We start from the raw sequence: 55587 nt of genomic DNA on the forward strand, positions 1-55587 counted from the left end.
AGTTCGGCCTCACCCTTGCCGCCGCCTTGCCAGACCGGTCCGACCGTGTGGATGATATAGCGTGCCGGCAGTCTGTAGCCCTTGGTGAGTTTGGCCTCGCCCGTCTTGCAACCGTTCCGCATCCGGCATTCGGCCAGAAGCTCGGGACCGGCCGCGCGGTGAATGGCGCCGTCGACACTGCCGCCGCCGAGCAGCGAGGAGTTGGCGGCGTTGACGATGGCTTCGACATCAAGCTTTGTGATGTCGCCGGTGTGAACGCAGATCCTGCTGCCGACCTGGCTCATCTCACATCCTGAACACGCCGAAGCGTGTCTCCTCGATCTCGGCATTGAGCGCGGCCGATAGGCTCAGCGCCAGCACCTCGCGCGTCTTCGCCGGGTCGATGATGCCGTCGTCCCAGAGCCGTGCCGAGGAATAGAGAGGATGACCCTCATGCTCGTATTTCATCAGGATCGGCTTCCTGAATTTCGCTTCCTCTTCGGCGCTCCATTCGCCGCCCTTGCGCTCGATGCCTTCGCGCTTGACCATGGCGAGCACCGTTGCCGCCTGTTCGCCGCCCATCACCGAAATGCGGGCATTCGGCCACATCCACAGGAAGCGCGGTGAATAGGCGCGGCCGCACATGCCGTAATTGCCGGCGCCGAACGAGCCGCCGATGATCATGGTCACCTTCGGCACCTTGGCGGTGGCGACCGCCATCACCAGCTTGGCACCGTCCTTGGCGATGCCGCCGGCCTCGTATTTGCGTCCGACCATGAAGCCGGTGATGTTCTGCAGGAACACCAGAGGGATCATGCGCTGGCAGCACAGTTCGATGAAGTGCGCGCCCTTCAGCGCGCTTTCGGAAAACAAGACGCCATTGTTGGCGATGATGCCGACCGGCATGCCGTGGAGATGGGCAAAGCCGGTGACCAAAGTGGTGCCGTAGTTCTGCTTGAAGTCGTCGAACTCCGAACCGTCGACGACGCGCGCGATCACCTCGCGCACATCATAGGGCTGACGCAGATCCGTCGGCACGATTCCGTAGAGCTCATGCGGATCATGAAGCGGTGGAATCGATTTCTGTAAGTTCAGGCTTACGGCCTTGTTCCGATTCAGGTTCTTGACGATGCGCCGGCAAATGGCCAGCGCGTGTTCGTCATCCATCGCGTAGTGGTCGGCAACGCCGGAGAGTCGCGTGTGTACGTCGGCGCCGCCGAGCTCCTCGGCGCTGACGTCCTCGCCGGTGGCGGCCTTCACCAGCGGCGGGCCGCCGAGGAAGATGGTCGCCTGGTTGCGCACCATGATCGTCTCGTCCGACATCGCCGGCACATAGGCGCCGCCCGCAGTGCACGACCCCATGACACAGGCGATCTGCGGAACGCCCGCCGCCGACATGTTGGCCTGGTTGTAGAAGATGCGGCCGAAATGCTCGCGGTCGGGAAACACCTCATCCTGGTTGGGCAAATTGGCGCCGCCGCTGTCGACCAGATAGACGCAGGGCAGATTGTTCTGCAGCGCGATCTCCTGCGCGCGCAGATGCTTCTTCACTGTCAGCGGGTAATAGGTGCCGCCCTTCACCGTGGCGTCGTTGACGACGACCATGACCTCGGTGCCCTCGACTCGGCCGACGCCGGCGATGAGGCCGGCCGCGGAGATGTCCTCGCCATACATCGACCACGCCGCGAATTGGCCGATCTCGAGGAACGGCGAGCCGGTGTCGAGCAACTGCGCGAGGCGCTCGCGCGGCAAAAGCTTGCCGCGGCCCTGGTGGCGCTCGCGCGCCTCATCCGAGCCGCCGCGCTCGACGCTCGCCGCTTTCTCCGCGATGTCGGCGACCAGCGCCCGCATGCGCTCGGCATTGGCGTGAAAGGTCTCGGAGGAAGGGGAGATCTGGGTTTGCAGCGTGGCCATTGTGTCGTCGTTTCCTCACGCCCCTTGATGCCGCGGCGGAAGCGGTGTATCAGCCCGCCCCCGAACGTCGCGTGTCTTGCTTAGCATGCGGCGTTCATTTTTGAGCGACACCCTCTGGAGGCGAAGATGAAAGGCATGGACATGCATTTCACAAGACGTCTCCCTTCGGCATTGGACTAACGCCGCCGAAGGGCGGCATTCCACGTCCCGAATTTGAGCAAGAGGAACACGGCGCCTGCGCGTGCCGTGGGTGTCATCATGTATGTGCGGTTTGTAACGCCGCTGATCCATCCGGAAAGCCGGGTGGAGACCGGCTTTTTCCGGGCGTCCTGGTATCTGTACCGGAACGGCTGCCCCGATTGGATTCACGGCGAGCTGCAGGACCAGTTCGACTGGTTCAACGAGCACCTGCCCATTCCCGGTCGGGTTGGCCGGCATTTCAGGCGCCGCAATTCGATCTGGGGCATCTGCTGGTTCGATCCGGGTGCCAGGGAAGCAATCAGCCGTGCCCGCTACTGTGCATGGCTGATCGAGGAAGGCGGCTTGCCGGTACGGTCGATTGCGTCCTTGCAACAGCGCGAGGTTCTCTGGCGCGATTCGCATCAGGTCGTTGCCAAGCCCACCACTGACCTGCCGAGGGCATTCGGCTGAGGTGGCGGAGGGGAGCATCATGCCCCCTCCGCCATGATCTCGCGGCCGATCAGCCAGCGGCGGATTTCGCTGGTGCCGGCGCCGATCTCGTAGAGCTTGGCGTCGCGCAAAAGCCGGCCGGTCGGATAGTCGTTGATATAGCCATTGCCGCCGAGTAGCTGCAGTGCGTCAAGTGCCATCTGCGTCGCCTTCTCGGCGGCGAACAGCACGCAACCGGCGGCGTCCTTGCGCGTCGTCTGGCCGCGGTCGCACGCGGCGGCCACGGCATAGACGTAGGCGCGCGCGGCACTCATCACCGTGTACATGTCGGCAAGCTTGCCTTGCACCAGCTGGAACTCGCCGATCGGCTGGCCGAACTGCTTGCGCTCATGCACATATGGGATCGCCACGTCGAGGCAGGCAGCCATCAGCCCGATCGGGCCGCCGGCCAGCACCGTGCGCTCATAGTCAAGGCCCGACATCAGCACCTCGACGCCGCGACCTTCCTCATGCAGCACATTGTCAAACGGCACCTCGACATTCTCGAACACCAGCTCGCCGGTATTCGAGCCGCGCATACCGAGCTTGTCGAGTTTTTGCGCCACCGAAAAGCCGGCCATTGCCTTTTCGACGATGAAAGCGGTGATGCCGCGCGAATGGCGCTCCGGATCGGTCTTGGCGTAGACCACCAGCGTCTCGGCGTCCGGCCCGTTGGTGATCCACATTTTCGAGCCGTTGAGCACATAGCGGTCGTTGCGCTTTTCGGCGCGCAGCCTGAGCGATACCACGTCGGAGCCGGCGCCGGATTCCGACATCGCCAGCGCGCCGACCTTTTCGCCACTGCAGAGCGGCGGCAGGTATTTCTCCTTCTGCGCCGGCGTCGCCCAGCGGTTGATCTGGTTGACGCACAGGTTGGAATGGGCGCCATAGGAGAGGCCGACCGAGGCCGAGGCGCGCGAAATCTCTTCCACCGCGATCACATGGGCGAGATAGCCCATGCCGGTACCGCCGAAATCCGGATCGGCGGTGATGCCGAGCAGGCCGAGCGCGCCAAGTTCTGCCCACAGATGCGCCGGGAATTCGTTCGAGCGGTCGATCTCGGCGGCGATCGGCGCGATCTTGTCCTGGGCGAAGCGCCGCACCAGGTCGCGCAGCGCCTCGATGTCTTCGTCAAGCCCGAAGCTGAGCGTGTTCGTGTACATGCCGTTCCTCCCCGGTACCGGTGTCGATCCTTGCGCCAACGAGGCGCATTGTCATCGAAAGATATGACGCCGTGACCTCGGCGATCGACAGCCGCTCGCCCGGCCGGAACCAGACGATGACGCCGGTCATCATCTGGATCAGCGCCATCGCGGTCAGGCCGGTGTCGTCGATGTCGAAAGCGCCCGTCTCCACGCCGTCGCGCAGGATGGCGCGCAGTTCCTTCTCATAGGCCGTGCGCATGCGCAGGATCTGCGTCAGGCGCTCATGCGACAGGCTGCGCAGCTCCATGTTGGAGACATGCGTGGCGTGGCGGCGTTCGATGTGGAAGGCGATGTGGTTCCGGACATAGGCGGCGAGCCGCGCCGTCGGATCGGCCGTCGCGGGGCGTGCCGCCTCCCACGCTGCGCTCAGCCCCTCCATGTGCTCGCGCATCAGCGTGAACAGCAGGTCTTCCTTGGTCGGAAAATAGCGGTAGAGCGCGGCCGCCTGCACGCCGACCTCGGCGGCCAACTGGCGCATCGACATCGCTTCGTAGCCGAGACGCGCGATCAGGCTGACCGCCGCCTCGCGGACGGCAGCCTCGGTCTTTTCGCCATCGGAACCGGTCGTGCGGGCCATGCTCACCTCATCGAGGCAAATAATAAAACAAACGTTCAATTAATTCAAGAGGGCGCAATCTGCGTGCCCTGTTCACACAATGATCGTGAAGCTCGTTGGCGCATTCCAGGAGCTGAGTTCCTCGACGTCGACGCGCGAGACCGATGCGCCCGCCGGGCCTTTCCAAAGGCGTTCGATCATTGACGAGACCGCGGCGTCGGCTCCGGCCATCCGTGCCGTGACCGAACCATCGCTTTCGTTGCGCACCCAGCCGGCAATGCCGAGCCGGATGGCTTCGCTTCGCGCCCAGATCCTGTAGCTGACGCCTTGCACTCTGCCGTAAACGCGCGCCTGCACGGCCCTTTGCCGATCGCTCATCGCTCGCCCCAAAGCGCCTCCATGCATTGTGCACATGAATCTGGCGCTTCACCCGGCGAATGCAAGCGGCTTCCATCGGGATTGCGCGGGGCCGAGCCCTCGCGTCCTGGGCTATAGATGTATGACTCGATCCAATAAATAGTTGACTTAATCAAATAATTGGAGATGAATCCAACGGCGGATATCACCTGAGGAAGGGCCTGCATGCCGGTCGAACGCAATGCCCTGGTCGGCGACATGCGCCGCTTCAACCGGTTCTATACCGGTCTGATCGGGCTGCTCGACGAGACCCTGACGCACAGCGCCTATACGCTGACCGAGGCGCGGGTGCTGTTCGAACTGGATCGCCGGTCGGGCGCTGCTACTGCCGATACGGGCGGAACGGCGGGTTTTCTTGCGCGGATGTTCCATCTCGACATCGCGCCGGCGGCCGCCGAAATGGCCAGGGAACTGCGGCTCGAACCGACTTATCTCACGCGTATCCTGCGAAAATTCGCGGCTGCCGGCCTGACCGAAATGCGCGCCGTCCCGAACGACCGGTATCGCCGCCGCCTGTCCCTGACGGCCCGTGGCAATCAGGCATTGGCAAGGTTGCAGATGACGGCGAACCAAGACCTCGCCCGGCTGACGGCCGGCCTTGCCGATGATGAGGCCCAGCAGCTTTCAGACGCGTTGAAGCAGGTCACGCGCCTGCTCGGCGGCGACATGGGTGAGACCGCAACGAGCGGAAGTCGCCAATAGACCGGCATGACAGACAAGCTTCCTCGCCAAAGCTGGAGTCAGAGCAATTCCAGGAAAAGTGTGAAACGGTTTTCCGTCCGGAATTGCGTCAAGACAAAGAGATAGAGCAATTCGGCGTTTCCGTGAAACGATGAACCGCTCCTTAGTCGCCGCGAAACGCGCGGCTGGCCTGATCGGTCAACGGCTTAAGCAGATAGGAAAGCACCGTGCGGTCGGTGGTCCTGAGAAAAACCTCGGTCGGCATGCCCGGCTTCAGCTCCAGCGGGCCTGCCTCTTGGAGGCTCCTGGCCGACAGCACGATGCGCACGGCATAGTAGGAGATGCCGGCCTTCTGGTCTTCGATGAGATCGGGAGAGATGCGGTCCACCTCGCCTTCGACCTCCGGCGTCGTCTGCTGGCTGAATGCCGAAAGGCGAAGCGTCGCCGGCTGTCCGATGCGCAGTTGGTCGATGTCCTGAGGGGCGACACGCGCCTCGACCACCAGCGCGTCGGCCGTCGGCACGATCTGCATGATCGCTTCGCCAGGCGAGATGACGCCGCCGACCGTATGGATCGCCAGCTGATGCACACGGCCGGATTGCGGTGCGCGGATGTCGATCTGCTTCAGCGATTGCTGGGCCGCGATCTGGCGCTCGCGCAACTCGCTCGCCTTGGCGTCTATCTCGCGCAGCTCGCTTGCCACCTCGCTGCGCATGTCCTGGTCGATCTGGATGATCGCCAGTTCCGTCTCGCTGATGCGTCCGCGCGTCTGCGCGGCCGCGGCGGTCAGCTGGCCATCCTCGCCGTCGAGCCGTGCCTGGGCGCGCTCGCGTTCGGCCAGCCGCGAAATCGGCACCAGCTTCTTCTTCCACAGGTCCCGCATGCCCGCCAGTTCGACCTTGGTGAGCGCGATTTCCTGCTGCTTGCTCCTCTGCTGGGCTTCGATACCGGCGATCTCCTGCCGGAATTGGACGATGCGCTCGCGCAATTGCGAGACCTGGCCGTCGCGTGCCTGGCGCCGCAAGGCAAACAGCTTGGTCTCGCCGTCGATCAGTTCGGCGATCTTGGGGTCGGCCGCGCGCGCCGCGAGCTGGTCGGGATAGGCGACGGCCGTGGCGCCGTCGCGTTCGGCTATCAGCCTCGCGCGGCGGGTCGACAACTCGTTGAGACCGTTGTCGACGATGGCCAGATTGGCACGCGCCACGGTGTCGTCGAGCCGCACCAGCACGTCGCCGGCCGCGACCATGCTGCCATTCTTCACATTCAGCGCGCCGACCACGCCGCCTTGCGGATGCTGGACGGATTTGACGTTGGAATCGACGACCAGATGGCCGGCCGCGACCACGGCGCCGGAGAGATTGCTTGTCACTGCCCAAAGGCCGAGCCCGCCGACCAGCACAAGGGCAGTGATGCCGCCCAGCCTCACATTGCGGTCAATGGCGCGCCGCAACCGCTGTTGTTGCGGCGATGCGGCCTCGGCCGGCTTTGCTCCCTTGTCGAGAAAGGCAAGCGCCATCGACCTTGCACGCAACGCCACGTCCCTGGCGGAACGCAGGCCCGCCGTCGCAAAATCGGGTGCTGCAAGCGCCATCTTCATCCCGCCGTTCCCACCGCATGCAGCGGCACGGCTGCGGGCTGCAGCACCTGCCGCGCTATCTCGCTCTTCGGGCCAAAGGCCTGCTGCCTGCCGCCGCCGAGCACCAGCAGATGGTCCAGTGCGGCAAGCGCGCTCGGCCGGTGCGCCACCACGATGGCGATGCCGCCGCGCGCCTTGACGCCTTCGATGGCTTGCGTCAGCGCCTGGTCGCCGGCGGCATCGAGGTTGGAATTGGGTTCGTCGAGCACGACCAGGAACGGATCGCCGAACAGCGCGCGCGCCAATGCCACACGCTGGCGCTGGCCGGCCGAAAGTGCGGCGCCGCTTTCGCCGATTTCCGTCTGATAGCCCTCGGGCAGGCGCAGGATCATTTCATGCACACCGGCGGCCCGCGCCGCCGCGATGATCGTCTCCGGCACGGCATCGTCGTCGAAGCGCGCAATGTTCTGGCCGACCGTGCCGGCGAACAGTTCGACGTCCTGGGGCAGGTAGCCGATATGGCGGCCGAGCAAGCGCGCCGGCCATTGCTCGAGGGCCGCACCGTCGAGCCGGACCTTGCCGCGCATCACCGGCCACACGCCGACCAGCGCGCGCGCCAGCGAGGATTTCCCGGAGCCGCTGGGCCCGATCACGCCAACCCCCGATCCGGCGCGCAGCGAGAATTCGACGTCCTGCACCACCAGGCGCCGGTCGCCGGGGGCCACGACGCTGATGGTCTCGACCGAGAGCTCGGCAGTCGGGGCAGGCAGCTCCATCCCGCTCTCCAATGCCGGGAGCGCTGCAAACAGATCGTCCAGGCGCCGCCAGCTTTGGCGGGCGTTGAGGAAGCCCTTCCAATGCGCAATGACAAGCTCGATGGGCGCCAGCGCGCGTGACGTAAGGATCGAGCTGGCAATGATGATCCCAGGGGTCGCCTGCTGGTGGATCACCAGATAGGCGCCGAGCGCCAGCACCATCGATTGCAGCATCATGCGCAGGATGCGTGACACCGCGCCCAGCCCGCCTGTCAGGTCGCTGGCCCGCTCCTGTGCCTCGCGAAAACCGGCATTGGCCCGGCTCCAGCGGCCGGCCAACCTCTCGCCCATTCCCATCGCGGCCAGCACCTCGGCGTTGCGGGTGCTCGACTGCGCGATCGCGCTGCGGCTGGTGCTGAACCCCGACATTGCCTTGGTCGGGCCGCGGACCAGACGATCGGTCAGCACCGTCAGCGACACCAGCAGAAGGGCACCGATAAGCGCTGCGACACCAATCCATGGGTGGAAGAGGAAACAGATCGCCACATAGAGCGGCATCCACGGCAGGTCGAACAGGGCGGCGGGGCCGGGGCCGGAGAGGAAGCCGCTGACCTGGTCGAGATCGCGCAGCGCCTGCAGCCCTTCGCCGCGGTCGCGCGTGCGCAGCGGCAGGCGTACCACGCAGCCGAAGACGCGGCCGGAGATGGTTTCCTCGATGCCGGCTCCTATACGCGTCAGCACCCGAGCCCGCACCGCCTCGAGAATACCCTGAAAGACGTAGAGCACGGCCACCAGGATGATCAGCGCCACCAGCGTCGGCACGCTGCGGCTGGGCAGCACGCGGTCATAGACCTGCAGCATGAACAGCGAGCCGGAAAGCATCAGGATGTTGATCAGGCCGCTGAAGCCGGCAACGGCAACATAGGCGCGGCGAAAAGAGGCAAGAGCCTCCCGCAGCTCGGAGCGAGCCTTGCGGTTCGGGTCTGGCGAAAACGGATGAAGCAGTATCTTTACCTCAACTATGCCCGGCTATCGGCTCTGGCGGCTTCGAAATCCGAACGCTGACGCCGTCAGAATGGCTAGGGCGTCAAATCTCCTTCAATTTCACGGCGGCCCGCGCCTGAAGCACGGACCGCAGGAAGTCTTGCAGCTCGCGGTCAACCCACGAGGTCTGCGCTCTGATGGTCCGATTGAGCTGCTATCTGAGCCAGGATCTTGGCCACCGCGGCATGCGCCGCATCGCCCGCATCGGCAACGATGTGGCCGTCAGCCGGGACATGCGCCTGCAACGCCGCCACCGCGCGATCTATCGCCAGATGGAAGGGGCCGCCGCCATCGAGCAGATCGGAGACATCCTCTGCATTGGTGGGCGAGGCTATTGTCTGGCGGAACTGCAAATGGTCGCTGCCAAGCACGGCCGTATGTGATGTGTCCTGATCGGTCGCGCCGCCAGCAGTCTCATTGGGGCTGAGGGTGCCTTGCTTCGCCGCCGAATGGGTCTTGAAGAAGTCGGCGAGCCAGCTTTTGGTGGTGTTGCCGGCAGTGTAGCTCCCCGCATCCGCCACGGTGGTGGGAGCAGCCGACGCCGCCGGCTGCGTGTGGCTGGTGTCGGAACTGGCATCGTCGGCCGAGGCGGTCGCGGCAAGCGTGCCCGACTTCATCGTCGGATCGATCAGGTCGCGTTTGACGTTCTTGGTGCCGATCGTCGCCGTCTGCGTCGAGGTGGCGATGTTCGCGCCCGAGAAAGTCACCGTGTAGGTGCCAGGCTTCAGCACCAGATCGTAGCCGCCGGCAGCCGATGTCGTGGTCTTGAAGGTCTGGCCGGCGGAATTCTTGGCCGTCACCGTGATGGCGCCGAGCCCTTCGCCCGGATCGTAGAAACGATCGCCATCCTTGTCGTCGAAGGTGACGCCGATCAGGAACAGGTCGGTACCGCTCTTGGCGAAGTCCTCGGTGACGAAGGCGCTGCTGCGGCCCTTGTAGTCGCCGACCTCGAAGCCAAGGCCGACTTCACGGAAGTTGGGATTGAGGATGTTCGCCCGGTGTCCCGAGGAATTCATCAGGTTGGTGTGGAGGAGCTTGACCTCGTCGACATAGCCGGTCGGGGCGCGGGTCGTTGCCCAGGCGATGTTCTCGCCGGTCGCCCACGATCCGGTCAGGACATAGCCTGCAGCCTTCATGCGCGTCGTCGGCGACGAACCGCCGGAACCGGTATGCGAAAAGATGTCGGTTGCCAGCATCCACCGGTCGTGACCTTCGGCGGCTTCGCTGAGGTCGTTGTCGAAGGCCAGAGGCTGGGCACCTGTCTTGGCACGCTCGGCATTGATGAGTTCGAGCAAATACTGCTCGTTGGCACTGTGCTGCGGCATTTGGTATCCCCGTGGTTCTGATTGGTATTGAGCCCCCTGTGCTTCCCGTCATCCGTCCTTCGACAGCATATGTGTTTATGATTCGGCGCTAAAGTAAACAAATTAGAACATATGCACATATATCGTGTGCGCTATTGCCCGGATCGCTTAACAAGGCTGAAATCAGGGTGCAGGATCAGATTTTAGCTGAGATCTCAAGTTCTTCTGATGCATTGAACAAGTGATGCATCTGCTCGGGTGATGGCACCATTTAGAGGGCTCTATATTTTCCGGGTTCTGGTTCGTGCAAGGACCCTTAAGAACCGGAATTCGCTAGTATATCTCCCGCGCGGGCGATGCCCGAACGCTCGGAAGCAGAAGGAGTTCCGGTACTCGATTGAGAGGTGAGCCTCGACAAGAACTGGTCGTTCGAGGGGGATATGGCGACCTGGCAAGGGCCACTTCTGCACCGGCGAGACGGCTTCGAAGCGGATGTTAGGTTTCGCACGGTTCGCTTTGGCCTGAACTAGGAATTCTGAGCCCAGCATCGATCAAGGAGGGCAGGCGTGCCGAAGGGCGACCGATTCGATGCAATGCGAAACGAGCGCGCGCCGGCTGCGCGAACGGGAACTGACTAAATCCCTCGCGCCGCCGCCAATGCGCCCGGCAGTTCTTCGGCGAAAATGTCGAGCTCGTGGTCGAGCCCGACGCTGACCCTTATGCAGCGGTCGAGCCGCGGCACCATCGGTTTGCGGATGAACACGTCGCGTGCCAAGAGCCCCTGCAGCACCTTCAGCGCGAAGGCGCCATCGCTGCCGCAGTCGATGGTGACGAAATTAGTCGCCGAAAGCAGCGGCTTCAGCCCGTTCGCCTCGGCAATTTCAGCGATGCGCTGGCGGCCGGCTGCGACGCGTGTCACCACGGTTTCCAGATAGGCTTGGTCGGCGAGCGCCTCGACGCCGGCGATCTGCGCCATGCGGCTGACGCCATAATGGTTGCGGATCTTCTCGAAGTCGCGGATCACCTGGGCCTCCGCCACCGCATAGCCGCAGCGTATGCCGGCAAGCCCGTAGGCCTTCGAAAAGGTGCGCATGCGAATGACGTTTGGCCTGGAGACATCGATCGGCGGCAGTGCCGAGGCCGGCCCAAGCTCACCATAGGCCTCGTCGAGCACCAGCATGGTGGTTTCGGGCAGCGCCTCGATGAAGCGGGTGATCTCGGCCGCATCCCACCAACTGCCCATCGGATTGTCCGGATTGGAGAGATAGACCAGCGGCGCCTTGTCCCTGACGACCGCCGCGAGCAGTCCGTCCAGGCTTTCCCTGTCGTCCGCGTAAGGCACTGTGACCAGCCGGCCGCCGACACCGGCGATGTGGAAGTTGAACGTCGGATAGGCGCCGAGCGAGGTGACCACGGCGTCGCCGAGCGCGGCGTACATGCGCGCCACCAGGCTGAGCAGCCCGTCTATGCCTTCCCCGACCACCACGTTCTCGGCACCGACACCGAGATGTCGAGCCACCGCCTGCTTCAGGTCGAAATTGTCGGGGTCGCAGTACATCCACATGTCGCGGGCAATCCCGGCCATGCGCTCGATCACCCGCGGCGAGGGGCCAAAGCTGCTCTCATTGGCGCCGATACGAGCGCGAAAGGCACGGCCACGCTCGCGCTCCTGCGCCTCCGGGCCGACAAACGGCACTGTCGAGGGAAGCGCGCCGACAAGCGGCGTGAGGGCAGGGCGCTGGCGCATAGTAAGGCTCGCTCGAAAAACGGTCTTCTTGCTAGCGTGGAGGCATGTTGGGCGCAAGATGACAATGTCGCACTGGATTTCGCCGATCCGTTTTGCTAGCGAAATAGAATGAGCAACCGATTGCCGCCCGCTTGGGCCAAGCACCTTAAAACCCAAGCAGCGCCGAAGGGCGCACCGCCGAAGGTTGGGCAACCGAAACCTCAGCCCGCAAAGGCGGCTCCGTCTCGCGCTCAGGCCAACGATGTGATGTTGAGGCAGGCGCTCGAGTTCCAGCAAGAGAATCGATTGCCTGAGGCGGAAGAGCTCTGTCATCGCGTTCTGGCGAGAACGCCCGAACATCCGCTGGCCCTTTATATACTGGGGACGCTGGGGATCGGGTACGACGACGAAAAGGTCCTGCGGTATTTTGGTCGGGCGATCGCGCAGGAGCCTCTAAATCCCTACTACCACCTAAGCCTCGGTCAAGCCTATTTGAGGCTCAGCGAGTTTACACCGGCGATCAAACACATTCAGCACGCACTGGCATTGAAGCCGGATCTGGTGGAAGCGCTTTGCGCCTTGGGCGATGCATACAATTCGTTTGACAAGGGGGAAATGGCGCTGCCGCTCTTTGAGAAGGCGCTCAGGGTCGACCGAAATCATCCCATGGCCCGGTTGGGGCTGCCTCGTGCGCTGGCAAGCCTCGGCCGCATGGACGAAGCCGCCGTTCATCTCAAAGAGGCAATAGATCGGCGCATCGCGGTACCTGCTGCCTACAATAGACTTGTACGCACGCACAAATTCACTGAAGAGCCACCAGAACTCGCGGCGATCCTGACGGAGCTTCAAGACCCTGACCACGGATCCCAGGGAGCGACGGCGCTCCATCACGCGGCCGGAAAGCTGCTCAACGACCTCGGTCGCTACAAGGAGGCGATGGAGCACTTCAAAAAAGGAAATCAAGCCGGCGGCAACAGCTTCGATCTGCAATCCTACCGTCGTTGGGTCGACGCCCTGATCGAAACCTTTACACCGGATTTGGTGGCTTCAAGGACTGCTTCTGGCAATGTCTCCGAGGTGCCCGTGTTCGTAGTCGGGATGCCTCGCTCGGGCACAACACTGACTGAGCAGATCTGCGCCAGCCATCCCAATGTTCATGGCGCTGGCGAGTTAACAAAGCTTAGACGCATATCGAATGGGCTCGATCTTAGGTATGGATCCGACATAAGCCCGGGTGAGGCGATCGCATCGATGACCCCACAGCTGTCCAGGGCGCTGGCTGCGGAGCATGTTGGCTATCTGCGCGAGCGGGCCCCTGATGCGCTTCGAATTGTCGACAAGATGCCTCACAATTTCGAGCTGGTCGGCCTGATTGGCATCCTTTTCCCCAACGCGCGCATCATTCATTGTCGCCGCGACGCCATTGACAATTGTATCTCTTGCTTTGTCCTGCAATTCAGTGATGCGCATAGCTACAGCGCCGATCTGGAGACACTGGGGCTTTACTACAGGGAGTATGATCGTCTGATGCGGCATTGGGACAAGATTTTCCCGGGCCGTATCTTCGAAAACCGGTACGAGACGTTGATTGAAAATCAAGAGAAGCAGTCGCGCTGTCTCATAGATTATCTCGGACTACCCTGGGACGATACCTGCTTGCGCTTTTTTGACAGGGGCGGCTCCGTAAACACCTATAGCAATTGGCAGGTTCGCCAGCCGATCTATACGTCGTCCGTCAAGCGGTGGGCGAATTACGAAAGCGAGATCCAGCCGCTGATCGACGCTTTGGGAGATCTGGCCGACATTTGAGCGTGAGGGCCCGTCGCTGTTTCGCCGTTACCTGCGAAATTCTTGAGCGGAGCCCGTCGTCCTCAAAGAACACGGTGCCCAACAAAAAACCCGGCGGTTGCCCGCCGGGTTTAGCTTCATTCAGCCGGAGCCTATTAGAACGAGCGCTGGAAGCGGAGGAGGCCGCCGACGCTGTTCTTCTTGTCCCCATTGGTCCAGTTGCGATTGTCAACGTCGCCAAACTTGCCGTCGTGGTCGTAGTCGACTTCGGCCGTGACCGTCAGGCCGGGAACGATGTCGTAGGCGACGTTCGCCGCTACGCCATAGTTCTTGTCGTCGTCAGCAGAGGCCTGGAGGTTGAACGAGGTCTTCTCGTTGAACTTGTAGGTGCCGCCGCCCCACACCGCCCAGTTGCCGCCCCACTGCTTGTAGAAGTTGCGGTCGATGTTGTCGTCCGTTCCGTAGCCGGCCATGATGAACAGCGACAGTTCGTTGGTCGCGTTCACATCGAGGCGAACCTTGCCGGCCCACTCTTCCCAAGTGCTGTCATAGGCGCCGACGGCGATGATATCACCCCAGCCCTGCGTGTACTTCACGCCGCCGACGACATGCGGCACGTAGCTGTCGATGGTGTCATTGCCGGAAGTGGCATTGAAGAAATAATTGCCAGCCCCATCGAGGACAGCAGCACCAGCATCGCCGGAGCCTTCTTCGAGCGAAACCACGGCTGAGAAGCCGTTGCCGGCATCGAAGTAGTACTGGACGACGTTGGTATCGAAGCCGCCGTACGGGACCAGCGTATCCTGGATCACGTTGCCGGCATAGCCGATGAACGTATCGAAGGCCGATTCGTCCTTGCCGACGCGCAGGCCACCGAGCTGGATCCAGGCGAAGTTCAGCGTGACGCCTTTGTTGACAGCGTCATTGCCGAATTCATCGCCATAGCCATTGGAGTTGCCGAAGTTGAAGCGGGTCTCGGTGTAGGTCTTCAAGGTGCCGAGCTCGGTTTCCTGGCCGGTCCAGGTCTTCAGCGTGAAGCGGGTGTTCTTGTACCACGTACCCTGATCCTTCCCGTTCATCTGATCGATGGCGCGGGAGCCATCGAACGAGCCGACGTCGCCGACGCCGATGTCGTAGCGGACAAAGCCGCCGATGCGCAGGCAGGTTTCGGTGCCGGGAATGTAGAAGTAGCCCGAGCCGTAGACGTCGCAGATCTTGACGTATTCAGCCGGTTCCGGCTCGGCGACGACGACGGCGTCGGCGGCGCGCGCACCGGAAACTGCGATCAGGGCCGCAGCGGAGCCAAGGAGAAGGCTCTTGATGTTCATTTTCTGACCTCCAGTCAGAATCGAAGGCGGAGGTCGACGAAAAGCTACTCGTTGTGCTGTTTCTCTTTTTATTTCAAATAGATAATCTTGGGACCATCAGGGGAGCCAAAAGCGCTTGCTAGCGAAGGCCTTGCCCGAGCCTGTCTTGAAATATCGCTCGAGTTGCCGGGCGTTGGCCTCGGTTTCAACCGCAATGTAGGCCTTCAAGGTGACGGGCAGATGAGCCTTGGTCGAAGTCACATTGCCTGATCGATGCGATTCGAAACGGCGTCGAAGGTCGTTGGTCGATCCGACATAGGTATCGCTGTTATGGAGTTGCAGGAAGTAGACGTACCACATGGTCCCCCTACGCTACTTCGTAGCTTCGGGCGACACTCCTACGCCCAAAATGCGGTTTCGGGTGGCCTGCCACCCGAAGCCCGCAGGGCGTAGGGTGGCGGAGAGGATGGGATTCGAACCCACGAGAAGCTTTTGACCTCTACTCCCTTAGCAGGGGAGCGCCTTCGACCACTCGGCCACCTCTCCGTTGCGCCGCTGGATAAAGAAAAGCGCCGGCACAATCAACAGCTGGCGCCATTATCGCGGAAAAATCCGGCATCGGCCGCCGGCCGTGTACGTCATAAGGCGATTCTGCGGCAATTCCCTGGCCGGCGACTCGGGGCGCCTTGGCCGCAATTGCGACGGCGCGCCGCCGGATTCGGCCGCGTTGCAAGGGCCGCGGGAGCCCCGATGGTTAACGAGAGCTTTCGGACTGAGGCCAAATCGTGTCATTTGTGCAACAACGCCGGGGGATAGCGCCCGAACTGCCCTTTTGCTGGTACGATCGTGGTTGAACGCCGCCGCCTCATGGGTAATGTCGAATTCGAAGGAGCGGCGCGGTGCGCATCTTTTTCGGTTAGTGGGGATGGGGCAGGGAACGCTGTCCTTCAGCAAAGAATACCCAGACCCGTTTTTTAACTTTTGACTGGAGGTCAGAAAATGAACATCAAGAGCCTTCTCCTTGGCTCCGCTGCGGCCCTGATCGCAGTTTCCGGTGCGCGCGCCGCCGACGCCGTCGTCGTCGCCGAGCCGGAACCCGCTGAATACGTCAAGATCTGCGACGTTTACGGCATGGGCTACTTCTACATTCCCGGCACCGAAACCTGCCTGCGCATCGGCGGCTATGTGCGTTATGACGCCAGCTTTGGCGATGTCGGCTCGTTCGATGGTGCGACGACCCTCGACGTGCAGGATGGCGACGAGCAGGATACCTGGCGCAAGAAGGCCCGCTTCACGCTGAAGACCTGGACCGGCCAGGAAACCGAACTCGGCACCTTGAAGACCTTCACCGAGACTCGCTGGAATTTCGGCAACGGCAACCGCTATGCCACCACCACCACTGACGACAATATTGCTGGCAACTCGGGCGTCTCGCTGAACTTCGCCTGGATCCAGCTCGGTGGCCTGCGCGTCGGTAAGGACGAATCGGCCTTCAATACGTTCATCGGCTACGCCGGCAACGTCATCCAGGATACGCTGGTTCCCTACGGCGATTTCGACACCAACGTCATCCAGTACTACTTCGATGCCGGCAACGGCTTCTCAGCCGTTCTCTCGCTCGAAGAAGGCTCGGGCGGCGGCACCGATGGTTTCTACGGCAAGGGTACGATCGACAGCTACGTTCCGCATGTCGTCGGCGGTCTGAAGTACACCCAGGGCTGGGGCGCCATCACCGGCGTCATCGCTTATGACAGCAACTACGAAGAAGTCGCCGGCAAGGTTCGCTTGGACATCACCCCGATGCAGAACCTGTCGCTGTTCATCATCGGCGGCTACGGCACCGACGACAACCTGTCGGATCCGACCTATGTCCTCGATGCTGGCGGCCGCGGCTTCTACAAGCAGTGGGACGGCAACTGGGCATTCTGGGGCGGTGGCACCTACACCATCAACGAGAAGACCTCGTTCAACCTCCAGGTCTCGTATGACGAAGGTGAGAACCTCGGTATCGCAGCCAACGTCGCCTACGACGTCGTCCCCGGCTTCACGGTCACGGCTGAAATTGACTACCTCAATGCAGGCAATTTCGGCAACGCCGATTTCTCCAACTGGACCAATGCTGACGACGACAACAGCGTCGGCGGTATGCTCCGCTTCCAGCGCTCGTTCTAAGGGCTGGTTCTATACAGGTGAAATCCAGCCCGGGCGCATCAACGCCCGGGCTGGATTGTTTTCGTGACTGGGTCAACGCAAACGAAAGGATGGGGGTATCGGTAGCTGAATAGAGTCCGTGGGACGATTTCGTGGGATCCGTTGATGGGCGGATGAAATCACAACTGCGTGATTCAAAACTCTTGAAAGGGCGCCTCCAAGCGGATAGGGCTGATCTATCCATTCGGGGGTTGCAGCGAATGATGACGACCGAAGCGATTCAAGAGGAAACACCCTCTGATCATTTTTCGATGTTTTCTTCTCAAAGCGCAAAGATCAAATACAGCTTTAACAAGATAAGAGAAGTAAAGTCGTATAGGGTCGGAGAGCTTTTTTCAGCCTATCGAGACATACTTTGGGATGACGGGCGGCATAAATACAATGTCAGCTCTTTCATCGGCGAAATAGACGAGATCCTCCTTGGGGAACGTTTCAGCGCCTTTGACCAAAGCACCCTGGACAACCTTATCGGTACCTTGCGCCAGCGCGGCAACAGCAACGCAACCATCAACCGGAAGATGGCTGCCCTTAGCAAACTGTTGCGCAAGGCTCATAAGATGGGAGATATCCACAGCCTGCCCGAGTTCCGCCGCCAGAAGGAGCGGGCGGGACGGATTCGTTTCCTTGAAAAGGACGAAGAGGCCAGGCTGTTCGCGGCCATCAGGAGCCGCAGCGAGGATGCTTACCGTCTTTCTGTCTTCCTCGTCGACACCGGATGCCGCCTCGGCGAGGCGCTCGGGTTGATTTGGAACGACATCCAGGAACACCGCGTCTCTTTCTGGATCACCAAGTCCGGCCGTAGCCGCACCATTCCGATGACCGCTCGTGTCAAGGAGGTGATCAAGCTTCCGGTCACCGAAGGACGCCGGCCGAAGGGTCCGTTCACCAAGCTCAGCCAGGCGCAATATCGTGCCATCTGGAATGATGCGAAGGCCGAGGTCGGCCTCGGCGCCGATGAACAGGTGGTTCCGCATATATTGCGCCACACCTGCGCATCGCGTCTCGTTCAGGGCGGCATTGACATCAGGCGCGTGCAGATGTGGCTCGGCCACCAGACGCTGTCGATGACCATGCGCTACGCGCATCTGGCCACAAACGACCTCGATGGCTGCGTCGTCGTGCTGGAAACGCCGCGCGGCGAGGGGACGGCTGGCGGCACGGAGAGCTCGGCGTTCTCGTCTCCGCTGACCACGCCTACATCGGCCGGGCCCAGGCAAAAGGGCGAAGCGGGCACAGCGAAGGCGGCCAAGGCGGCCGGGAAAAGCTCCAAGGCCAAATAGCTCCGCCAAACTTTCCTATACTGCAATAGCGACCCCGAGACCGATGTGGTCTTGGGGTTTACTTTGCCTGAACCTGTTGTTCGGCCCGATCCAGGAATGCGGCGATGGCGTCCGGCAGGTCGCCGGTCTCCAGGAAAGGCGCATGGCCTTGGCCATCGACGGTGATCGCCTCCATGCAAGGATGGCGTTTTCGCATCTCTTCCAGCGTCCCGGCTGACAGCAGCTTCGAGTTGCCGCCGCGTATGGCGAGCATCGGCACGGCGGCGAGCGCTTCGAATTGCGGCCATAGATCCGGCAATGGCTTGGTGAAATCGAGCCCAGCAAGCGTGTCGACCAGTTTCGAGTCGAAATCCGGCACCAGTCCTGCATCCGTCTCCCGATAGAGCGCCGACACCATCCGTTCCCAGTCGGCCTCAGTCAGCGCCGGAAAATCGCCACCATGCGCGCCGCGCTGGGCGTCGAGCGCCTCGCCAAAGCTCTTCGGCTTCGGCGCGCGCTCGAGGTAGGAGCCGATATGGGCGAGGCCTTCGGCCTCGATCACCGGGCCGATGTCGTTGAGCACGATGGCCTTCAGCACGGCCGGCCGCATCGCGCCGAGCACATGGATGATCAGCCCACCGCGCGACGTGCCGATGAAGGCCGCGTTCTCGATGCCGAGGACCGCCAGGCCCGCGAGGATGTCGCCGGCCTCGACACCGACATTATAGTGGCTGATGTCGGGATCATAGGCGGATTGTCCGCGCCCGCGATAGTCGAAGGCGACAACCCTGCGTGGGTTCTTCGCCTGCCGCGACAGATGCAGCGCCAACTCGTGGAAGTCGCGCGCATTGCGGGTCAGGCCTGGGAGGCAGACGACGGGCCAGCGTCCAGAGTCAGTTTCGCCGTAAACGCGGGCATGCAGTTTGAGCCCGTCCGGCGCGGTGTAGAAGAAGTCGGAGAAACCTTGGTCATCTTGCATATGCACTCGATTCCCCGCCGTTGTCGGATCGCTTCCGACTGCTACAGGCGAGGGCAGGGGCGGTCAAATCGCCGGAGTAGGCGGGTTGAGAATCTTGGAGATGTTGGAGGGACAGCGGGGAGCGCGACGGATCGCCGGCATCCGGCTTTATGAACTCGCCGCGCTCCTCAACTCCGCCCGTTCACCAGATCTCCCACGATGTCGTACTTCCCTGAAATACGCATCTTGTAGACCTCGTAATTCTCCATCACGCGCTGCACGTAACTTCTTGTTTCCGTATAGGGAATCCGCTCGATCCAGTCGACGACGGCGTCCACGTCCTTGCCGCGCGGGTCGCCGTATTTCGCCACCCATTGGGCGGCCCGGTTGGGGCCGGCATTGTAGCCGGCGAAGGTCAGCACATAGGATCCGTCAAAGCGGTCGAGCTGCTCGCCGAGGAAGGCCGCGCCCAGCGTCGCATTGTAGCCGGCATCGCTGGTCAGCCGGGTCTGCGAAAACGTCAGTCCGGCTTTCTTTGCCAATTGCCTGGCGGTGCCCGGCATCAACTGCAGCAGCCCGCGCGCGCCGGCGCTGGAAATGGCGCCGACATTGAACTCGCTTTCCTGGCGCGCGATCGCATAGGCCAGCGCCTTGCCCGAGCCGGAAATGTTGGCGGTGTCGGGAATGACGCCCAGCGGATGCGACAGCGCCCCGACATCGATGCCGCGCGCGCCGGCGATCTTGCCGATCTTCAGCGCCATGAAATGGTTGTCCTGCTTTTCCGCCAGTACCGCCAACAGCGCCAGTTCGCCCGGGCTGGTCAGCTGCCCAGCGAGGTCGCGGTAGAGCGTCTCGGCGTAGCGGTCGTAGCCCGCCTCCTGCAGCCGCATGATGGCACTGACGGCTTCTCGGGCTGCGAAATTCTTCCGGTCGGCCGCACTCGGCTGCGGATAGACGATGTTGAGGCTCCTCAAGCCCACACGCTCGCCGGCGAGCTGGCCGTAGAAAGTGGTGCCGTATGAGGCGGCGCGCGTGAAATAGTCCTTGGCATTGCCGGGGCCGCCGACCTCTGCCGCGCGGCCCAGCCAGTAATAGGCGCGCGACAGCGACATCGGCCCCTGCGCCAAGTCGGCAATGCGTGCGAAATGCGTGGCGGCTGTGGCGGGATCGTTGAGGCCGCGCAGCGCGTACCAGCCGGCATGGAACTCGGCCTCGGCGGCGCTGGCGGCACTTTCGGCGGCATGCGCGGCAACGATCTTGTAGGCCGTCTTCATGTCGCCCTGGTCTACCAGTTCGCGCGACAGCACCCGGCGCTCGACCCACCAGGCATCGGGGTCGACCAGCGCCTCACGGTCGGTCGGCGCCTTCATCACGATCGCCGCGGCGTCGGCAAACTTCTGCTGCTTGCGCAGATATTCGGCCTGCGCGAAGAAATAGCCGGCCGAACGCTGCTCGGGTGGCACCGCCTTCAGCAGCTTGGCCGCATTCTTGTCGCCCTTGGACACGGCCGCCCAGGCGTCGGCCAGTGGCTGGGCGCCGGCGAGGCCGGCAACGCGCAGCGCCGAGCTGAGCCTGTCGGCATAGAACATGCGCTCCATGCGGAAGCGATGGTCGGCGGCCGGGGTCAGCGCGCCGAATTCCTTGATGACCGCTGTCTCGTCCTTCGCCTCGAGCTTTTCCGTGCGCCAGAATGGCGACAGCACCGAACGCGCCGCCTTGGCATTGCCCAGCGCCACATAGGAGCGGGCAAGGATGATCACGCCTTCCGGTGTCAACGGCTGGCTGCCGTCGAATGCCTTCACCACGATCTGCGGCGAGGGGTTGTCGCGATAGAGCGCGCGCTCGCTGTTCTTGCGCAGCGCGATCGTGCCCGGCCAGTTCGGCAGCATCTTGGCGGCGTCGGCAATGTCACCGCTCGGCACCTGGTCGCCGCCATAGAGCGCGATCGCCCAGGCAAGGATATGGCGGTCGAGCGAATTGGCCGGCAGCGCCTCGCGCACCTGGCGCGCGCCGGCAATGTCGCTGGCCGCCAGCCGGTCGAGGCCGCTCTTCAGCAGGGCGACGCTGGCGGAAGGCGAAGGGCTCGCATCCTGGCCGCTTTGATCATCGAGGCGCGGCATCGGGATCGCCGAGGTCAGCTGCACATCGACGCCACCGCCGATCGCCGCAACCGGGATCAGCGCAAGCGTGGCGCCCAGAAGCGCAAAACGATGAGACCGCCTGGTCGGCATTATCTTGTCCTTACACATTACCAGCAGGCTGAGACGCCTCGAAGCCTAAACTTAGGTCGTGAAGAGCACGTGAATGAAAGGCTATCGAGGTCGTTCGAATTGCGCCCGCTGGCACCATGGCGATGCTTGCCGCGCAACAATGTCGAGACTATGGTGCGCGGCTTCGCTTTCGGCTAGAAGGCGCGCACGATAGACCGACCGACAAAACTCGATAAGTCCCAAGGAGTTGGACGACATGCTGAGAGGCTCGCTGACCGCGCTCGTGACACCGTTCGAAAAGAGCGGGCGTTTCGACGAGAAAGCCTTTCGCGCGTTCGTGGAATGGCAGCTCGCCGAAGGCACAACCGGGCTGGTTCCCGTCGGCACCACCGGCGAGTCGCCGACGCTGTCGCATGACGAGCATCGCCAGGTCGTCAAGGTGTGCATCGAGGTCGCCAACGGGCGCGTTCCGGTCGTCGCCGGTGCCGGCTCCAACAACACCGAGGAGGCGGTCGGGCTGGTGCAATATGCCGAGAAGGCGGGTGCTGACGCGGCTCTCGTCGTCACGCCCTATTACAACAAGCCGACGCAGCGCGGTCTCTATGCGCATTTCGCTGCCGTCGCCAAGGCGACCAAGCTGCCGATCATCATCTACAACATCCCGCCGCGCTCGGTGATCGACATGAGCCCGGAAACGATGGGCCAGCTGGCACACGACTTCAAGAACATCGTCGGCGTCAAGGATGCCACCGGCAAGGTCGAGCGCGTTTCCGAGCAGCGCGCCACCTGCGGCAAGGAGTTCATCCAGCTTTCGGGCGAGGACGCCTCGGCACTCGGCTTCAACGCGCATGGCGGCGTCGGCTGCATCTCGGTGACGTCGAATGTCGCCCCGAGGTTGTGCGCCGAATTCCAGGAAGCTACCCTTTCCGGCGACAGCGCCAAGGCGCTTGAGTTGCAGGATCGTCTCTTGCCGCTGCACAAGGCGATCTTCACCGAACCTGGCCTGTGCGGCGCCAAATATGCGCTGTCGCAGCTGGGCAAGGTCGAAAACGTCGTGCGCTCGCCGCTGGTGACGATCGAGGCATCGACCGCCGAGAAGATCGATCAGGCGATGAAGCACGCCGGCTTGATAAATTAGGGATGAGGCGCCACCTCTCCACATCATGAATCAAGTCAGAAAAGCCGATCCCAACAACAAGACCGTTGCGGAGAACCGCAAGGCGCGGTTTTCCTATGAGGTGCTCGACACGATCGAGGCCGGTCTGGTGCTGACCGGCACCGAGGTCAAGTCGCTGCGTCAGGGCCAGGCCAACATCCAGGACAGCTACGCCTCGGTCGAAGGCGGCGAGATCTGGCTGATCAATTCCTATCTGCCGGAATACCTGCAGGCCAACCGCTTCAACCACGAGCCGCGCCGGCGCCGCAAGCTGCTGCTCAACAAGCGCGAGATGGCGAAGCTGTCGCAGAGCGTCGACCGCGAAGGCATGACGCTGGTGCCGCTGAAAATCTATTTCAACGACCAGGGCCGCGCCAAGCTTTTGCTCGCCGTCGGCCGCGGCAAGAAGCTGCACGACAAGCGCGAGACCGAAAAGCAGCGCGACTGGTCGCGCGAGAAGGGCCGCTTGTTGAAGGAGCGTGGGTGACGGTAGCCTGAAAAAAGCCAACAGTCTGGCTTCAAAGGTCGAACAAGCCGCCAGTTCCAACAGGGGATCGCCTTGAAGTACCGGATTGTTCTCTGGAGCCTGGCCATCGTGGTCGCGGCCGGCCTCGTCGCGGCAGGCGGCCTTGCCTATTTCCGTACCTTCTCGCCGGATCGCATCCGATTCCCGCTGAGAGGCATCGACGTCTCACATCATCAGGGCAAGATCGACTGGCAGCGCGTCGCCGCCGACGATGTCACCTTTGCCGTTATCAAGGCGACGGAGGGCGGTGACCATGTCGATGATGCCTTTGCCGCCAATTTGCGCGAGGCGCGCGCGGCCGGTCTTGCCGTCGGCGCCTATCACTTCTTCACCTTCTGTCGGCCTGGCGCCGACCAGGCGAAAAATTTCATCTCTGTGGTGCCGCGCGACGGGCCGCTGCTGCCGCCGGTGGTGGACATCGAATTCGGCGGCAATTGCCCGCAAAGGCCATCACCTGAACAGCTCAATGCCGAACTCCTGGCATTCCTCGGTCCGGTGGAAGCCGCCTTTGGCAAGCCTGCGATCGTCTATCTGACCGACGACGCCGCAACCGCCTATGCCGGGCAGATAGCGGCGCGCCCGCTCTGGCTTCGCTCATTGCTGCTCGAGCCGGGCAGCGACGACTGGGTCTATTGGCAATACCACAACAGGGGCCGTGTCGACGGCATCGACGGCGATGTCGACCTCAATGTCTTGCAGGGCGGGCCGGCGAAGCTGACCGAATTGTTTGCGGCGCCTTGACTCCGGACTCTATGTCTTCAGGAACGCCGCTATCTCCCTGAACACATTGACGAACATCGCCTCGGTCAGAACGCCGGTGTTGGTGTTGTAGCGCGAGCAGTGATAGCTGGAAAACAGCGTGACGGCGCCCGCCTGCTGCCGCCCGCCATGCCGGAACGGATAGGCGGCGACGCGCCCACCCAGCGCCCGCACCGTCGACTGATGCGCGATCGAGCCCAGCGCCAGCACGGCGCGCAAATTGGGAAAGCGCGCGATTGTCGGCACCAGAAATGTCCGGCAGGTAGTGATCTCCGCACCCACCGGCTTGTTTTCCGGCGGCACGCAGCGCACCGCATTGGTGATCGCCGTGCCAACGAGTTGCAGCCCATCGTCCGGCCGCGCCTTGAACTCGCCGCGCGCAAAACCGTGCGCGATCAGCGTCGAGTAGAGCAGGTCGCCGGCATAGTCGCCGGTGAAGGGTCGCCCCGTCCGGTTCGCGCCGCGCAGGCCCGGCGCCAGCCCGACGATCAAAAGCCTGACGGCATCCTCGCCTTCGGGCGGGAGGAAGGTCGGCACCGGCGCGTTGAACCAGGACGGCTCGCGTTGCCGCCAGTCGGCGATGAAATCATGCAGCCGCGGGCAGAGCGGGCAGTCGCGGCCGGGTTCGGGGGAGGAAGCGGCGACCAAGGCAGCCGCCGTCAAAAATCGTCCTCGTCGACTTCGGTCGGCTCGGGCCGGCGCACCGGCCGCTCGGACGGATCGCGGCCGACTTCGTTCTTCAGTGTCATCAGGTCTATGAAATGATCGGCCTGGCGGCGCAGATCGTCGGAGATCATTGGCGGCTGCGAGGCCATGGTGGAGACGATCGAGACCTTGCGGCCGCGCCGCTGCAGCGCCTCGACCAGGGTGCGGAAATCGCCGTCGCCGGAGAAGATAACGTAGTGGTCGACGACATCGGCGAGCTCCAGCGCATCGACGGTCAGTTCGATGTCCATATTACCCTTGATCTTGCGGCGGCCGGTCGAGTCGGTGAATTCCTTGGCCGGCTTGGTCACCACCTTGAAGCCATTATAGTCGAGCCAGTCGATCAGCGGCCGGATCGAGGAATATTCCTGATCCTCGACCAGCGCCGTGTAATAGTAGGCGCGCAGCAGATAGCCGCGCTTCTGGAAGCTCGACAGAAGCTTGCGATAGTCGATGTCGAAACCCAGCGCCCGCGAGGTGGCGTAGAGATTGGCGCCGTCGATGAAAAGGGCGATTTTCTCACGAGGGTCGAACATGGAAAAATTTCCTTTTCGAAAAATAGGCGGTCGTCTAAATGCGTGCGTGACTATCGGCCGGTCTCTGAAAAATAGACCTTATAGCCTTCCTTATCCGAGATAGCGCCAGTTTTGCGGCAATCCAAGCTGCGTTGCCGCATTGCAAGCAATTGTGATCGGTGCGCAATCGTCGCAGCCAGGCGTGTCCCGAATTCTGGTACCGATCCGCCCTCCGCCCGGGCCAGGGGCCGGCATTGCCAAGAAGCTTGTATTTTGGCGGCGTTCGGGTTATGGACCGCGCCTGTTTTCCATCAAATCCAGGCATGAAAGGGGCAATTCATGGCCCGCGTAACCGTTGAAGATTGCATCGACAAGGTCGACAACCGCTTCGAGCTCGTGCTCTTGGCCGGCCACCGCGCCCGCCAGATCAGCCAGGGCGCGCAGATCACCGTGCCGCGCGACAACGACAAGAACCCGGTCATCGCTCTGCGCGAGATCGCCGACGAGACGCTGTCGCCCGACGACCTCAAGGAAGACCTGATCCACTCGCTGCAGAAGCATGTCGAGGTCGACGAGCCGGAAGCTGACGGCGAGGTGATCGCCGATCAGACCGGCACCGCCGTTGCGGCGACCGACGCCGACGACGCCGAGGACAACATCGCTTTCGACCGCATGACCGAGGAAGACCTGCTTGCCGGCATCGAAGGCCTGGTCCCGCCGGAAAAAAGCGACGACTATTGATCTTCGCCGACGCTGCCGACACTTTCGCGTCGGCAGTTTCGTGGCTATCTATGACATGCGCCGGATGCATATTCGGCGCATGATTCATTTCAGCACCGCGAGATCCCGCCCATGATGCGTCAGTATGAGCTTGTCGAGCGCGTCCAGCGCTACAAGCCTGACGTAAACGAGGCGTTGCTCAACAAGGCCTATGTCTATGCCATGCAGAAGCACGGCCATCAGAAGCGCGCCTCCGGCGATCCCTATTTCTCGCATCCGCTCGAAGTCGCCGCCATCCTCACCGAAATGCACATGGACGAGGCGACGATCGCCGTCGCCTTGCTGCACGACACGATCGAGGACACGACAGCGACCAGGGCCGAGATCGACGAACTGTTCGGCCCGGAAATGGGCAAGCTGGTCGAGGGCCTGACCAAGCTGAAGAAGCTCGACCTCGTCTCCAAGAAGGCCGAGCAGGCGGAGAATTTGCGCAAGCTGCTGCTGGCGATCTCGGAAGATGTGCGCGTGCTCCTGGTCAAGCTCGCCGACCGCCTGCACAATATGCGCACGCTCGACCATGTGCCGGAAGCCAAGCGCCTGCGCATCACCGAGGAGACGATGGACATCTATGCGCCGCTGGCCGGGCGCATGGGCATGCAAGGCATGCGCGAGGAGCTGGAGGAGATCGCCTTCCGCTACATCAATCCGGAAGCCTACCGCGCCGTCACCGCCAGGCTCGCCGAGATATTCGAGCGCAACAAGGGCGTGCTGTCCGAGATCGAGAAGTCGCTGTCCACCCTGTTCGAGAAGCATGCGATCAAGGCCGGCGTGAAAAGCCGGCAGAAGAAGCCGTGGTCGGTGTTCCGCAAGATGGAGGCCAAGGCGCTGTCCTTCGAGCAGCTGTCCGACATTTTCGGCTTCCGTGTCGTCGTCGATACGGTCGAGGACTGCTACCGCGCGCTCGGCGCCATCCACACCGCCTGGTCGATGGTCCCCGGCCGCTTCAAGGACTACATCTCGACGCCGAAGCAAAACGACTACCGCTCGATCCACACCACCATCGTCGGTCCCTCGCGCCAGCGCGTCGAACTGCAGATCCGCACCCGCGAGATGAACAAGATCGCCGAATATGGCGTCGCCGCGCATTCGATCTACAAGGACACCGGCGGCAAGACGAACGGCGCCGCACACGCGATCTCGAAGGAGACCAACGCCTATGCCTGGCTGCGGCGCACCATCGAGCAGCTGGCCGAAGGCGATAATCCCGAGGATTTCCTCGAGAACACCAAGCTGGAGCTGTTCCAGGACCAGGTGTTTTGCTTCACGCCCAAGGGCATGCTGATTGCGCTCCCGCGCGGCGCGACGCCCATCGACTTCGCCTATGCCGTGCACACCGATGTCGGCGACACCTGCGTCGGCGCCAAGGTCAACGGCCGCATCATGCCGCTGATGACCGAATTGAAAAACGGCGACGAGGTCGAGATCATCCGCTCCAAGGCGCAGGTGCCGCCGGCGGCGTGGGAATCGGTCGTCGTCACCGGCAAGGCGCGATCCGCCATCCGCCGTGCCACCAAGAATGCCATCCGCAAGCAATATTCGGGTCTTGGCGCCCGCATCCTCGAGCGCGCCTTCGAGCGCGCCGGCAAGAGCTTCACCAAGGAAGGCTTGAAGCCGGTGCTGCACCGGCTGGCGCGCAAGGACATCGAGGACGTGCTGGCCTCGGTCGGCCGCGGCGAGCTCGCCTCGACCGACGTCATGAAGGCGGTGTTCCCCGACTACAAGGACGAACGCGTCACCGTTGCCGCGCCCAAGCAGCGCGAGGAGGGCTGGTCGAAGATCCGCAATGCCGCCGGCATGCTGTTCCAGATCCCGGGTCGTGCGGCACGCAAGGACAAGGACCAGCCGCGCGACGGCGCAGTTCCCATCCGCGGCGTGCGCGGCGATCTGCCGGTGCGCTTCGCGCCGGAAGGCGCGGTCCCAGGCGACCGCATCGTCGGCATCGTACAGCCGGGAACCGGCATCACCATCTATCCGATCCAGTCGCCGGCTCTGCAGGCCTTCGACGACCAGCCCGAGCGCTGGATCGACGTGCGCTGGGACATTGACGAGCGCACCAAGGAGCGCTTCCCGGCCCGCGTCTCGGTCACTGCCATCAATGCACCGGGCTCGCTGGCCGACATCGCCCAGGTCGTTGCCTCCAACGACGCCAATATCCATACATTGTCGATGGTGCGCACTGCGCCCGACTTCACCGAAATGCTGATCGATCTCGAAGTCTGGGATCTGAAGCACCTCAACCGGCTGCTGTCGCAGCTCAAGGACAATTCGAGCGTCAGCGATGCGCGGCGCGTCAATGGCTGACAATCTTTTTAGGGACAAGGCAGGATGAACACCGACGAAGTGTTGGGCATTTTCCGCGAGGCCGGCGCCGTTCTCGAAGGCCATTTCATCCTGACGTCGGGCCTGCGCAGCCCGGTCTTCCTGCAGAAGGCGCGCGTCTTTATGCATGCCGACAAGACCGAGCGTCTCTGCAGTGCGCTGGCCGAAAAGATCCGCAACGCCGTGCCCGGCCGGATCGACTATGTCGTCGGCCCGGCGATCGGCGGGCTGATCCCGGCCTATGAGACCTCGCGCCATCTCGGTGCGCCGGCGATCTGGGTCGAGCGGGAAGGGGGCGAGTTCAGGCTGCGCCGCTTCGAGATCGCCAGGGGATCGCGCGTCGTCATCGTCGAGGACATCGTCACCACCGGCCTGTCGATCCGCGAGACCATCGACTGCCTGCGCGAGCTTGGCGCCGAGGTGGTGGCGGCCGCCTGCATCATCGACCGATCGGCCGGCAAGACCGATGTCGGCGTGCCGCTGATCGCGCTCGCCGAATATGAGGTTCCGGCCTATCCGGCCGACCGGCTGCCGCCCGAACTCGCCGCCATCCCGGCCGTCAAGCCCGGCAGCCGCAACATCTGATGCCGCCATGCATGAAAACAAGCACTTGAGCGAGTCGCTTGAATCGCTTCGGGAGCGCGGCGCCGTGATGATCGCCAGCATCGATCATTTCGTGCTGACGGTCCGCTCGGTGGATGACACCTGCGCCTTCTACCAACGTGTCCTCGGCCTCCGGCGCCTCGACGAGCCGAACCGGCCGACCGCGTTGCTCCTCGGATCGCAGAAGATCAATTTGCATCAGGCGGGCCGCACCTTCGAGCCGAAGGCCAGGGCGCCGACAGCTGGCGCTGGCGATTTCTGCCTTGTTGCCGCCCGGCCGCTCGCCGAGGTCTGCGCCTGCCTGGCAGCCAACGGCGTCGCCGTCGAAGTCGGCCCGGTCGAGCGCACCGGCGCCCGCGGCCCGATGATGTCTGTCTACTTTCGCGATCCGGACGGCAACCTCGTCGAGGTCAGCGAGTATTTGAAGTAGCCGCTTCGGCTCAGCCCGTCAGTTGTTCTTCGGCCGGCGCGTCGCTATATCAAAGTCGTTGTTGCCTTTGGGACCTCAAAGCGCAAGATATGGCTGTGGCGCCCCGGCCGGGATGGCCGGAGTTGCCGGCGTTGATAAATCAGGAACTGGAACAGAGTGCTTTTTCGACGCCGCGAGCCTGATGGCCTTTTGGAGCGGGTGCGTACCTATCTGTGGCCGCGCCGCTCGTTCTCTCGTTCGCTGCAGTATTTCTCCAAGCGCATTCTCCGGCTGAAGGCAACGCCGCACGCCGTCGCCGCCGGTGTCTCGGCTGGTGTCTTCGCCTCGTTCTTCCCGCTTGGCTTCCACTTCGTCATCGCCGCCGTGCTTTGCTGGGTGATCGCCGGCAATCTGGTAGCGGCGGCGCTAGGCGCGGTGTTCTTTGGCAATCCGCTGACCTTTCCGCTGCTGTGGGGCGCATCCTGGGAGACCGGCAAGCTGATCCTGCACGAACGCCTGCCGAAGCACGGGCCGCCTGAGCATCTTGGCGAAATGATGCATACGCTTTCGTTTGCGCGGTTGTGGCACCCGGTGCTGGAGCCGATGCTGATCGGCGCCGTACCGCTCGGACTGGTCTTCGGGCTTGTGTTCTACGGCATCACCCGCTGGGGCATGACCGTCTTTCGCGAGCAGCGCAAGAGGCGCATGGACGAGCGGGCGCAGAAGGCCAGGCACGGCGGGCGGGAAGTTCCCGCGGCATGATCATCGGCATCGGCAGCGACCTGATCGATATCAGACGCATCGAGAAGTCGCTGGAGCGCCATGGCCAGCGCTTCATCCAGCGCATCTACACCGAGGTCGAGCAGGCCCGCTCCGAAGCTCGCCAAGGGCGCGCCGCCTCCTATGCCAAGCGCTTCGCCGCCAAGGAGGCCTGCGCCAAGGCGCTGGGCACCGGTCTGGCGCAAGGCGTGTTCTGGCGCGACATGGGCGTCGTCAACCTTGCCAGCGGCAAGCCGACCATGGCGCTGACCGGGGGGGCTGCCGCCAGGCTGGACAAGATCCTGCCTGGGGGGCACCGCGCGGCAATCCACCTCACCATCACCGATGATTTTCCGCTTGCTCAAGCCTTTGTGATCATTGAGGCGTTGCCCGTCGAACAAGCGCCACATTGATTGCATCTGACCACCGGCATGACGTTGCCCAGCGCGCGCCGAGACTCTATACCATCCAACGCACAATCGAGGACGACATGAGCGTGGCTGAAAAATCCGAGAAGAAATCCGGCGGGCTTGGCGAAACCGTCAGCGTCATCATTCAGGCGTTGGTGCTTGCGCTGGTCATCCGCACGCTCCTGTTCCAGCCATTTTCGATCCCGTCCGGGTCGATGCGGCCGACCCTGCTCGAAGGCGACTATCTGTTCGTCACCAAATGGTCCTACGGCTATTCGCACTATTCGCTGCCGTTCGGCCCCGACATCTTCTCCGGCCGCATCTGGGATGCCGCGCCCAAGCGCGGCGATGTCGCGGTGTTCAAGTTTCCGCCGGACCCGTCCGTCGACTACATCAAGCGCGTCATCGGTCTGCCGGGCGACAAGATCCAGGTCAAGGACGGTCAGCTGTTCATCAATGGCGTCGGCGTGCCGCGCGTGAAGACGGGACAGATCGACAACCCCGACATCACCGAGGCCCAAGGCCCGGTCGACGTCTATCGCGAGACGCTGCCCAACGGCGTTTCCTACGACACGCTCGACCTGACGCCCAATTCGATCGGCGACAACACGCGCGAATTCGACGTGCCGCCCGGCCATTATTTCATGATGGGCGACAACCGCGACAATTCCTCCGACAGCCGTTTCACCGTCGGCTTCGTACCGGAGGAGAACCTGGTCGGCCGCGCCAACATCATCTTCTTCTCGATCGCCGACGGCGCCAGCCCGCTCGAGATCTGGAAATGGCCGTCGCTGATGCGCGTGTCGCGCCTGTTCAACTTCGTCGACTAGGCATGGCGGCGACAAAGCGGTTGACCGCCGATGCGCTCGCCGAAGCGCTGATGCAGCGCACCGGCCACGCCTTTGCCGACCGCCAGCGTCTGCAGCGCGCGCTGACCCATGCCAGCGCCCGCTCAACCCATGCTGGCGTCGACTATGAGCGCTTCGAGTTCCTCGGCGACCGCGTTCTCGGCCTTGTCGTCGCCGACATGCTGCTCGCGGCATTTCCGGACGCCGCAGAGGGCGAGCTGTCGCTTCGGCTGAACGCGCTGGTCAATGCCGAGGCGCTGTCCGAGATCGCCGAGGAGATCGGGCTGCCGGAACTGATCCGTGCCGGTTCCGACGTGCGCGGTCTCGACGGACGCAAGCGCGTCAACCTGCGCGCCGATGCGCTGGAATCGCTGATCGCCGTGCTCTATCTCGACGGCGGCCTCGATGCGGCCCGCGCCTTCATCCATAAATTCTGGCAGCCCCGCTCGCAGGCCATCGGGGCCGCTCGTCGCGATGCCAAGACCGAATTGCAGGAATGGGCGCACCAGGCGGCGGCGGGCGCCATGCCGGCCTATCGTATCGACAGCCGCGAGGGACCGGACCACGATCCCTTGTTCACCGTCAGCGTCAAGGTCGGCGCTTTTACGCCGGCAACCGGCAGCGGGCGCTCCAAGCGCGAGGCCGAGCAGGCGGCCGCCGCCGCACTGCTTATGCGCGAAGGCGTCTGGGTCGCATCGGCCCAAAAATCGGAATCGATTTTTGGAGAGCACGATGCGTAGATTCAAAGTCTTAGAGCGTCCTTTGCGTGTCCAAGAGGACGCGCGGCGCTCTAACGAAGGGAGCGCGGCATGACCGCCACCGAAGACCTCGCTCCGGCAGCAGAAGTCCCCGCCACGCGCTCCGGCTTCGTCGCGCTGATCGGCGCGCCCAATGCCGGCAAGTCGACGCTGGTCAACCAACTGGTCGGCGCCAAGGTGTCGATCGTCACCCATAAGGTGCAGACCACCCGCGCCATCGTGCGCGGCATCGCCACGCACGAGAACGCCCAGATCGTTTTCGTCGACACGCCTGGCATCTTTAAGCCGAAGCGGCGGCTGGACACGGCCATGGTGACCACCGCCTGGGGCGGCGCCAAGGATGCCGATGTCGTGCTCTTGCTGATCGATGCCGAGCGTGGCATCCGTGGCGATGCCGACGCCATCCTCGAACGGCTGAAGGATGTGCGCCAGCCGATGGTGCTGATCCTCAACAAGGTCGACCGGGTCAAGCACGAGGCGCTGCTGGCGCTCGCCGCAACCGCCAACGAACGCGTGCCGTTCAAGCGCACCTTCATGGTCTCGGCGCTGACCGGCTCCGGCTGCAAGGACCTGCTCGACTATCTGGCGGAGACGCTGCCGGCCGGTCCCTGGTATTATCCGGAGGACCAGATCTCCGACCTGCCGATGCGCCAGCTGGCGGCCGAGATCACCCGCGAAAAGCTGTATCTCAGGCTGCATCAGGAACTGCCTTACTCCTCCCATATCGAGACCGAGAAATGGGAAGAGAAGAAGGACGGCTCGGTGCGTATCGACCAGACGATCTATGTCGAGCGCGACAGCCAGAAGAAGATCGTGCTCGGCCACAAGGGCGAGACCATCCGCGCCATCGGCCAGGCGGCGCGCATGGAGATCGCAGGCATCCTCGAACAGAAGGTGCACCTGTTCCTGTTCGTCAAGGTGCGCGAGAACTGGGGCGACGACCCCGAGCGCTACCGCGAGATGGGTTTGGAATTTCCGCACTGACCGCAACATGAGCGCGGCGCCCCGGATAAGGGCGCCGCGCTCATGTTGCGGATTTTGTTTAGGCCGCAGCGACGGCAAGCTGCGTCTTTGGCCGGCGGACAAAACTCTCGGTGCCATACCAGGCGACGATGGCAACCGCGATCACTGCCCAGATCGCGACACCGATCCACTGCTGCTGCACATAATCGCCGTCGGTGAACACCTTGCCGAGAAAGCGCACGCTGTTCTGGTGGGTGACATGCATGATGAAGGCGAGAAGCACGCTGCCGGTGTTTTGGTAGAGCCAGGTGAACACCACGGCTGCCAGCACCACGTTGATCGAGCCGTAGAGGCTGAGGTCGCCGACCAGGCCGAGCGGGACGTGCCAGATGGCCCAGATCACGCCGAGGATCAGGCTGCTGGCGAGCGCCGAATGGCTGGCGAGCAGACGCGGCGTGGCAAAGCCGCGCCATCCCGGCTCTTCGCCGAGCGGGCCGCTGAAGACGGCATAAAGCGCGATGATCGGCAGCATCTCGGCCATGGCGGGAATGTTGCTCCAGGCCGGTGCTGCCGCGCCGAACAACGGGTTGATCAGGATCGAGGCCAACTGCGTTCCGAACGGCAGGCCGAACGCCACCAGATACCAGAAGGGATGCCCCCGCCATTTCACCATCGAGGCGAGGATGGCCTTGACCGAGCCCCAGCCGCCGGACAGGGCCGCGACGATGAAACCGGAAACGATCGGGCCGAAGGTGAACCAGGGAATGCTGTCGCCATTCGACAGCCAGAACGGGATGAAGGCCAGCCAGGTCAGGGCGAGCGCCAGCGAAAAGAACGCAGTCAGCTGGTGCCTTCGCACCAGGTCCAGGAAGGAAGTCATGGCAGGTCCTCTCGACGGGCAGTTTTGATCGCGAGAGGTCGCCGGGCTGCCCGATCGGTCGACATGCATTTGGGAACGAGCCAGCCGAGCTGTTTCGACTGGGGCCGCTTTCGGTCAATCCGTTCTTATTGCCGCCGGCGCGACCAAAAATCCCGAGCGCTTTCTGATCGATTTCCGATATTTGCTATTGGCAGCATTCCCCGAGCCAACCCCGGTCCAATCTTGATTTCGCCCTCCAATCGGTGAAATGTTCCGGCATGGAATGGCGCGACGAGGGAATCATTCTCGGCACCCGCAAGCATGGCGAAACCAGCGCCATCCTCGAGGTGATGACGCGCGCCCATGGCCGCCATCTCGGCCTGGTGCGCGGCGGCCGCTCGCGCAAGCAGCAGCCGGTGCTGCAGCCCGGTAACCGCGTTGACCTGCTCTGGCGGGCGCGGCTCGACGAGCATCTCGGCACCTTCCAGGCCGAGGCGATCGAGATGAACGCCGCCCGGCTGATGGACAGTGCGGTTGCCGTCTACGGGCTGCAGACCATGGCCGCGCATCTCAGGCTTTTGCCCGAGCGAGATGCCCATGGCGGCCTCTACGAGACGCTGGCCGTGATGATCGCCCATCTCGACGATGCCGATGCCGCCGGTGAACTGGTGGCGCGTTTCGAGTTGCTTATCCTCGACGAACTTGGCTTCGGCCTCGATCTCAGCCAGTGCGCGGCGACTGGAACAAGGCAGGACCTCGCCTATGTCTCGCCGAAATCCGGCCGCGCCGTGTCGCGCGCGGCCGGCGCTGCCTGGCACGACAAGATGCTGGCGCTGCCGGCCTTCCTGCAGCGCGGCTCAGGCCTCCGCGCCGATCCGGCAGCTCTGGAGGACGCTTTCCGGCTGACCGGCTTCTTCTTCACCCGCCATGTCTACGAGCCACGCGGCCTAGAGCCGCCCGATGCCCGCGCCGGTTTCCTCGCCGCGCTGCGCAGGCACCATGCGCCGGGCAAGGTGCCCGCTGCAGAAACCACCGGACAGTAGCGAGGCACCTATCCGGCTTTCCACCGCTCCATGAAATCGTCGAGGATGGCGCGCTGGCCTCTGAGGATCTTGAGAGCGGCCTCAGGCAATGAAAACCAGCCGGCCCTGTCCACTTCGGGAAATTCCTTCATCGAGCCTGACCTTGGCGGCCATTCCATGGTGAACATGTTGCTTCTGATCGTGTCCGTATCGACCTCTGCTTCGACGCTCCATGCGATCACGATCTTGCCGCCCGGTTGACGATAGCTGCCGACAGGCTCGAAATGTCCATCGATCGCCACGCCGAGTTCCTCTTCGGCCTCGCGTTGTGCGGCCGCCAGTTCACTTTCGTTCTCGCCGATAAGCCCCTTGGGAATGGACCACGCGCCGTCATCCTTTCTTGCCCAGAACGGGCCGCCGGGATGGACCAGCAGAAACTCGAGAATGCCGGCGTTTCTCCTGTAGATCAGCAGGCCTGCACTTCGATTCGGCATCGACAATCACCATCGCATTTGCCGCGAGCAGCCGAGGATAGCACGAGTATTTGGCGGCTGGCGGCAGGCAACCTCGTCATCAGCCCCATCCCAGGCCATTTCCACGCGACGGTGAGGGATAACGACTGTAAGCCGCTGGCATTTGCCAACGAAACATGCTCGATCTTTCCTGCCGCCCATCTGGCAGTGCGTTGAGCCTAGGAGCCGGTCGTCTGGCCGCCGCATTTGCCAGTGACAACTGGCCTGGTTTGGGGGAACCGCCATGTTTGAAATCCTGATTGGCCTTGCCGCCATCATCGCCCTGTTCGTCATCATTTCGCGCCAGCAAAGCCGCATCGGCCTGATCGAACGCGAACTCGGCGCGCTGCGCAGCCTCGTGCTTTCGGGCGCCGTGCCGTCTCCCGCCAAGCCGGCCGAACAGGCGGCGACCGACGGCAAGCCCGCAGATGCTTTTCCGGCAGCTGCTGCGGTTGCCGACCTTGCGGCCTCACCGGCGAGCGGCGCCGTTTCGGCAGAGGCACCGGCAGTCCCAGCCGAGGCTGCAAGCGGCGGGGTCGTGGCCGGACCGTGGGACAAGGACGAGGCGAAGCCGGAGGCGGCGGAGCCCGCCGAGCCGGCAGCGGCGAAGGCCGCGCGCCAGTCCGAAGTCGAGACGGCGCTCGGCACCCGCTGGGCGGTCTGGGTCGGCGGCATCGCGCTGGCGCTGGGCGGCCTGTTCCTGATCCGCTACACCATCGAGGCCGGTATTTTCGGCCCCGGCGTGCGGCTCACCATGGCCGCACTCCTCGGCCTGATACTGATCGCCGGCGGCGAGTTCATCCGCCGCACCGGCTTCAAAGTGCCGGTGCAGGGTGCTGCCGGCGCCTATATCCCGGCGATCCTGACGGCGGCCGGCGCCTTCATCCTGTTCGGCACCGTCTATGCCGCTTATGGCATTTACGGCTTCATCGGCCCAACGCTCGCCTTCACCATGCTCGGCGTCATCGGCGTGACGACGATTGCCGCCGCTCTGGTCCACGGCCAGGCGCTGGCCGGCATCGGCCTTGTCGGCGCCATGGTGACGCCGGCGCTTGTCGCCTCTGAGGCGCCCAACCCCTGGGCGCTGTTCGGCTATCTGGCGATCGTGCTCGCCGCCACCGGGGCGATTGCCCGCATGCGCGACTGGACGTTGCTGATGGCTGCGGCCTTCGCCGGCACCGGCATCTGGACCATCCTCTACATGACCGACGCGCCCGGCGTGAACCTCTCCACCATCCTGTTCATCAATGCCGTTACGCTTGCCGTGCTCGCCTTTGTCTGGCTCGGCGGCCGCGGCGAGGAAGGACCCGCAAGCCGGTTCGACTGGCCGTCCATCGCGCCGGCTTTCTTCGTCGCATTTTCGGCACTGGGCCTGTCCGTCGATCCGGCCTTCGCCGCCGCAGGCTATGCCTTGCCGGGCGCCGTTCTGCTTGCCGCCATGCTGGCCGTCGCACTCTGTCGGCAACGAGCGCTGCCGCTTCTCCATGCCGCCGGTCTGGTGACGGTGATGATCTATCTCGGCATCATCCCGCCGACCACCATCGGCTCCGACATCGTTGGCGGCAGCCTCGGCGTCGACGGCCAGCCGGCGGTGGTATCCGACGCCCTGACGCGCAACATCGGCATCGGGCTTGGCCTGCTGTTCATCGCCGCCGGCTTCTGGGCCGCACGTAGATGGGCGGCAACCGCCTGGATACGATCCGCTTCATGGGCGGCATGGGGCGTCATCGCCCCGCTGGTCGTCCTGCTGGCGCTCTGGTTCACATTCGGCAATCTCGATCGCGATCTTCTCTACGCTGCGGTCGCTGCTCTTCTGGTCGTTGTCTTTGCCGTCGGCGGCGAGTGGATTGCGCGCGCCGAAGAGGCGCCGCTCAAGGGTGGTACTTCCGTGTCCTTCGCGCTTGGCGGCGCGGCGGTCGCCGGCCTGCTGATGCTGCACATGGCTTTCGGCTCCGGCTGGACCACCATCCTCATCGGCGCCGCCGCCATCGTGCCGGCACTGGCGACGCGCTGGCGGTCCTATCCGGTGCTCGGCTGGATCTCGGTCGCCGCGGTCATCGCCGTGCTCGGCCGCGTCGCCTACGACCCGACGATCGTCGGCGCCGGATTGCTGTCGACGACGCCGGTCTTCAACTGGCTGCTGCTTGGATATGGCGTGCCGGCGCTCGCCTTCGGTTTCGCCGCCTGGCAGCTCGCCCGCACCACCAATGGCCGGCCGCGCCTGGCCATGGAAGCGGCGGCAGCGCTGTTTGCGCTGCTCACGCTCGCCATGCTGGTGCGCCACGCCATGCATGGCGGCGTCATCGACACCGGTGTCATGACGCTCGCCGAACAGGCGATCTACACGTTGATCGCCATCGGCGCCGGCGCCATCCTGGTCGCCATCGACATGCGCTCGCCAAGCTCGGTGCTGCGCTATGGTTCGATGGCCGCCGGTGTGGCTTCGGTCGCCTTCATCGGTATCCGGCATTTCGTGGTGCTGAATCCGCTGTTCACCGACGAATCGACAGGCCAGATCCCGGTGCTCAACCTTTTGTTCCTCGCCTATCTCCTGCCGGCGGTCGCCGCCGGGGGACTGGCGCTCTACGCCAGGGACAAGCGGCCGAAATGGTATGCGCAGATGCTGGCCGTGGTGGCAGCGGTGCTTGCCCTGGCCTACGCCACGCTGTCGGTCAGGCGGCTGTTCAAGGGCGAGTTCATCGGCCTGTGGAGCGGGCTCGGCCAGCTCGAGACCTACACCTACTCGGCGCTGTGGCTCGCCATCGGCGTGGTGCTGCTCACCGCCGGCGTCTGGCTGAAGTCGCAGGTGCTGCGCATTGCCTCGGCGGCGCTGATCGCGATTGCCGTGCTGAAGGTCTTCCTCTTCGACATGTCGGAGTTGGAAGGCGTGTTGCGCGCGCTGTCCTTCATTGGTCTCGGCGCAGTGCTGATCGGCATCGGCCTGTTCTACCAGCGGCTGCTGACGAGGGCTGCAAAGGACGCGGATAAAGACAAGCAGGAACAAGCAGATTCCAATCCCGTCCGGGAATAAACCGCTGGACGCCAGCGTTATCTCATTGCTTGGGTGACTGGAGCGCCGACCGCTTCGCGCTGGCCGCTTGCGCCGCGCCGTGAAGGCGCGTTCAATTGCGATGAAATAAAATAGAGGTGACCTCGAAAACAGCGGTCATGAACGAGAAGAAGGCAGCGATCCTTGGCGAAATACCGCGTCTGCGCCGCTACGCACGCTCGCTGCTGCGCGACCGCGATTCAGCCGACGATCTCGTCCAGGACTGCCTGGAGCGCGCGTTGGTCAGGCTCGACAACTGGCAGACGGGAGAGAGCCCCAGGAGGTGGCTGTTTACGATCATGCATCATTTGTTCATCGACCAGATGCGCAAGGTGAACCGCCGCGGCGAGGCGCAGATGCTGCCGCTCGAGGCCGGTGAGGCGCAGGCCGCCCCCGCCGAGCAGGTCGAAAGCATCGCCTCGCGCGAGATCATCGACGCATTGCAGGCGATCAGCCCCGACCGCCGCGCCGCCCTGGTGATGGTCGCCATCGAAGGGTTTTCCTATGCCGAGGCCGCCAACATCCTCGGCGTGCCGGCCGGCACTTTGATGTCGCGCATTGCACGCGGCCGCGAAGAGTTGCGTGGTCTGCTCGACGACAACGCACGCCGCCGCTCGATAAGGGTTGTCGAGAAATGACCCGGCGCGATTTCTCCGAACGCGATATCCACATGGCCCTCGACGGTGAGCTGCCGGGCGAGGAGCGCATGGCCTACGACAGCTGGCTCGAGGCCAATCCCGAGATGAAGGCCAGAAGCGTCCGCTACATCGCCGACCGGGCGGCACTGCGTGCCGCCTTTGCCGGCGTGATGGACGAGCCGGTGCCGGCAAGGCTCAGGCAGGCCGTGCTCGGCGAAGCGACGGTGAGGGTGGCCGCCTGGCGGTCGCGCTGGTGGCTTTCGGCGGCCGCGGCCGTGGTGCTGGTGGCCGGCGGGCTCGCCGGTTATGTCGCCGGCATTGACAGTATCGGCAGGGGAGGCGGCGCTGACGATCAGCTCGCCGAGCAGGCGATCGCCGCCCATGTCATTTATGCCGCCGAGCAGCGCCATGCGGTGGAGGTGCCGGGCAGCGACAAGGACCATCTGCAGACCTGGCTGTCCAACCGCGTCGGCCTGAAATTGGTGGCGCCCGATCTGGCGGCCGAAGGCTTCCAGCTCGTCGGCGGCCGGCTGCTGCCCGCCGGCCATGGCAAGGCGGCGATGCTGCTCTACGAGGACGCCAAGGGCGAGCGCATCTCGCTGTTCGTCACCGCCGAATCGGCCGACAAGGCCAAGGGCACCTACATGGCGGAGCAGGGCGGCCCCGAGGCCGTCTACTGGCTGGACAAGGGCTATGGCTGCGCCGTCGTCGGCTCGCTGTCGCGCGAGCGGCTGGCCTCGGTGGCCAAGAGCGCCTATGGCCAGCTTCTGGCCGGCCTGGCGAGCTGAGTCGACTGCTGTTTTCCGCAGCCGGCACCCTCTCGAAGCGGCGGTTCTTTTCAGCGCCTCCGTGTTGCTGGGCCACTATGCAACCTGTCACAATTCGGCCCTAATCGGGGTGCGAAAGCGCTTGATCAATACCGGCGCTTCGGCTGGTATGACCGATGTTTCGACCTGGGCCGTTTCCACAACCCAATCAAGGTTTTCTGAGCCCGCATGCCTGCCGAGATCCGCAAGGCCCGCGCGTCCGACGTCGATGACCTCGCCGCCATCGAGAAGGCTGTTTTCGCGAGCGATCGTATCTCGCGCCGTTCCTTCCGCCAACTGATCGAGCGTGAGACGGCGGAAATGCTGGTCGCCGAAAGCGATGGCCGCATTGCCGGCTATGCGGTGGTGCTGTTTCGCAAGGGCAGCGGTGTCGCCCGGCTCTACTCCATCGCCATCGGCCCCTTTTTCGGCGGGATCGGCATTGGCCGCCAGTTGCTGGCGGCGGCGGAGGAGGCGGCCTTCGAGCACGACCGCATGTTGCTGCGCCTCGAAGTGCGCGAGGACAATGCCCGTGCCATCCGCATCTACGAGCAGGGCGGCTACCGCAAGATCGGCCGTGAGCCGGGATACTACGAGGACGGCGCCACGGCGCTGCGCTACGAGAAGACCTTGCGTGGCGAAATCCCGGTCGCCACCAGGGTGCCGTTCTACCAGCAGACCTGCGAGTTCACCTGCGGCCCGTGCTGCCTGATGATGGCGATGGCCAATTTCGATGCGGCCTTCCTGCCCGATCCGGTCATGGAGATACGCCTGTGGCGCGAGGCGACGACCGTCTTCATGATGTCGGGGCCGGGCGGCTGCGAACCGTTCGGCCTAGCCGTCTCTGGCTATGAAAGCGGGCTTGCGGCGGAGATCTACGTGTCCTTCTACGGCGCGCTGTTCCTGCAGTCGGTGCGCAGCGAGGACAAGCGCCGGGTGATGGAGCTTGCCCAGGTCGACTTTCGCCGCCGCGCGGAACAATACGGCATCCCGGTGAATTACCGTCCATTCGCCCTTGACGATGTCCGCAATGCGATCGCCGAGGGAAAGCTGGTGCTGGTGCTGATCAGCGGCTTCCTGATGTTCGGCAAGAAGGTGCCGCACTGGGTGTTGGCCATCGGCGACGACGGTGACCATATCCTGATCCACGATCCCTGGGTCGAGGACGAACGGCAGGAGACCATCCTTGATGCGGCCAACATTCCCGTGCCTTACGGCATCTTCATGAACATGGCGCAGTTCGGCCGCGACGGACTGCGAGCCGCCATCACTCTGGGGAAGCGCGACACAAAATGACCTGGGTCATACTAACAGGCAGGCAGAACGACCTCGACCAGGTGGCGACGCCGCACAAGATCATCACCAACCGTGATTACCTTGCGCATCCGGCGCTGTTTCGCGGCCAGCGGCCGAAGGTCATCAACCTGTCGAACAATTACGGCTACCAGAGTCGCGGCTATTATGCCTCGCTGCTCGCCGGCTCGCGCGGCCACAAGGTCATCCCGACGGTCGAGACCATGATCGACCTGTCGGAGCGCAAGCTCTACGAGCACGCGCTGCCGGAGCTGGAACTGGCGCTCAACAAATGCCGCAAGGATCTCGGCGGCGCGTTCCCGGCCAAGGTCGCTATCTTCTTCGGCATCGGCCCTTCCAGGGTCTGGGACCGCTTCGCCAAGCTCCTGTTCGACTGGTTCCGCGCGCCGGCGCTGGAGGTCCACATCAAGGACAGCGCCGAATGGGCCTCGATCCGCAAGATCGGCTTTCTTCCGCTGGCCAGGATGACCGAGGACGAAGAGACCTTCTTCCTGCGTTGCCTGGAGAACTACACCAACCGCGAGTGGCGCGACACCAAGGGCCGTACGCCGGCGCGCTACACTTTCGCGACGCTGGTCGATCCGCATGAGGAACTGCCGCCGTCGGAGATTTCCTCGCTGCGCTACTGGGCGAAGATCGCCGAAAAGATGGGCGTCGAAATCGAGCCGATCACCAGGAAGGACCTGGCCAAGCTCGCCAATTACGACGCGCTGTTCATCCGCGAGACCACCTCGATCTCCAACCACACCTACCGCTTCGCCCGCCGCGCGCAGCAGGAAGGCATGCCCGTCATCGACGATCCGCTGTCGATGATCCGCTGCACCAACAAGGTCTACCTCAACGAGCTGATGACCTACAACAAGGTGCCGGTGCCACCGACGGTGATGATCGCCGGCACCTCGGATCTCGAAGTGGCGGCGCAGACGCTGGGCTTCCCGCTGGTGCTGAAGATCCCGGATTCCTCCTTCTCGCGCGGCGTCAAGAAATGCGAGAACCTTGAAGAGCTGAAGACGCTGGCCACCGAATGGCTGGAGGATTCCGATCTCCTGATCGCGCAGAAATTCATTCCGACCGAATATGACTGGCGCGTTGGCGTGCTCGGCGGCCAGCCTTTGTTTGCCGTGCATTACCTGATGGCCAAGAAGCACTGGCAGATCGTCAATCACAAGGCCAATGGCAAGCCGGACCAGGGCGGCATCAAGACCTTCACGCTGAAGGAGACGCCGCCGCATGTCGTCGAGACGGCGGTCAAGGCGGCGCGCTGCATCGGCGACGGCCTCTACGGCGTCGACCTCAAGGAGACCAAGGATGGCGTCTTCGTCATCGAGGTCAACGACAACCCCAATCTCGACCATGGCTGGGAGGATTCCGGCGAGAAGGACGAGGTCTGGGTGCGGCTGACGCAATGGTTCCTGGAACGGCTCGACCGGCCGGGGCGGTAACGTTCGACTTAGAGGGATTGAGAGATGCAGTTCTTGGTGATCGAGGATTTTCGCGGCTGCGATCGCAAGGAGATTTACCGTCGCTTCCGCGATCGTGGCCGCCTGAAGCCGGACGAGCTTCTCGTGCACCACAGCTGGATCGCAGCGGATATGAGCCGATGCTTCCTGCTGGTGGAGGCCGATGACGTCACCCTCCTGCAGCGCTGGGTCATCGAATGGGCGGATCTGGTGGAGTTCGAAATCGTTCCGGTGGCGACGAACAAGGACATGGTGGAGGGATTGAGCGGGCACCTCTGACCGGTGCAAATCGTCGCCGGCTGTCGGGTCACCGAGGGATCAGCGCCGGCGAACCCACCGACCGTTGGCACTCGTCGGTCAGCCATGTCCTGAACGCCGCTACCACCTCGCGCCGGAGGCTTCGCTGCGGGATCGTCAGGCAATAGGTCTGGCTGAGCTCGAGCGCCCGCGCGACGGGCCTGATCAGCCGGCCGTCTTCGAGCGCCTCGGCGCAGTAGATGCCTTGCGCGAGCGCGACGCCGAGGCCGGAAATGGCGAGGTCGAGCGCCGCCCGCGACGAGTTCGCCGACAGGCCGCGCTGCCCCGCCCGGCTGGAGGCCATGCCGGCCGCTTCGAACCAGCTTCGCCAGGACGGAAAGGACGCGCCGGTCGGCCCCCAATCCGTATGGATCAGCGGCAGGCCGGCGAGGGTGCTTCCTGAGCTGCCGATCTCGCGCGCGATGCCAGGCGCACAGACGGGATAGACGGCATCCCTGACGATCTCCTCGGTGACCTCGTCGCGATAGTGGGAACGTCCATAGGACAGCCGGATGTCGATCAGGTCGTGGTCGAACGACACCGGATCGTCTTCGCCCCTGAGCGCGATGTCGACCGCGCCATGGCCGGTGACGAACTTCGCCAGCCGCGTCGACAGCCAGCCCATCGCCATCGAAGGCGGCACCGAGACGACCAGCCGCGAGCGTAGCTCAGCACCGCCCAATTCGCGCGACACGCTGCCGATCTCCTCGAAAGCCGTCGTCAGCCTGGGCAGCATCTCGCGCCCCGCATCGGTCAGCACGGCGCGGCGGTTCACCCGCAGAAACAGCTTGCGGCCCATCTGCTCCTCGACGGTGCGGATGAGCTGGCTGACCGCTGCCGCGGAAACCGAAAGCTCCTCGGCCGCCGCGGCAAAGCTGCCGCAGCGTGCCGCCGCCTCGAAAGCCTGCAATCCGCGCAAGGATGGAAGTGTGACCATGTTCACCAACAGATAAGTTAAGCTTATCTATCTGGCAGGAATCCTCGTTTTGCGAAAGCTATTTTGTCGATTAGGGTATCTTCGAACAGCAAGCATCGGAATGGAACACCAATGGACCATCGCGACGTGATCGGATCACTGACGCAGCAGCAGCGCGACCGGCTGACCGCCAAGTCGGATCGCCTCGGACTGGTTCAGCTCGCTGCGCATTGGGGTGCGATCGTCGTCCTCGGCGCGCTGATCGCCGCGAAAGTGCCGTTCTGGCCGCTGCTGATGCTGCCGCAAGGCATATTGATCGTGTTCCTGTTCACGCTGCTGCACGAGACGATCCATCGCACCGCCTTCGAGACGCAGCGGCTGAACGATCTGGTGGCGCGCGCCGCGAGCCTGGCGATCGCGCTGCCGGCGGACTGGTTCCGCTATTTCCACTTCGCGCACCATCGCTTTACCCAGGATCCCGAGAACGATCCCGAACTGGCTTTTCCCAAGCCGGAAACCTGGCGGCAGTACCTTGTCCACGTCTCCGGCATTCCGGTGTGGTGGGGGCATTTCAAGACGCTCTACCTCAACGCCACCGGCCAGTGCAGCGGCAGCTACGTGCCGCCGAAGGGCCACCCCAAGGTGCGCGCCGAGGCACGCGCCATGATCGCCTTCTATGCCGTCCTGCTCGTGCTGGCGCTATGGTTCAAGGCGACGGTGCTGCTCTACGTCTGGATCGTGCCGGCGCTGCTCGGACAACCGTTCCTGCGCCTCTATCTGCTGGCCGAACATGGCCGCTGCCCGCTGGTCGCCAACATGCTGGAGAACACCAGGACGACGCTCACCAACTGGTTTGTCCGCAAGCTCGCCTGGAACATGCCCTACCACGCCGAGCATCATGCCTATCCGGGCGTGCCCTTCCATCAACTGCCGCAGTTTCACGCCCTGATCGAGCGCCACCTCAAGGAGGTCGAGAACGGCTATGTCAGCTTCCACGGCAAGTATATCGGCACGTTAAGTTAGGACGATCCCGCTTACGGCCGGTTGTCGAAGCGCACGCCTATCCGGACTGGCGCAGCGCCGCCGCTGATCTCAGCAGCCGATTGATGTCCGCTGCCTTCGACGGCACGCCGATCAAATAGCCCTGCGCCTCGACGCAGCCTGCCTCGCGCAGCATGTCGAGCTGCGCTTCGGTTTCGACGCCTTCGGCGGTGACCGTGATGCCGAGCTGCGCGCCGAGCCCGATAACCGTGCGCACGATTGCCGCCGAGTCGCGATTGTCGATGTCGCGGATGAAGGAGCGGTCGATCTTGATCTTGTCCACTGGAAAGCGCCTGAGATAGCCGAGCGACGAATAGCCGGTGCCGAAATCGTCGAGCGCGATGCGGATGCCGAGGTCGCGCAGTTGGCTGAGCGTCTTCAGCACCGTTTCGCTCTCGTCCATCAGCACCGTTTCGGTGATTTCCAGCTCGAGCCGGTCGGCCGGCACCCCGGAAAAGGCCAATGCCGAAATCACGCTGCGGGCGAAGGTGCCGCTTTTGAGCTGCACCGCCGAGACATTGACCGCAATGCGCATCGCATTCGGCCAGCCGGCGGCCACAGCGCAGGCTTTTCTCATTGCCCAGTCGCCGAGCTGCACGATCAATCCGGTTTCCTCGGCGGCCGGGATGAAATCGTCAGGCGATACCAGGCCGCGCGCCGGCGAGCGCCAGCGCATCAGCGCTTCCGCGCCGACGATGTCGCCGGAGGCGATGTTCATGATCGGCTGGAAATCGAGCTCGAATTCGCGCCGCGGCAGCGCCGCCTCAAGGTCGGTTTCGAGCACCTGGCGCTCCCGCACCATGGCGTCCATGCCGGGTTCGAAGAAGCGGTAGACGTTGCGGCCTTCGCTCTTGCCCCGGTAGAGCGCCATGTCGGCATTCTTCAGCAGCGTGTCGGCGCCCTTGCCGTCGTCCGGGTAGAGTGCGATGCCCAGGCTGATGCCGATATGCATGTCGCGGCTCTTGTCGCGATAGGGCTTGCCGATGACCTCGACGATGCGCCTGGCCAGGCGTTCGGCGTCTACTGCACCTTTGACGTTGAACTGGATGATGGCGAACTCGTCGCCTCCGAAGCGGGCGACCACATCCGTCTCGCTGCGCAGGCAGCGCATCAGGCGCTCGGCGACGCATTTCAGCAGCCAGTCGCCGGCCGGGTGCCCGAACGTGTCGTTGATCGCCTTGAAGCGATCGAGGTCGAGCGAAAAGATCGCCAGCGGCGCGACCGTCGGCTCGCTCAAGGCCTGGTCGAGGCGCTCGCGGAACATCGAGCGGTTGGGCAGGTTGGTCAGCGTGTCGTGATGCGCAAGATGCGTCATGCGCTCTTCGGCGCGGCGGCGTTCGGTGATGTCGTCGAACGTCGCCACCCAGCCGCCGCCGGCGAGCGGCCGTCGCGCGATCAGCAGGGTCCTGCCGTCGGCAAGGCTGCGGTGGGTTGAACGCGATTCGCCGGCCTGCAGGCAGGCCATGGTCTTCGAAATTTCCCCGTCGATATCGATCTCGGCATAGATGCCGAGACGCACCAACTGCACGAGCAACTCGCTGTGGCTCATGCCGAGCGGGAAGTCGGCCGGCGTGACGTGATAGAGATCGAGGAAACGCTGGTTGCGCACGATCAGCCTGGCGTCGGTGTCATACATCAACAGGCCTTGCGACATATTTGCGAGAGCGGCGTCGAACCGGCGGTGCTGTTCCTTCAGCTCCTGCCCGGCGCGCCGCTGCTCGGTGATGTCCTCGTAGATCGACACCCAACCGCCGGACACCAGCGGCCGGTGCGAGATATTGATGATGCGTCCGTCCGACAGAACCTCCTCATAGGTCGAGGGCCTGGCCTGGTCGATGTAGGGTTTGCGGATGGCATAGAGCTCCTCGGCGCTGTGCGAGGCGACGCCTATGTCGACGCTGTGCTGGAGGATGTCGAAGAAGCGTATGCCGGGCCGCACGATCCCGGCGTCGAGGCAGAAGATGCCGAGATAGTTGCCGTTACAGATGATCATCCGCTCGTCGGCGTCGAACATGCACAGTCCGTGCGACATGTTCTCGACGGCGGCCGAGAAGCGCTCGTTCTGGTCGCGCAGTTGGTCTTCGATCCGCCGTGGCTGGCCGATGCTTCCGGCGCTCCGCCTGCGCGCGGGCGAACCAGCCTTGACGTGTGCGACGGGCATATAGGTGCCTGCGGACCGTGATCTGACGCTGTACTGTGGTAGTCGCCGGTTAATTTAGCGTTCGTTCACTCAGCCGAATGCACGGTAACCGTTGCCTGACGCTTCGCTTCGAGCGCCGAAAACCGCTTGAGGAATGCGGCCTGCGCCCAGGTCACAGAGCGCGGCGTGAAATCGAAGCGGTCGGCGTTGAAGCCGCGCGGGCGACCGAAGAACTCCGTCGCCTCGCGGGTGGAGAAGCCTGCAAGCAGCGTCGCCTCGTAGTAGGCGGCGATCTGGTCGGCGCGCTTGATCTCCTTGCGCAGGCCGGCACCAAGCTCGGCCGGCAGCGAAAAGCGCAGGTGGATGGCGCGTTGCAGCCTCAGCTCGCAGTCCTTGTAGGAGCCGCCCATCACAGATTTGAACGGTGAGATCATGTCGCCGATGACATATTCCGGTGCATCGTGCAGCAACGCCGCCAGCCGGGCGCCGGCCGAAGCTGCCGGCACCAGTTCGGAAAACAGCGCCTCGACCAGCAGCGAATGCTGGGCGACCGAAAAGGCATGCTCCCCGCTGGTCTGGCCGTTCCAGCGGGCGACGCGGGCAAGCCCGTGCGCGATGTCGGATATCTCGATGTCGAGTGGCGAGGGGTCGAGCAGGTCAAGCCGCCGTCCCGACAGCATACGCTGCCAGGCGCGTGGCGGCGCCCCGGCGCGGTCGGCCGCCATCAGGCCTCCTCCGCGCCGGCGGCATCCTGCGGAAAGCCGAACTTCGCCCAGGCCGGTATGGCGAGCGTCACCGCGACGTCGCCAGCCATGACCGACTGTCCAGCGTCGAGCGCCGTCTTGACCCGATCGATGCGAGCAATGGCGAGACCTGCAGCCCCTTGGGTCGAGCCGAGCGTTCCAACCGGCCGTTCGGAGACCGTCAGTTCCGTGCCGGGCGCGGGCAGGGGAGCTTGCGCCGAGGCGATCAGCACGCGCCGCCTGGCGGTGCCGCGATGCTGCATTCGCGAGACCACCTCCTGGCCGACATAGCAGCCTTTCTTGAAGCCGACGCCGCCGGTCTCGTCGAGCAGCACGTCATGTGGAAAGGCATCGCCGAGCGCATAGTCGCTGCCGCTTTCGGCAATGCCGTGGGCGATGCGCAGAGCCTGCCATGCGGCGGCATCGCCGCCCTCGGCCGCGCTGCCATATCTGCGCCTGACGGCAATGTCGCGGAAGCGCGTGTCGGAAACTTCGGTTGAATCAGAATGTGAAGCGATTGAATCACTTCCCCACGCGACGCTGACAAGCGCCTGATCGGCCTTGGCAATCCCAACCTTGGCGCGCAAGCGGTAGAGCATCAGCCGGCGTACGAAATCGTCGGCAACTTCGGCTCGGCAGTCGAGCCGCAGGGCATTCTCTCCGGCACGCGAGATCAGGAAATCGAACAGGATCTTGCCTTGCGGCGAAAGCAGCGCGCCCGGCTTGGCCTCGCCGGCAGCCAGCGCATCAAGGTCGGTGGTGAGGATGTTCTGCAAAAAATTCTCGGCGTCCGGGCCTGATACGGAAATGAGCGCGCGGTCTGTCAGCAGGGCAATGAGCATGGGGTGGACAAAAGCCTGATCTTGCAAAATGGTCGGCCTTTACGTAAGCCGCTGATACTCCCCCCGCAAGAGACCGGACCCGCATGGCCAGCACTTACGACCTCATCCTGACAGGCGGCACGGTGGTCAACCATGACGGCGAGGGTCTTCGCGATGTCGGCGTCAAGGACGGCCGTATCGCGGCAATCGGCGATCTCGCCCAGGCCTCGGCCGGTGAGACGATCGACTGCCGCGGCCTGCACATCCTGCCCGGCGTCGTCGACAGCCAGGTGCATTTCCGCGAGCCGGGGCTGGAGCACAAGGAAGATTTGGAGACGGGTTCGCGCGCGGCGGTGCTCGGCGGCGTCACGGCCGTGTTCGAGATGCCCAACACCAACCCGCTCACCACCAGCGAGGCAGCACTTGCCGACAAGGTGCGTCGCGCCTCAGGCCGCATGCATTGCGACTTTGCCTTCTGGGTCGGCGGCACCCGCGACAATGCCGGCGACGTGGGCGAGCTCGAACGGCTGCCGGGCGCGGCCGGAATAAAAGTGTTCATGGGCTCGTCCACTGGCGACCTTCTGGTCGAGGACGACGAGGGCGTTGCCGCGATCCTCAGCAACACGCGCCGCCGTGCGGCTTTCCATTCGGAGGACGAGTTCCGCCTGCGCGAGCGGCTGGGTGAGCGCATCGAAGGCGACCCGTCATCGCATCCCGTCTGGCGCGACGAGATCGCGGCACTGCGCTGCACCGAGCGCCTGGTGCGCATCGCACGAAAGACCCGCGCCCGCATCCATGTGCTGCACATCTCGACCGCCGAGGAGATTTTGTTCCTCGAGCAGCACAAGGACGTCGCGACCTGCGAGGCGACGCCGCATCACCTGACGCTCGCCGCCGACGACTATGCGCGTCTGGGCACGCTGATCCAGATGAACCCGCCGGTGCGCGCCGCGCGCCACCGCGACGGCGTTTGGCATGGCATTCAGCAAGGCATCGTCGACGTGCTCGGCTCCGACCACGCCCCGCATACGCTGGCCGAGAAGGCAAAGCCCTATCCGGCCTCACCATCGGGCATGGCCGGCGTGCAGACGCTGGTGCCGATCATGCTCGACCACGTCAATGCCGGCCGCCTGACCCTGCAGCGCTTCGTCGATCTCTCCAGCCACGGTCCGCAACGCATCTTCGGCATGGCCAGGAAAGGCCGCATCGCCGCCGGCTACGATGCCGATTTCACCATTGTCGATTTGAAGCGACGCGAAACTATCACCAACGCCCAGGTGGGCTCCAAGGCCGGCTGGACGCCTTATGATGGCAAGCAAGTGACCGGCTGGCCGGTCGGCACCGTCGTGCGCGGCCGGCGCGTCATGTGGGAAGGCGAGATCGTCACGCCCAGCCAGGGCAAGGCGGTGGAGTTTTCCGAGGCGCTGCAGGGCTAGGCACCTACGGCGTCGGATTTTTTAAGCGCTCGGCACTATGTCGAGAGCGCTATGAACGCAGAAATCGCGCCCCGCGGGAAGGCATTCGCATCTGGCCGGATGCGGATATCGACAACGGCCCTATCCATCCGCGTCGATAGCTGGCGAAGCTCAATCCCCGGCGACGAAGAACATCCACTGCCCGGTCGGCGTGATGCCGACACGGTAGAAGATATAGGCGCCGAATTGTTTCATGCCGTCAAAGTCGCCGGCGGTGACGATCTTGAACAACTCGACCCGCTGCTTGGCGTCGAGCTTGTCGAGCGGCAGCGCGAAGAAATACGGCCAGACGTAGAGTTCCTGCGGCGTGCCTGCATCGACATGGACGTAGCCGGCGCTAAGCACCTCTTCCATGATGGCCAGGATCTCCTGGCCTTCGCCGTCACCGGACAACCCCTTGAGGAAAGCAATCGGGTCGCCGTCGATGTCGCCCAGCGACAATTGCGTCATCTGATCGCCGGTGCCGATCAACGGCCTGAGCTTCTCGATGTCGCCGCTCCGGCAGGCCTCTACGATCAGGTCGTGCATGCGCCTGACCGGCTCGGGCAGCTTGGTGAGGTCGTAGACGACTTCCGGCAGCGGCGTCTCCGGGTCGGTGCGTGGGGTGGCCACGCCGCCATCGTTCGCTGGTCCCTCAGGCTCGCTCTTTTCGGGCTCGTCGGCAGGCGTCGGCTCCTTGGCTGCGGGCGGGGTCGTACCAAGCGGATCCTGCGCCGGCACGGCGCTTCCGGGCGGGGCCATGTCATTGTTGGCGGGTGGCGTGATGGGTGAGGGAAGCTCCTCGCGCTTGATCTCACTCAGCGCGCGAGCCGGGCTGGTCGTGAGACAGAGCGCCAGCGGAACCGCGGCGCAGAAAGCGGCGAGCCAGATTCTGTAAACCAGGCCACGCGGCTGGCCTGACGTCGAAAAATTCACCGCCTGCCTCTCCTTAGAGCAATTCCAGGAAAAGTGCATAGCGGTTTTCCGTCCGGAATTGCGTAAAAACAAATACCTAGAGCGGGTCGGCGATTCTATCAAAAGCTGAACCGCTCTAGTGCCCGGGCTTTCCGGGCCGTTCAAGCGCCCCGAGCCTGTCCGGATGTTCGGGCATGAGCCCAAACGGCGCGCCATCGTCAAAGAACCGTACGTCGTTCAAGGGACGCGCGGCGTCTAGTGTCGCAGCCGCTCCGGCTCGAAAGCGCCAGCGACCACCTTTTCCCGCATGCGGTCGAGCAGGGCAAGGGCCGAGGTCTCGCCATTGGCGCGCAGCATCTCGCCGAACGCGGTTTCCAGCGCCGCCTCGGCAATAATCTCGGGCTCGATTCCGGCCGACAACCCTTCCGCCCAGGCCTCGCTGTGGCTTTCCACGGCAGTCAGGCGCTTTTCTTCCCTGACCAACGCGTCGATGTCGTTGACGGCATGTTCCATTGCGATGTCCACCCTTTTCAAGCGGCGATCCGTGGGTGCGGATCAGGCTTGGGCTGTCCCTTCATGCGCAGGTCTCAGTAACTGTTTGTAAATACGACATTTTTTTGGTCGTGCTCTACAAAGTCCGTCGCGTTGCAAAAACCTGCCTTCGATCGTTTTCAAACTTAGCCGATTAGACCGGCGAGCGGCATCAAAACCTTCAGTTTGAGTTAATTCCACATCCGCGCGCTAACGTTTCGTTAATATAGTTGCAGAAGTGCAACATCAGAATTGCACCAAGACGTCGGTGACACAAGCAGGGAGCGGTGAAAAGCCTGTTGGTATCGAACGGGACAGCAACCCGGATGCCGGTCAGTTGCCGTAGCGCGAGGCGATGTCGCGCGTCAGCGTCTCGCCTTCCTTGGTATAGCGGCTGATGGCTTCTATCGCCGACGCCGTGCATTGCGTGTAGGTGCCGCCGAAGGAGCGGTAGCCGCGGTTGAAGCTGGCGATGAAGCGGGCGCGCCGCTCGGGATCGGGATTTTCCGAATCGAGCAGCTTTTCCATCTCGACCCGCCATTGGTCGCCCTTCTCGCCGCACAAATTGCGCAGGAAATGCAGCGAACCCAGAACTTCCGCCAGCCGCATCAGCCCAGGCTCGAACGGCGCCTCGGTGGCCAAAGCCGGCCGCATGGCGGTGCTGGCGGCGAGGCATGCGGCGAGAAACAGCGAGGCACGGGTCATCAGGCTTTGTGGCCAAACAATTTGTCGCCCGCAAGACGATTCTCATGGCCAGGCGCCAGCACCCTTGTTGGCGCCGAGCAACTGTTCCGCCACAACAAACACCGCATCGGCGAGCGGCATCGCAGCCGTCTCGTCGAGCGTATAGAAAGCGGCGGTCTCGGCATCGTCGCTGGCCGTCGCCTCGCCGCCGGCATAGGTGGCGCCGAACACCGTCAGGAGATAGTCGACCGGGTGATTCTCGCCGCTGCCGTCGATGTGAATTTCGTGCAGCGGACGATAGTCCTCGGCCAGCAGCCCGGTCTCTTCAAGCAATTCGCGGGCCGCCGCTTGCGCAAGCGTCTCGCCGGGCTCGACCTTGCCGCCCGGAAAGGCATAAACCCCTTGCGAGGGCGGCCTTGCCCGCTTGACCAGCAACACCGTGTCGCCGCGCACGACGGCAACCGAGACTGCTGGAAGTGTCTTTCGCTTCTCGTCCATCAATCCTCGATCTGCAGCCCTTGTGGACCAGCAGGAAGCAAACAGCTTTAGCGGTTGCGCAACGCCGGTTCCATCGCCACTTTCGCGCCTGATCAATTCAACGAGCTTGCCAATGTGCGGACGCTTTGCCTTGACCGCGACGCCGGACCAGACCGCGGCTCTTCTCGGCTTGGCGGAGTTGGAGGATTTTCCGGCGCGCTACAACATCGCGCCGACGCAGCCCGTGCTGATGGCGCTTGCGGGACCGCCGCGTGCACCGGGCTCGAACCTGCCGGACCGGCAGGCGATGCTGGTGCGCTGGGGGCTGATCCCGGCGTGGGTCAAGGATACCAGAGAGTTTCCGCTGCTGTTCAACGCTCGCTCGGAAGGGGCGGCGGAAAGGGCCTCGTTTAAAGCCGCCATGCGCCATCGCCGCGCTTTGGTGCCGGCTTCAGGCTTTTACGAGTGGCGGCAAACTGCCGGCAAGAAAGGCCAGCCTTATTGGATCCGTCCGAAGCATGGCGGGCTCGTCGCCTTCGCCGGGCTGGTCGAGACCTATGCCGAACCGGGCGGCTCGGAGATGGATACCGGTGCCATCCTCACCGTGCACGCCAATGCCGATATCGCCCATATCCACGACCGCATGCCGGTGGTGATCGCGCGTGAGGATTTCGACCGCTGGCTGGACTGCCGCACCCAGGAGCCACGCGACGTGGTAGACCTCCTGCGGCCCGCACCGCTTGATTTCTTCGAAGCGATCCCTGTTTCCGACCTCGTCAACAAGGTCGCCAACACCGGACCGGAGATTCAGGAGCGGGGCGTCGTCAGGCCGGAGCCCGAGAAGGTCAGGCGCCAGAAGCCTGGCGCGGACGAAAGTCAGATGACCCTATTTTGAAGCTGATTTGGCGGCGCGCTTCAACGCCTTCACCTGCCAGCGCTCGGCGCGGCTGCATGCCTGTTCAGGCAGCCCGCGGCGAAACGATCTTCTGCGCCGGCTTCTTCTTCTTCGCGGTGTGGAGAAGGGCGGCGACGATAGCGGCCGGGCCGATCGCACGGTAGTGGCTGGCGAGCGCCGGTTGCTTGGCGCGGTTGGATTCCTGCTTGGTTCGGGGCATTGCTCTCTTCCCTGGTAACATTTCCGTGTCTGCGTTTGATGGCCGATTCCGACCAAATCGTGACGTCTGGTGACCTAGCCGGCGAATGTTTCATGACTGTGCCGACATGTTTAATAAAATGTTTCAGTGCCTCATTTCCCGTGATCCACCGACTCTTTTGGCTGATGTTGCGACTTGACGGCAACACCGGGCAAGGCGATAAAGCCGCGCATGAAAACGTTTTTCGCCATTTGTGGCATTTGCACTATTGGCTAGCCTCGCGCTGGTCCGGACGTTTTCGCCTCATCTTTCCCCAGATTGGACAAACGCCCCGGCCAGCAGGCTGGAATCCGGTTTGCGCCTCGGCGCAAGCCCATCCAGAAACTAACGGACCGGGAAGGCACGCATGTCTGACGCATCGAAGGGTCTCAGCCTCTACAACACGCTGACGCGGACCAAGGACGATTTCGTCCCGATCGATCCGCTGAACGTGCGCATGTATGTCTGCGGCCCGACGGTCTACGACTTTGCCCATATCGGCAATGCGCGACCCGTGATCGTCTTCGACGTGCTGTTCCGTTTGCTGCGTCATCTCTATGGCGAAAGCCACGTCACGTATGTGCGCAACATCACGGATGTCGACGACAAGATAAACGCCCGCGCGCTGCGCGATTTCGGCGACAAGATTGCTTCGGGAAAACTCTCACTCAACGAGGCGATCCGGCGGGTCACCGAAAAGACCGCCGACCAGTATCACAAGGATGTGGCGACGCTCGGCTGCCTGGAGCCGACGGTCGAGCCGCGCGCCACCGAATTCGTCGAGCCGCGTGCCGACGGCAAGGCCGACATGATCACGCTGATCTTGCGTCTGATCGAGCGTGGCCATGCCTATGTCGCGGCGGGCGAAGTGCTGTTCGACACCGCCTCGATGCCCGACTATGGCCAGTTGTCGAAACGCAATCTCGACGAGCAGCAGGCCGGCGCCCGCATCGCCGTCGACGCGCACAAGAAGAACCCCGGTGATTTCGTGCTGTGGAAACTGTCCTCGCCGGAAGAGCCGGGCTGGGACGGCCCATGGGGCAGGGGCCGGCCGGGCTGGCACATCGAATGCTCGGCCATGTCGGCCGCCTATCTCGGCGAAGTCTTCGACATCCATGGCGGCGGCCTCGACCTGATCTTCCCGCACCACGAGAACGAGATCGCCCAGTCGCGTTGCGCCCACGGCACCGATGTCATGGCCAATGTGTGGATGCACAACGGCTTCCTGCAGGTCGAGGGGCAGAAGATGTCGAAGAGCCTCGGCAATTTTTACTCGATCCACGAACTTTTGGAGACCGAGACCTTCGGCGGCCGCAAATGGCCGGGCGAGGTGCTGCGGCTGGCAATGCTGATGACGCATTACCGCGAGCCGATCGACTTTTCGGTGCGCAAGCTGGAGGAGGCGGAAAATACGCTGCGCAAATGGAAGCGGGCGGCGGACCTGGCGCCGACAGCGGCGCTGCAACTGCCGGCCGAAGTCGTGGAAGCGCTGTCGGACGATCTAGCCACCTATGCCGCCTTCCAGCGGCTGACGCAGCTTGCCAGCGAGGCGCTGGATGCCGGCGGTGGCGACAACGCCGCCGCCGCTTCGCTGAAGGCCGCCCTTGCCTTCCTCGGCTTCGATGTCGGTACGGCCAAGGTGGACGAGGCCGCGATCGCCAAAGCTATAGCCAAACGCCTGGAACTGATCGGCGCCAAGAACTGGG

The 55587-nt window shown here is 63.6% G+C and carries 54 protein-coding genes and 1 tRNA gene (2 of these 55 only partly in view); 28 read left to right on the plus strand and 27 right to left on the minus strand.

Going from position 1 to position 55587, the window contains the following annotated elements; all coding sequences use genetic code 11:
* Together ACSQ3Z_RS13360 and ACSQ3Z_RS13365 are read right to left on the minus strand one after the other, a co-directional pair.
* Positions 1 to 284, minus strand: the 5' portion of a protein-coding gene (locus ACSQ3Z_RS13360; RefSeq protein ID WP_436171720.1) for an O-acetyl-ADP-ribose deacetylase. Its footprint begins 247 nt before the window's first position; 284 of the gene's 531 nt are visible here — the first part of the coding sequence; it begins with the start codon at positions 282 to 284; the stop codon falls past the left edge of the window.
* Between the two features lies 1 nt (position 285).
* Positions 286 to 1893, minus strand: coding sequence for a carboxyl transferase domain-containing protein (locus ACSQ3Z_RS13365; protein WP_436171721.1), 1608 nt, complete (start codon positions 1891 to 1893; stop codon positions 286 to 288).
* A 258-nt stretch (positions 1894 to 2151) separates the two neighbouring features.
* Here ACSQ3Z_RS13365 and ACSQ3Z_RS13370 point away from each other — a divergent pair, with 258 nt between their 5' ends.
* Positions 2152 to 2544, plus strand: a complete 393-nt coding sequence (locus tag ACSQ3Z_RS13370; protein WP_436171722.1) for a hypothetical protein — start codon at positions 2152 to 2154, stop codon at positions 2542 to 2544.
* A gap of 17 nt (positions 2545 to 2561) precedes the next feature.
* Here the strand turns inward: ACSQ3Z_RS13370 and ACSQ3Z_RS13375 are convergent, their stop codons facing one another.
* The 3 genes from ACSQ3Z_RS13375 to ACSQ3Z_RS13385 all read right to left on the minus strand — a co-directional run bounded on the left by ACSQ3Z_RS13375 (position 2562) and on the right by ACSQ3Z_RS13385 (position 4701).
* The gene (locus tag ACSQ3Z_RS13375) at positions 2562 to 3725 is read right to left on the minus strand and encodes an isovaleryl-CoA dehydrogenase (protein WP_436171723.1); all 1164 of its coding nucleotides are present in this window, start codon (positions 3723 to 3725) and stop codon (positions 2562 to 2564) included.
* Positions 3694 to 4344, minus strand: a complete 651-nt coding sequence (locus ACSQ3Z_RS13380; protein WP_436171724.1) for a TetR/AcrR family transcriptional regulator — start codon at positions 4342 to 4344, stop codon at positions 3694 to 3696. Before ACSQ3Z_RS13380 ends, ACSQ3Z_RS13375 begins: the two co-directional genes overlap by 32 nt.
* Before the next feature lie 72 nt (positions 4345 to 4416).
* A complete protein-coding gene (locus tag ACSQ3Z_RS13385) occupies positions 4417 to 4701 on the minus strand; it encodes an acylphosphatase (RefSeq protein WP_436171725.1) in 285 nt (94 codons plus the stop codon).
* 204 nt (positions 4702 to 4905) lie between these two features.
* Between ACSQ3Z_RS13385 and ACSQ3Z_RS13390 the strand changes: the two genes are divergently transcribed.
* Complete coding sequence (locus tag ACSQ3Z_RS13390; protein ID WP_436171726.1) at positions 4906 to 5442, plus strand: MarR family winged helix-turn-helix transcriptional regulator; 537 nt, start codon at positions 4906 to 4908, stop codon at positions 5440 to 5442.
* A 142-nt stretch (positions 5443 to 5584) separates the two neighbouring features.
* On the opposite strand, the gene ACSQ3Z_RS13395 is transcribed toward ACSQ3Z_RS13390, so the two are convergent.
* The 4 genes from ACSQ3Z_RS13395 to ACSQ3Z_RS13410 form a co-directional block, all read right to left on the minus strand.
* Positions 5585 to 7018 carry an HlyD family type I secretion periplasmic adaptor subunit gene (locus ACSQ3Z_RS13395; RefSeq protein WP_436171727.1) on the minus strand — a complete coding sequence of 478 codons (1434 nt, stop codon included), beginning with the start codon at positions 7016 to 7018 and terminating at the stop codon, positions 5585 to 5587.
* On the minus strand, positions 7015 to 8757 hold the full coding sequence (locus ACSQ3Z_RS13400) for a type I secretion system permease/ATPase (protein WP_436171914.1): 1743 nt from the start codon (positions 8755 to 8757) through the stop codon (positions 7015 to 7017). Before ACSQ3Z_RS13400 ends, ACSQ3Z_RS13395 begins: the two co-directional genes overlap by 4 nt.
* 152 nt (positions 8758 to 8909) lie before the next feature.
* On the minus strand, positions 8910 to 10121 hold the full coding sequence (locus ACSQ3Z_RS13405) for a CAP domain-containing protein (protein WP_436171728.1): 1212 nt from the start codon (positions 10119 to 10121) through the stop codon (positions 8910 to 8912).
* 613 nt (positions 10122 to 10734) lie between these two features.
* On the minus strand, positions 10735 to 11847 hold the full coding sequence (locus ACSQ3Z_RS13410) for a pyridoxal phosphate-dependent aminotransferase (protein WP_436171729.1): 1113 nt from the start codon (positions 11845 to 11847) through the stop codon (positions 10735 to 10737).
* Between the two features lie 108 nt (positions 11848 to 11955).
* Here ACSQ3Z_RS13410 and ACSQ3Z_RS13415 point away from each other — a divergent pair, with 108 nt between their 5' ends.
* Positions 11956 to 13635: a tetratricopeptide repeat-containing sulfotransferase family protein gene (locus ACSQ3Z_RS13415; protein ID WP_436171730.1), complete on the plus strand. Its 1680-nt coding sequence runs from the start codon at positions 11956 to 11958 to the stop codon at positions 13633 to 13635.
* Positions 13636 to 13769: 134 nt separating this feature from the next.
* Here the strand turns inward: ACSQ3Z_RS13415 and ACSQ3Z_RS13420 are convergent, their stop codons facing one another.
* The 3 genes from ACSQ3Z_RS13420 to ACSQ3Z_RS13430 all read right to left on the minus strand — a co-directional run bounded on the left by ACSQ3Z_RS13420 (position 13770) and on the right by ACSQ3Z_RS13430 (position 15467).
* Positions 13770 to 14942, minus strand: a complete 1173-nt coding sequence (locus ACSQ3Z_RS13420) for a porin (RefSeq protein WP_436171731.1) — start codon at positions 14940 to 14942, stop codon at positions 13770 to 13772.
* 96 nt (positions 14943 to 15038) lie between these two features.
* Complete coding sequence (locus ACSQ3Z_RS13425) at positions 15039 to 15281, minus strand: GIY-YIG nuclease family protein (RefSeq protein ID WP_436171732.1); 243 nt, start codon at positions 15279 to 15281, stop codon at positions 15039 to 15041.
* Between the two features lie 95 nt (positions 15282 to 15376).
* Positions 15377 to 15467, minus strand: a tRNA-Ser gene (locus ACSQ3Z_RS13430).
* 453 nt (positions 15468 to 15920) lie between these two features.
* Between ACSQ3Z_RS13430 and ACSQ3Z_RS13435 the strand changes: the two genes are divergently transcribed.
* Together ACSQ3Z_RS13435 and ACSQ3Z_RS13440 are read left to right on the plus strand one after the other, a co-directional pair.
* Positions 15921 to 17093 (plus strand): porin, encoded by a 1173-nt coding sequence (locus tag ACSQ3Z_RS13435; RefSeq protein ID WP_436171733.1) that lies wholly within the window; start codon positions 15921 to 15923, stop codon positions 17091 to 17093.
* Between the two features lie 239 nt (positions 17094 to 17332).
* Positions 17333 to 18412 (plus strand): tyrosine-type recombinase/integrase, encoded by a 1080-nt coding sequence (locus tag ACSQ3Z_RS13440; RefSeq protein WP_436171734.1) that lies wholly within the window; start codon positions 17333 to 17335, stop codon positions 18410 to 18412.
* 58 nt (positions 18413 to 18470) lie between these two features.
* On the opposite strand, the gene ACSQ3Z_RS13445 is transcribed toward ACSQ3Z_RS13440, so the two are convergent.
* On the minus strand, positions 18471 to 19370 hold the full coding sequence (locus ACSQ3Z_RS13445) for an alpha/beta fold hydrolase (protein ID WP_436171735.1): 900 nt from the start codon (positions 19368 to 19370) through the stop codon (positions 18471 to 18473).
* A 167-nt stretch (positions 19371 to 19537) separates the two neighbouring features.
* Entirely contained in the window at positions 19538 to 21580 is a 2043-nt protein-coding gene (locus ACSQ3Z_RS13450; RefSeq protein WP_436171736.1) for a lytic transglycosylase domain-containing protein, read from the minus strand.
* A 235-nt stretch (positions 21581 to 21815) separates the two neighbouring features.
* Between ACSQ3Z_RS13450 and dapA the strand changes: the two genes are divergently transcribed.
* The 3 genes from dapA (at position 21816) to ACSQ3Z_RS13465 (ending at position 23982) form a co-directional block, all read left to right on the plus strand.
* On the plus strand, positions 21816 to 22697 hold the full coding sequence (dapA, locus tag ACSQ3Z_RS13455; RefSeq protein WP_436171737.1) for a 4-hydroxy-tetrahydrodipicolinate synthase: 882 nt from the start codon (positions 21816 to 21818) through the stop codon (positions 22695 to 22697).
* Positions 22698 to 22722: 25 nt separating this feature from the next.
* Entirely contained in the window at positions 22723 to 23202 is a 480-nt protein-coding gene (gene smpB / locus ACSQ3Z_RS13460) for an SsrA-binding protein SmpB (protein WP_006202221.1), read from the plus strand.
* Positions 23203 to 23274: 72 nt separating this feature from the next.
* Positions 23275 to 23982 carry a glycoside hydrolase family 25 protein gene (locus ACSQ3Z_RS13465; protein WP_436171738.1) on the plus strand — a complete coding sequence of 236 codons (708 nt, stop codon included), beginning with the start codon at positions 23275 to 23277 and terminating at the stop codon, positions 23980 to 23982.
* Between the two features lie 9 nt (positions 23983 to 23991).
* Here ACSQ3Z_RS13465 and ACSQ3Z_RS13470 read toward each other — a convergent pair whose 3' ends face one another.
* The gene (locus tag ACSQ3Z_RS13470; protein WP_436171739.1) at positions 23992 to 24663 is read right to left on the minus strand and encodes a uracil-DNA glycosylase; all 672 of its coding nucleotides are present in this window, start codon (positions 24661 to 24663) and stop codon (positions 23992 to 23994) included.
* Entirely contained in the window at positions 24660 to 25241 is a 582-nt protein-coding gene (locus tag ACSQ3Z_RS13475) for an NYN domain-containing protein (RefSeq protein WP_436171740.1), read from the minus strand. The genes ACSQ3Z_RS13470 and ACSQ3Z_RS13475 overlap by 4 nt, the downstream gene beginning before the upstream one ends.
* Positions 25242 to 25559: 318 nt before the next feature.
* On the opposite strand from ACSQ3Z_RS13475, the gene rpoZ reads away from it, so the two are divergent.
* The 9 genes from rpoZ (at position 25560) to era (ending at position 33090) form a co-directional block, all read left to right on the plus strand.
* Positions 25560 to 25961, plus strand: coding sequence for a DNA-directed RNA polymerase subunit omega (rpoZ, locus tag ACSQ3Z_RS13480; RefSeq protein ID WP_006202227.1), 402 nt, complete (start codon positions 25560 to 25562; stop codon positions 25959 to 25961).
* 111 nt (positions 25962 to 26072) lie between these two features.
* Complete coding sequence (locus ACSQ3Z_RS13485; protein ID WP_436171741.1) at positions 26073 to 28301, plus strand: RelA/SpoT family protein; 2229 nt, start codon at positions 26073 to 26075, stop codon at positions 28299 to 28301.
* Positions 28302 to 28325: 24 nt separating this feature from the next.
* Positions 28326 to 28904, plus strand: a complete 579-nt coding sequence (pyrE, locus tag ACSQ3Z_RS13490; protein ID WP_436171742.1) for an orotate phosphoribosyltransferase — start codon at positions 28326 to 28328, stop codon at positions 28902 to 28904.
* Between the two features lie 64 nt (positions 28905 to 28968).
* A complete protein-coding gene (locus ACSQ3Z_RS13495; RefSeq protein ID WP_436171915.1) occupies positions 28969 to 29352 on the plus strand; it encodes a VOC family protein in 384 nt (127 codons plus the stop codon).
* A 156-nt stretch (positions 29353 to 29508) separates the two neighbouring features.
* The gene (locus tag ACSQ3Z_RS13500; protein ID WP_436171743.1) at positions 29509 to 30093 is read left to right on the plus strand and encodes a DUF2062 domain-containing protein; all 585 of its coding nucleotides are present in this window, start codon (positions 29509 to 29511) and stop codon (positions 30091 to 30093) included.
* On the plus strand, positions 30090 to 30503 hold the full coding sequence (gene acpS / locus ACSQ3Z_RS13505; RefSeq protein WP_436171744.1) for a holo-ACP synthase: 414 nt from the start codon (positions 30090 to 30092) through the stop codon (positions 30501 to 30503). Before ACSQ3Z_RS13500 ends, acpS begins: the two co-directional genes overlap by 4 nt.
* Before the next feature lie 77 nt (positions 30504 to 30580).
* Complete coding sequence (gene lepB / locus ACSQ3Z_RS13510; protein WP_436171745.1) at positions 30581 to 31330, plus strand: signal peptidase I; 750 nt, start codon at positions 30581 to 30583, stop codon at positions 31328 to 31330.
* Between the two features lie 2 nt (positions 31331 to 31332).
* Entirely contained in the window at positions 31333 to 32088 is a 756-nt protein-coding gene (rnc, locus tag ACSQ3Z_RS13515; RefSeq protein WP_436171746.1) for a ribonuclease III, read from the plus strand.
* Between the two features lie 69 nt (positions 32089 to 32157).
* On the plus strand, positions 32158 to 33090 hold the full coding sequence (era, locus tag ACSQ3Z_RS13520) for a GTPase Era (protein WP_436171747.1): 933 nt from the start codon (positions 32158 to 32160) through the stop codon (positions 33088 to 33090).
* Between the two features lie 58 nt (positions 33091 to 33148).
* Here era and ACSQ3Z_RS13525 read toward each other — a convergent pair whose 3' ends face one another.
* Positions 33149 to 33949, minus strand: a complete 801-nt coding sequence (locus ACSQ3Z_RS13525; protein ID WP_436171748.1) for a CPBP family intramembrane glutamic endopeptidase — start codon at positions 33947 to 33949, stop codon at positions 33149 to 33151.
* 257 nt (positions 33950 to 34206) lie between these two features.
* Here ACSQ3Z_RS13525 and recO point away from each other — a divergent pair, with 257 nt between their 5' ends.
* Complete coding sequence (gene recO / locus ACSQ3Z_RS13530) at positions 34207 to 34971, plus strand: DNA repair protein RecO (RefSeq protein ID WP_436171749.1); 765 nt, start codon at positions 34207 to 34209, stop codon at positions 34969 to 34971.
* A gap of 8 nt (positions 34972 to 34979) precedes the next feature.
* Here the strand turns inward: recO and ACSQ3Z_RS13535 are convergent, their stop codons facing one another.
* Positions 34980 to 35444, minus strand: coding sequence for an NUDIX domain-containing protein (locus ACSQ3Z_RS13535; protein ID WP_436171750.1), 465 nt, complete (start codon positions 35442 to 35444; stop codon positions 34980 to 34982).
* A gap of 262 nt (positions 35445 to 35706) precedes the next feature.
* On the opposite strand from ACSQ3Z_RS13535, the gene ACSQ3Z_RS13540 reads away from it, so the two are divergent.
* From ACSQ3Z_RS13540 to ACSQ3Z_RS13565, 6 genes are all read left to right on the plus strand, one after another.
* Positions 35707 to 38493, plus strand: a complete 2787-nt coding sequence (locus tag ACSQ3Z_RS13540) for a DUF2339 domain-containing protein (RefSeq protein ID WP_436171751.1) — start codon at positions 35707 to 35709, stop codon at positions 38491 to 38493.
* 137 nt (positions 38494 to 38630) lie between these two features.
* Complete coding sequence (locus ACSQ3Z_RS13545) at positions 38631 to 39149, plus strand: sigma-70 family RNA polymerase sigma factor (protein WP_436171752.1); 519 nt, start codon at positions 38631 to 38633, stop codon at positions 39147 to 39149.
* On the plus strand, positions 39146 to 39937 hold the full coding sequence (locus ACSQ3Z_RS13550) for an anti-sigma factor family protein (RefSeq protein ID WP_436171753.1): 792 nt from the start codon (positions 39146 to 39148) through the stop codon (positions 39935 to 39937). Before ACSQ3Z_RS13545 ends, ACSQ3Z_RS13550 begins: the two co-directional genes overlap by 4 nt.
* A 207-nt stretch (positions 39938 to 40144) precedes the next feature.
* Positions 40145 to 41251, plus strand: coding sequence for a peptidase C39 family protein (locus tag ACSQ3Z_RS13555; protein ID WP_436171754.1), 1107 nt, complete (start codon positions 40145 to 40147; stop codon positions 41249 to 41251).
* Positions 41248 to 42711 carry a RimK family protein gene (locus ACSQ3Z_RS13560; protein WP_436171755.1) on the plus strand — a complete coding sequence of 488 codons (1464 nt, stop codon included), beginning with the start codon at positions 41248 to 41250 and terminating at the stop codon, positions 42709 to 42711. The genes ACSQ3Z_RS13555 and ACSQ3Z_RS13560 overlap by 4 nt, the downstream gene beginning before the upstream one ends.
* 24 nt (positions 42712 to 42735) lie before the next feature.
* On the plus strand, positions 42736 to 43008 hold the full coding sequence (locus ACSQ3Z_RS13565; RefSeq protein ID WP_436171756.1) for a DUF3303 domain-containing protein: 273 nt from the start codon (positions 42736 to 42738) through the stop codon (positions 43006 to 43008).
* A 28-nt stretch (positions 43009 to 43036) separates the two neighbouring features.
* Here the strand turns inward: ACSQ3Z_RS13565 and ACSQ3Z_RS13570 are convergent, their stop codons facing one another.
* Positions 43037 to 43963 (minus strand): LysR substrate-binding domain-containing protein, encoded by a 927-nt coding sequence (locus tag ACSQ3Z_RS13570; RefSeq protein WP_436171757.1) that lies wholly within the window; start codon positions 43961 to 43963, stop codon positions 43037 to 43039.
* 111 nt (positions 43964 to 44074) lie between these two features.
* Between ACSQ3Z_RS13570 and ACSQ3Z_RS13575 the strand changes: the two genes are divergently transcribed.
* Positions 44075 to 44965 (plus strand): fatty acid desaturase family protein, encoded by an 891-nt coding sequence (locus ACSQ3Z_RS13575; protein ID WP_436171758.1) that lies wholly within the window; start codon positions 44075 to 44077, stop codon positions 44963 to 44965.
* 37 nt (positions 44966 to 45002) lie between these two features.
* Here ACSQ3Z_RS13575 and ACSQ3Z_RS13580 read toward each other — a convergent pair whose 3' ends face one another.
* The 3 genes from ACSQ3Z_RS13580 to ygfZ form a co-directional block, all read right to left on the minus strand.
* Positions 45003 to 47144 (minus strand): putative bifunctional diguanylate cyclase/phosphodiesterase, encoded by a 2142-nt coding sequence (locus tag ACSQ3Z_RS13580; protein ID WP_436171759.1) that lies wholly within the window; start codon positions 47142 to 47144, stop codon positions 45003 to 45005.
* A 65-nt stretch (positions 47145 to 47209) separates the two neighbouring features.
* Positions 47210 to 47848: a hydrolase gene (locus ACSQ3Z_RS13585; protein WP_436171760.1), complete on the minus strand. Its 639-nt coding sequence runs from the start codon at positions 47846 to 47848 to the stop codon at positions 47210 to 47212.
* Positions 47848 to 48708: a CAF17-like 4Fe-4S cluster assembly/insertion protein YgfZ gene (gene ygfZ / locus ACSQ3Z_RS13590; RefSeq protein ID WP_436171761.1), complete on the minus strand. Its 861-nt coding sequence runs from the start codon at positions 48706 to 48708 to the stop codon at positions 47848 to 47850. The genes ACSQ3Z_RS13585 and ygfZ overlap by 1 nt, the downstream gene beginning before the upstream one ends.
* An 83-nt stretch (positions 48709 to 48791) precedes the next feature.
* Between ygfZ and ACSQ3Z_RS13595 the strand changes: the two genes are divergently transcribed.
* Entirely contained in the window at positions 48792 to 50123 is a 1332-nt protein-coding gene (locus ACSQ3Z_RS13595; RefSeq protein WP_436171762.1) for a dihydroorotase, read from the plus strand.
* Between the two features lie 150 nt (positions 50124 to 50273).
* Here the strand turns inward: ACSQ3Z_RS13595 and ACSQ3Z_RS13600 are convergent, their stop codons facing one another.
* The 4 genes from ACSQ3Z_RS13600 to ACSQ3Z_RS13615 all read right to left on the minus strand — a co-directional run bounded on the left by ACSQ3Z_RS13600 (position 50274) and on the right by ACSQ3Z_RS13615 (position 52769).
* Positions 50274 to 51077, minus strand: coding sequence for a hypothetical protein (locus ACSQ3Z_RS13600; RefSeq protein ID WP_436171763.1), 804 nt, complete (start codon positions 51075 to 51077; stop codon positions 50274 to 50276).
* Positions 51078 to 51311: 234 nt separating this feature from the next.
* Positions 51312 to 51569: a hypothetical protein gene (locus ACSQ3Z_RS13605; protein WP_006202258.1), complete on the minus strand. Its 258-nt coding sequence runs from the start codon at positions 51567 to 51569 to the stop codon at positions 51312 to 51314.
* Between the two features lie 351 nt (positions 51570 to 51920).
* Positions 51921 to 52292: a TIGR02301 family protein gene (locus ACSQ3Z_RS13610; RefSeq protein WP_436171764.1), complete on the minus strand. Its 372-nt coding sequence runs from the start codon at positions 52290 to 52292 to the stop codon at positions 51921 to 51923.
* Positions 52293 to 52334: 42 nt separating this feature from the next.
* Positions 52335 to 52769 (minus strand): NUDIX hydrolase, encoded by a 435-nt coding sequence (locus ACSQ3Z_RS13615; RefSeq protein ID WP_436171765.1) that lies wholly within the window; start codon positions 52767 to 52769, stop codon positions 52335 to 52337.
* A 112-nt stretch (positions 52770 to 52881) separates the two neighbouring features.
* Here ACSQ3Z_RS13615 and ACSQ3Z_RS13620 point away from each other — a divergent pair, with 112 nt between their 5' ends.
* Positions 52882 to 53643 carry an SOS response-associated peptidase gene (locus tag ACSQ3Z_RS13620; protein WP_436171766.1) on the plus strand — a complete coding sequence of 254 codons (762 nt, stop codon included), beginning with the start codon at positions 52882 to 52884 and terminating at the stop codon, positions 53641 to 53643.
* A gap of 64 nt (positions 53644 to 53707) precedes the next feature.
* Here the strand turns inward: ACSQ3Z_RS13620 and ACSQ3Z_RS13625 are convergent, their stop codons facing one another.
* Positions 53708 to 53863, minus strand: a complete 156-nt coding sequence (locus tag ACSQ3Z_RS13625; RefSeq protein WP_095086527.1) for a hypothetical protein — start codon at positions 53861 to 53863, stop codon at positions 53708 to 53710.
* Between the two features lie 385 nt (positions 53864 to 54248).
* Between ACSQ3Z_RS13625 and cysS the strand changes: the two genes are divergently transcribed.
* Positions 54249 to 55587, plus strand: the 5' portion of a protein-coding gene (cysS, locus tag ACSQ3Z_RS13630) for a cysteine--tRNA ligase (protein ID WP_436171767.1). Its footprint extends 110 nt past the window's final position; 1339 of the gene's 1449 nt are visible here — the first part of the coding sequence; its start codon is at positions 54249 to 54251; the stop codon falls past the right edge of the window.

Source organism: Mesorhizobium sp. LjNodule214, from assembly GCF_964252735.1.
Taxonomy (GTDB): domain Bacteria; phylum Pseudomonadota; class Alphaproteobacteria; order Rhizobiales; family Rhizobiaceae; genus Mesorhizobium.

Coding starts and splice junctions, on each gene's coding strand:
- ACSQ3Z_RS13365 (WP_436171721.1), bottom strand. CDS start 1,893: ATGGCCACGCTGCAAACCCAGATCTCCCCTTCCTCCGAGACCTTTCAC.
- ACSQ3Z_RS13370 (WP_436171722.1), top strand. CDS start 2,152: ATGTATGTGCGGTTTGTAACGCCGCTGATCCATCCGGAAAGCCGGGTG.
- ACSQ3Z_RS13375 (WP_436171723.1), bottom strand. CDS start 3,725: ATGTACACGAACACGCTCAGCTTCGGGCTTGACGAAGACATCGAGGCG.
- ACSQ3Z_RS13380 (WP_436171724.1), bottom strand. CDS start 4,344: ATGGCCCGCACGACCGGTTCCGATGGCGAAAAGACCGAGGCTGCCGTC.
- ACSQ3Z_RS13385 (WP_436171725.1), bottom strand. CDS start 4,701: ATGAGCGATCGGCAAAGGGCCGTGCAGGCGCGCGTTTACGGCAGAGTG.
- ACSQ3Z_RS13390 (WP_436171726.1), top strand. CDS start 4,906: ATGCCGGTCGAACGCAATGCCCTGGTCGGCGACATGCGCCGCTTCAAC.
- ACSQ3Z_RS13395 (WP_436171727.1), bottom strand. CDS start 7,018: ATGAAGATGGCGCTTGCAGCACCCGATTTTGCGACGGCGGGCCTGCGT.
- ACSQ3Z_RS13405 (WP_436171728.1), bottom strand. CDS start 10,121: ATGCCGCAGCACAGTGCCAACGAGCAGTATTTGCTCGAACTCATCAAT.
- ACSQ3Z_RS13410 (WP_436171729.1), bottom strand. CDS start 11,847: ATGCGCCAGCGCCCTGCCCTCACGCCGCTTGTCGGCGCGCTTCCCTCG.
- ACSQ3Z_RS13415 (WP_436171730.1), top strand. CDS start 11,956: ATGAGCAACCGATTGCCGCCCGCTTGGGCCAAGCACCTTAAAACCCAA.
- ACSQ3Z_RS13420 (WP_436171731.1), bottom strand. CDS start 14,942: ATGAACATCAAGAGCCTTCTCCTTGGCTCCGCTGCGGCCCTGATCGCA.
- ACSQ3Z_RS13425 (WP_436171732.1), bottom strand. CDS start 15,281: ATGTGGTACGTCTACTTCCTGCAACTCCATAACAGCGATACCTATGTC.
- ACSQ3Z_RS13435 (WP_436171733.1), top strand. CDS start 15,921: ATGAACATCAAGAGCCTTCTCCTTGGCTCCGCTGCGGCCCTGATCGCA.
- ACSQ3Z_RS13440 (WP_436171734.1), top strand. CDS start 17,333: ATGATGACGACCGAAGCGATTCAAGAGGAAACACCCTCTGATCATTTT.
- ACSQ3Z_RS13445 (WP_436171735.1), bottom strand. CDS start 19,370: ATGCAAGATGACCAAGGTTTCTCCGACTTCTTCTACACCGCGCCGGAC.
- ACSQ3Z_RS13450 (WP_436171736.1), bottom strand. CDS start 21,580: ATGCCGACCAGGCGGTCTCATCGTTTTGCGCTTCTGGGCGCCACGCTT.
- dapA (WP_436171737.1), top strand. CDS start 21,816: ATGCTGAGAGGCTCGCTGACCGCGCTCGTGACACCGTTCGAAAAGAGC.
- smpB (WP_006202221.1), top strand. CDS start 22,723: ATGAATCAAGTCAGAAAAGCCGATCCCAACAACAAGACCGTTGCGGAG.
- ACSQ3Z_RS13475 (WP_436171740.1), bottom strand. CDS start 25,241: ATGTTCGACCCTCGTGAGAAAATCGCCCTTTTCATCGACGGCGCCAAT.
- rpoZ (WP_006202227.1), top strand. CDS start 25,560: ATGGCCCGCGTAACCGTTGAAGATTGCATCGACAAGGTCGACAACCGC.
- ACSQ3Z_RS13485 (WP_436171741.1), top strand. CDS start 26,073: ATGATGCGTCAGTATGAGCTTGTCGAGCGCGTCCAGCGCTACAAGCCT.
- pyrE (WP_436171742.1), top strand. CDS start 28,326: ATGAACACCGACGAAGTGTTGGGCATTTTCCGCGAGGCCGGCGCCGTT.
- acpS (WP_436171744.1), top strand. CDS start 30,090: ATGATCATCGGCATCGGCAGCGACCTGATCGATATCAGACGCATCGAG.
- lepB (WP_436171745.1), top strand. CDS start 30,581: ATGAGCGTGGCTGAAAAATCCGAGAAGAAATCCGGCGGGCTTGGCGAA.
- rnc (WP_436171746.1), top strand. CDS start 31,333: ATGGCGGCGACAAAGCGGTTGACCGCCGATGCGCTCGCCGAAGCGCTG.
- era (WP_436171747.1), top strand. CDS start 32,158: ATGACCGCCACCGAAGACCTCGCTCCGGCAGCAGAAGTCCCCGCCACG.
- ACSQ3Z_RS13525 (WP_436171748.1), bottom strand. CDS start 33,949: ATGACTTCCTTCCTGGACCTGGTGCGAAGGCACCAGCTGACTGCGTTC.
- recO (WP_436171749.1), top strand. CDS start 34,207: ATGGAATGGCGCGACGAGGGAATCATTCTCGGCACCCGCAAGCATGGC.
- ACSQ3Z_RS13535 (WP_436171750.1), bottom strand. CDS start 35,444: ATGCCGAATCGAAGTGCAGGCCTGCTGATCTACAGGAGAAACGCCGGC.
- ACSQ3Z_RS13540 (WP_436171751.1), top strand. CDS start 35,707: ATGTTTGAAATCCTGATTGGCCTTGCCGCCATCATCGCCCTGTTCGTC.
- ACSQ3Z_RS13545 (WP_436171752.1), top strand. CDS start 38,631: ATGAACGAGAAGAAGGCAGCGATCCTTGGCGAAATACCGCGTCTGCGC.
- ACSQ3Z_RS13550 (WP_436171753.1), top strand. CDS start 39,146: ATGACCCGGCGCGATTTCTCCGAACGCGATATCCACATGGCCCTCGAC.
- ACSQ3Z_RS13555 (WP_436171754.1), top strand. CDS start 40,145: ATGCCTGCCGAGATCCGCAAGGCCCGCGCGTCCGACGTCGATGACCTC.
- ACSQ3Z_RS13560 (WP_436171755.1), top strand. CDS start 41,248: ATGACCTGGGTCATACTAACAGGCAGGCAGAACGACCTCGACCAGGTG.
- ACSQ3Z_RS13565 (WP_436171756.1), top strand. CDS start 42,736: ATGCAGTTCTTGGTGATCGAGGATTTTCGCGGCTGCGATCGCAAGGAG.
- ACSQ3Z_RS13570 (WP_436171757.1), bottom strand. CDS start 43,963: ATGGTCACACTTCCATCCTTGCGCGGATTGCAGGCTTTCGAGGCGGCG.
- ACSQ3Z_RS13575 (WP_436171758.1), top strand. CDS start 44,075: ATGGACCATCGCGACGTGATCGGATCACTGACGCAGCAGCAGCGCGAC.
- ACSQ3Z_RS13580 (WP_436171759.1), bottom strand. CDS start 47,144: ATGCCCGTCGCACACGTCAAGGCTGGTTCGCCCGCGCGCAGGCGGAGC.
- ACSQ3Z_RS13585 (WP_436171760.1), bottom strand. CDS start 47,848: ATGGCGGCCGACCGCGCCGGGGCGCCGCCACGCGCCTGGCAGCGTATG.
- ygfZ (WP_436171761.1), bottom strand. CDS start 48,708: ATGCTCATTGCCCTGCTGACAGACCGCGCGCTCATTTCCGTATCAGGC.
- ACSQ3Z_RS13595 (WP_436171762.1), top strand. CDS start 48,792: ATGGCCAGCACTTACGACCTCATCCTGACAGGCGGCACGGTGGTCAAC.
- ACSQ3Z_RS13605 (WP_006202258.1), bottom strand. CDS start 51,569: ATGGAACATGCCGTCAACGACATCGACGCGTTGGTCAGGGAAGAAAAG.
- ACSQ3Z_RS13610 (WP_436171764.1), bottom strand. CDS start 52,292: ATGACCCGTGCCTCGCTGTTTCTCGCCGCATGCCTCGCCGCCAGCACC.
- ACSQ3Z_RS13615 (WP_436171765.1), bottom strand. CDS start 52,769: ATGGACGAGAAGCGAAAGACACTTCCAGCAGTCTCGGTTGCCGTCGTG.
- ACSQ3Z_RS13620 (WP_436171766.1), top strand. CDS start 52,882: ATGTGCGGACGCTTTGCCTTGACCGCGACGCCGGACCAGACCGCGGCT.
- ACSQ3Z_RS13625 (WP_095086527.1), bottom strand. CDS start 53,863: ATGCCCCGAACCAAGCAGGAATCCAACCGCGCCAAGCAACCGGCGCTC.